We start from the raw sequence: 45,510 nt of genomic DNA, 5'->3' as shown, positions 1-45,510 counted from the left end.
ACTGTTGCATTGGCACTTTTCGTGAGCGTTCGCTGGTCGGTGATATCCGAGAACGTCAATTGGTGTGACATGGATAAAAGGGCTGGAGCGGGGATTAGTTCGGCAATGGTTTGCGGTCCGTTCGTATACACGGCCAGCACGACAAGCCACTGAGGCCGTCACAGGGTCGTCTATCTGAGAAGTGAGTGGCTGGTGAGATAGGCACCGGCACTTGCACCGATACTGCTAACGAACGCAAGAGGAGATCGCCAGTTAAAATCGTGAGGAGACAGTAAGGAGTGATCAGTGGGTGGCGATACGGTCCCAGTGTTTGCAGGATGTGTCTTTCTGGAAACCAACGGCTCTACGTCATTAGGAAATGAGTCTGGATCTAGCCGTGCAGCACCAGATCTACTCAGGGTTCTTTGCTTTTCTGTGGTAGCTGGATCATTTCTCACAGTTTGGGAGCCATCGTCTGGGATGGATTCACCACATTGAGTACTCTCTAACGCATATATAACAGGATACTCTCCAATGGGTTGAACTGTGAGGAAGATGCTCTTGTCTACAACCGTCGGAGCCGTAATGAAGGAATCAGAATCGGCATCAATTGCAGAGACCCAACTTTTTGCACCTGTCCGCGTATCAAGCGCATACATTGCAGGAGTACCCCAAGAGAGGCCATACTCATTTGGGAAGTCATGATATCTACATATGAAATAGACAGTATCGTCAGCCATAGTTGGTGCTGCCAAGGCTTGCGCTGCCGTTTCAAACCGCCACAGTTCATCGCCAGTAAACCGATCAAACGCATAGAGCGTACTATAAGAGTCTAGATACTCCCCATCAGGTTGTTCAACTGGATCTATAATATCATCAGTATAAGTACGAGTAAGGACATATAGCCGAGACTCATCAACTGCAGGAGCACTAATATACGGGTCTCTATCCACTATATAAGTGTGTTCTTCTGTCCCATTCAGAGAGTATTCTATTATTGGTGCTGTTCCACGAGCAGGAGCAGGAGACTGCCATTTGATGCTCCCATCAGTTGTATAGAGAGCATAGACAGTTAGTGACGATTCCTCCTCGAGAGAGTGGCTTGTTACATATATTGCTTCTGAAGTTATGGAAGTCCTCCCTATCCCACCGAGATCCCTTCTAACTTGCCACTGTTTCGTTCCAGTTGTAGCATCACGTGCAGTAATCACAGTAGTCTGAGACGCGGAGTCCCAATCACGCGTATACAGAGTACTACCATCGACACCTATCAATTGTTCTTGACTATCTATCTCCCAAATCGACTGACCGGTCGCTGCATCAAGGGCGCCACTTCCAAAATACACCCGATCATTCGTCACGCCAATCACTGGTGTCCCAAGATCGGCACGGCGCCACTGAATCTCCCCTGTTGTTGCATTCAGCGAATAAACGCCTATCAACCCATCGCCAGAATATGGCGGCACCATCCCATCACACGAAATATATAGTGATCCACCATATACAATTGGTTGCGAGTTAGGATCTCCCAATCTGCCATTCGCGCCTGATTCCGAAGGAAGTCGGAATTCCGTGGGAACATTATCTTGTTTCCACAACCGTTCCCCACTGGTTGTATCATATGCGAATACTGCTCCCTCTTCCCCTCCATCGCTTGGGGTGCCGCTAAAGTATACGATACCATTTGCAACAGTTGGACTCCCAGGGGAGTATAGTGATTCACTAACCTTCCATCGTGTCTGGAGATATGGACCCGTTGGTCCTGCTGCGTGTGTTGCTCGTGTGTTTCCAATCGTTCCTCCAGGTGTTGGCCACGCATTTTCTGACGCGAATGCAACGTTTGCTCCGGCAGAGGTTGCACTTCCAACACCGCTACTGAGAAACATGCTACCAGTTACTGCACCAGTCGCTTGGAGAAACCGTCGTCGTGTCTGTCGTGCCATGCTTCGGAGTTAGAAACTTTTGTAATAAGTTTTGTGTTAGGTGAAATTCTCATAAATAATTTATTGAAAATCGTTCGATGTCGCTCTCTTGCGCGACTTCTTTGGGCGGGTTCACAAAACTTCCTGTGAGCCACGCACTGAGAAGGTGATCTTCGTTAACTTCGAGTGTATCTCGGATCTGTGGCCACGTTGGCTTGCGTTCGTTATTGCCCATTGCAGTGGAGTATCGGTGATTGGCTATTGTGATACTGGTACCAAGTCGCGATGCCGGAACCAGATATCGATTTCCTCGCTATCGGTTTCGATGCGGTAGCTATAAGAGTCTAGTTCGCGCCCAGTCTCGTCGCCGAGATTGTCTTGCAGGACATCCTTGCTAGTACCTCCTTTCCCGTGGTGTTCACTATCGGGATCAGTCTTGGACACGTAGACCTGTACTTCGTCGCCCGGTTGGTAGTTCCTACGCACGAATGGGATCAGCCACCACGCCAATCACTGCAACGATCTATGGCGGTTGGAAGTGTCCGTATACACAGGACTTTGTCCAAACCTTTCTACAGCGAATCGAGCAAACGAACCGCGTCGAAGCCCCACGAAATAGAGTACGAATACGCTCGCGACGAGCGCCGTCACTATCGGAATCGGGTCGAGCGGACGCGGGATCCCGACCGCTCTGAGGAGGAAGTTGACGACGAGCGCCAAAATCACGTCGTACACCAGGCTCACTCCGACGCCGTAGATGACCAACTGAAGCGGAGCAAGCTTCGTATCGAGGGATTGTAACAGCACGTATTCCGGAACGAACCTGAGATAGAGGATCCCCACTCCGATCCGCACCATCGAGAGCGAGGGATCTTTGACGGGCAGGAGCGTGAGGACGACCAGGCTGATACCGGTGAGCACCGTCCCGGCAGTCAATGAAGCGTGGGTACCGACCGGCCGTCGTGAGCGCGCACGTCACCCACCTCGTGTCGGACTCGTCGGAAAACGTTCCGTAGCAAATCGTTCTCTCATGTTGTATCCGTTTTATATACGAGCAGCGCAAGTAAATATTTATGTACTTGTAAGTATAATTTACCGCGCTGTATCGAAAAACGGGTTCGAAATCGCGCCGTTGGACCGTCGATGATTCGACCGTTTCCGGCCAGTTCAACAGCCGTGCGTGTTCGTTGTCGGTCGACCGGACTATTCCGGAGGGCCATCCGGTTCAGGACCGGTCGTAATCGGGGAGAACGGGACCGATCGGTCCCGCGTAGAGACCGCCGCCGCCGCCCGCGTCGTAGACCCTGATCGCGATGACGTTCTCGCCGCCGTAGTTGACGTTCTCGGTCGGGACAGTGTACACCCTTGGCACCTGCCACGCGGTTTCGAAGCCGTCCTCGGGGAAGCTTCCGGTTTGGCCGACCGCTTCCCCGTTGAAGAACGTCCGATCGACGTCGTCTATTTTGCCGACGGGGAGCACCAGATCCTCGCCATACTCCTCCCAGGACGCAGGAACGGTGATCGTTTTCCGGTACCAGCCGAAAACGTTGTCATCTGTGTACCCCGAGTGTTCCTCCCAGCTCGCGGGCAGTTCGACCTGCTCCCAGTCGCCGTCGTCGTACTCGGCGGCCGCCCAGGCCGCGTCGTCGCCTCTCCGGAACCGCCAAGCTGGAGAGAGCGCCATCGACGGAAGGATCCGAATCGTCTGCGCGGGAAGCGCCTCCTCCAGCGACCGTCCGATCCGTATCTCGTGGTCCCCGGACGAGAGATCGGGGAGTTCAAACCGGACCGTACTCTCGCTCTCGCCGGGTGCCAATCGGACGAACACGGTGGCGACTTCCTCGCCGTCGACGTAGGCGTTCAAATCCTCTCCGCCGACGACCGACCCGGAGTTCCTGCCCGCGATCGTGACGTCGATCGATCGCCCGGAGACGGCGGCTTCGGGTGCCTCGAAGGAGACGTACTCCTGCTCGGGGGGTTCGTACGCGGATCGCTCCGTTATCTCCCGCCCGCTCGCGGGGCGCAGCCGAATCGCTTGGCCACCGCTGGCAGCCATCGAGACCAGCACGGTCGTGCTCGGGTCGACGATCCGTTCGCCCGTCCACACGTCCGTCGGGTTCTCGTCGTAGCGGGCGTCGCTTCCGTCCGCGTAGATTTCGGCGACGTATTTCGGACCCCGGGCTTTACCACCGCCCTTTCCGGGGTTGAGAAACGCCAGCGGGACGTCGACGGCGCGGCTGTCCCCGTCGGTCATCGCGCCGACGTACCACTCGTCGTCTTTCCGTCGAGCGGTGACGATGTACTCGCTGATTTCGGCATCCACGACTCTCGTGTCGTCCCAACCACCCGCGGGAACGTTCTCGAGGAACTCGAACTCGACTTCCGTCTCGAAGTTCTCGTTCTCCGGGGTGTAGCCGACATAGTCCTCTGGGATCGGCGATCCCACACCGGTTTCGGTGACGGCGACCGTGTTGAGGTTGAAGCCGCCGACGTCGCCGGTGAACGTCTCCCCCGAGTCGTCGTACTGCAGTTCGATGGCGACGATGTTTTCCCCTTCGTTGAGTTTGACCTGCGTTGTGAACACCTGCCAGTCGTCCCAGTACTCCGTGAACGACGGGGTGATCGTCTCGGCCGAATCGTTCACATGGAGGGTCGCCTGCGGCTCACCGGCGTCGACCACCCGGGGCGCGTTCTCCTCGGGTGCGCTGGCGTAGCGAAGATGTAAGTCGTACGTTCCGTCGGACGGAACGTCCGTGACCGTCCACGAGACCGACGAACCGGACTCCACTCGATTCGGATCGACCGCGACGTAGTTGGTTCCGAACGCGTTCCGCCAGTTGTCTGCGGTGATGAAGCCGCCGAGGTCGCCGGCGGCCGCCTGCAGGAGTTCGCCGACGGTCAGTTCCGGATCGATGTAGGCCTCGATGCGGTCGGCGACCATCTGCAGTCCGGCGTTGTAGTTCGGGTACATCGCGAGCTGTTTCGCCCGGGTCGTCTGGACTTGCCCGCCGGTGTCGTCGTTGAAGGTGATGTCGAAGATCCCCGGCTGGTAGCTTGCCGGCCCGGCCAGCATCCGGGTGAACGGCAGGGTAACGTGGTGGCCCGTGCCGACGTCCGAACCGAGTGCGCCGAAGCCGTCGTACTCCTGTGCTTTGATTGTCTCGGTGGACGCCAGGTTCGGATACGTCCGTCGCTTCCCGGTGGGTTTGTCAGCCTCGTGGCGCTCCAGTAGCTGTCGGTTCTGCGCCGCCTCGCGGGCGACCAACTCGTGGTGGTTGACCGCGATCTGGCTGTGCTGGCTGGTGGTCGCCGTTCCGCCGTCTCCCGAGTGGCCGATGCCGTCGTCGTTGACGTAGCCGTTCTTGATGCTTCGGATGCCGTTTTCCTCGTAGTACCGGAAGATATCGTCTTTCAGGATCTGCTCCTCGTAAGTGACGATGTTCCCGGCCGTCTCGTTGTGGGCTGTCATCTCGACGGTTGGGGTGATCGACTGGCCGTAGTCGGCGACCTCGGGTAGGTCGAAGTCAGGGTACGACTGATCGAAGTCCATCGTCACCCCGGAGCCGGGGAAGCTGTCCCAGCCCTGATTCCAGCCCTCGACGAGCACGCTCTCGATGCCGTTCTCGCTGGCGAACCGCATGTACCGTTTCATCCGTTCGGTCCGAGCGCCGTGGATGTACGCCGCCGGATTACCCCGCTCGGTCTCGATCTGGGCGTCGGATTTATACTCCCAGTTGGCGTTTCCGGCGATCATCGTCCACCAGATGCCGACGTACTTCCGGGGGACGATCCAGCTCGTGTCGGGTTCCCCGTCGACGGTCGGGAGCACCGACTCGTCCAGCTCGTCGTTGAGAAGCGGGATCAGCGACGATTCGACGAGTTCACCGGGACTCCTCGTGAGCTGTATCGTCCGCCACGGGGTCGCCATCGGCGGTTCGGTCGACACCTTCGTCCCGTCAGGAAGCGGCGCGAGCTCCGCCGCGAACGCCGTCCCGCCCGCGTCGGACCGAGGGGCGAGCGACATCGTGGCGTAATCCGTGAGATCCGCTTCGTGAACGCTCAGATACGCGTCATCGTCGGCTCTCACGGTGAACGGCGTGTGCGCACCGTTTCGGATAGTGTTGCCGTTCGGGCGGGCGGTCCGGGTACCGGATTCGACGTCGCTGAGTGCCGTCTCCTCGTACTCCTGTTCGAATCGAGGGTTGACGAACTCGTTTCCGATCCACCAAGCCGTGTAGTCATCGGTGAAGTCGAACTGCGTGTTCTCGGAGGTGACGACCACCTTTCCGCCGTTGCTGGCGAAATCGTCGCTTAAGACGAACCGGAACGCCAGCCCATCGTCGAATACGCGAAATTCGAGGTTCGCCGCCCGGTTCGGCGCGCTCGTCTCGGCGAGCCCGACGCGAAGGTACGCGTATTCCTCCGAAACGGTGTCGTACTGGTCCCACAACGGATCCCACATTTCGGTTGCCGTCCCGGTTTCGCTTCCCGTTACCGTGACGCTCGTGCTGGTAGCGCCGTCCGCCGTGGCACCGAACGCCGGTTGGTTCTGGAAATCGAAACCCAACATGGAGGATTCGAGGTACGTCGTCCCGTCGAACGAGATCGCGTATGTGGGGACGCCCGTAGAAACGTCTAGCGTGACCCGGATACTCCTGTCGGGGGAGGAGACGGTCCGGGTGTCTGCGTCGTTCGCGTTCGAGATCGTCGCGGCCACGGATTCGGGAACCGACGCGGTGTACGCCGCGGCGGCGAATAGTCCGGAGACCCCACCGAGAAAGTTTCGTCGATCGAGTCGAACGGTGGATTCTAACTCTTTACTACAATCCTCATTATTATCCGGATTGTGTGTCATACACACAACAATTGGTCGTTTACGGTATAAATAAATTATTCATATTATATTATATTTTAACACCTACGGCACTGATGTAATAAAAGCCTGTACCACCCCGTTCGTATTCCCTGCTTTGGGGACTTAGCAGGCTTTCATTCCATCAGTGCCGTCACGAGTTTCCCGCTACTCTCATAGTAGCCATAGCACGTCCTGACGGGGACGGAATCGGTCACCCAGATCGAACAAGTAGAGACTATCGGTGAGGCGGTCACCCGACCATTGCGCTAGGAAGAGATGTCGTCGGGGATCATGCGTCAGCGGTTACTCGCCGAAATGCCACTGGCGGCCATGTGCTTGCAGAAAGCAGTCCGGTGAACGTGGTGCGGGCAGGTGCACGCCATCAGTTCGCCGGTCACGTCGTCGCTGGAGACTGTGTTGACCGAGCGTGATCTCGAGTGGTTTCGGGAATGTTATTATGGGAGTGCGGTTCACGAACGGAATCTGTATGCGGATCCAATGCAGGACGGTGACCTCCCTTTTCGCGCATAGGGTAGTCCGTTAGATTTTCAAGATTGATAGATGTCGTCCACTCCCGCGTAGGTTAATCGAAAATCAGCTCATCTTGTGGTTTGTACTGTGCGGCCGACAACTCTGACCAGGCAAGTTGATTCCGTCGTGGAAGTGTCGCGACTAGAGTTGCAGTACTACTCATTTCGGGATCTCTACGCAATCATTACCTATGGACATGCTCTGCCACTTAAGCTGGAGGGCTCATACTCTTCGCCATTGTCTAGATAGTCATTCAGGAATACACGTTTGAGTAAGCTATCGCGTCCTAGAGAGTGGGGATGTCAATCCGGGAAGATCGATTGTGGTACGTACGCCGAGACGACCCAATTCGGCTTATCGACGACCTCGTTGATTTTCAAATCCACGATTGCTGAACAGAGGAGGTATGCTTCGGTTCGCGTTAGATCGTGGTGATCGTGCAGATGGGTTATCATGTGTCTGATCGCCTTCTTCGTCGCGTCCATCAAATCGTCGCTAATGCCGGTTGTCGCATGCATGCGGTCGCCATTGACCGAGAAGGGCCCAGCCGTTTCAAATTGTGGCTGCTTGATGTCCATATCCGAGATAATTCGAAGTCGCGCAGTGACTATCATCGGGGCTTCGATGCCCGTAACACAAACTTCACCATCACCCTGAGCAGCGTGACAGTCACCGATACTGAACAATGCTCCCTCAACTTCGACAGGGAGATACAGCGTCGAACCTGTCGTAAGATGCTTGACGTCGAGATTCCCTCCAACACGTCGAGGTGGCGTCGTGCTGTGCTTTCCCTCTACAGCAGGTGCAACCCCAAGGTTGCCGGGGAATGGGGCAAGCGGAACTTCGATGCCGTTGACGAACCGTCCAATACCGTCATCAAGCTCCCAAACGTGAAGCCCAGGGTCATGAAAATCCTCGGGAAGCAAGCCCCATCCTTCATCACCGGGATAAAAGTACGAAAAGCCAATCCCCTCGTGCTGAAGCTCGAGAAGATCGACAGCAAGCACATCTTCTGGTTGGGCATCAGCCACAGCGACGGGTCCAGTTAACGGGTGACCAGTAGAGTCGTCTGCGAGAGAATACACATCACCACTAGTCGACGCTATATCCAACTGGTTGTTTGTTGCATCTCGACAGTCAAAGGTCACAATGTCATTCGACTCGACTGTTTGGACTGGCTCATGCTCGTAACTCCAGGTCGTATGGATATGCTCATCTATTGCGATAATGTGGTGGTCGGAGGTGGTCGTCATTGGCGCATTTCGCGGTGTGTGCTCGATAGGCATAAAACGGTAGTGAAGTACCATCTCTGGTACTCTGTAGTCTGAAACTGAATGGAGAAGAAAAACGATATGCTACCGATCGTCGCCCACCATGCTCACAGTAGACTGGACTCAAATGAATCACGACGGGCCAGCCACCGTTACAGGTCCAACAACCCGCAGGCAGAGAGAACAGCGGTATTCGTGCCTCATTCGGTGGCCTCCTCAACGCGAAGCGACCCGCCGCAATCACCGCAGCTGTACTTCTCAGGGTGTTTGACGACCTTCGAGCGTTGGTAGCGCGCGAGTCGCCCACCGCATTCGGTGCAGATCACCCACCAGTTCGGCGCTTTGAACCGCTCGCAGTGCCGCGAGGTGTCGCGACGGTCTGTCCAACGGGTGAACGTTCGCCCGTGATCAGCTTCGCCGAACTCGTGGTACTGCCATGCGTGGATTAACTCGTGGTGAACTGTCGAACTAAATTGCTCCCAGCCTTGTGAGTCGTAGGCGTCCCACGTCAGCGAGATCGTAATCTCTTCCGTAGGATTACATCCCAAGAGCACACGTTATTTGACGCCGAGGTAGCTCGCTGCTTCCCCAGCGATCGTTTCGACTATCTCCTCGACGAGTTGCCCCTCCTTGCCATGGATATCCGCGTGCCGGAGTGGGGCAATTATCCATGAGTTAACGTAGCTCTCGCGTGGTAAGCCACCTGCTGCAAAGTCGTTAGGCGTGAGTAGGATAGCGATTGACCGGCGGGTTGTTGTCACCGCTGCATACAGTGCTTCCTCATCGCTGAACGGGTGTGTGTCATCGCTCACACGAACATATGGCCGATAGTCATAGTCGGCGAAGAGGTCAGGGCCTTTAACGACAGCTCCGCGGGAATATGCCATTCTCACGCCTCGTCTTCGCCGTAGTAATCGTCGGTCGTCGAGGCGGAGCTCGCTTGTGTTTGCGCCGCGAACGAGGCAAGTCGGTCATCTTTCCCAATCGCCCAGTAGCGTCCTCGATGACGAACGAGCCCTCGATCGTCGAGTCGGGAGAGGGCGGATCCGACGCTCCCGCGCTTAATTCCGGTTGCTTCGTGGATCTCCGTTTGTGTGAATGCCTTGTCGTCGTTCTCGGCGAGAAACTGGAGGATGCGGTAGGGCTGCGTGCCCTCAGAGAGCGAGAGCACGTCGGCGGGTTCGTCGTCGAGACAGTCAATGTGAATGGGCATGTGCAATACTTTGCAATAGATCGCAATAAACCTCACGACACTTGAGGGATGCGTGAGATATTCGGATGCCGAAGTCACTTCATTGGGGTACCATCAATCGACGCATTCACACTTTCTGTGAGCGTTCGCTGGTCGGTGCTATCCGAGAGCGTCAATTAGCGAGACAGAGATAAAAAGGGCTGAAGCGTGGATTAGTTCGGCAGTTCCTTCCCTCCCGTTTGCACGCACTCCCAGTACGGGAAACTACTGAGGCCGTCACAGTCACAGTTTTCAGATCCGGCATCGTCTTCGTCCTCCGAAGGGAAGGCGTCGAGCGTCCCGTCGTCGGTTGCGTTCTCGACGGCGGTCATGTGTTTGCAGAAGGCGTTGCGGTGGACGTAATGTGGGCACGTACAGGCCATTAGCTCGTGGGTCACGTCGTCGATGGAGACCACGTACTGGTGGTCTACGGGGTTCTCATGGCTCTGATTGGTCACTTCGACCATTCCGGAGGCTTCGACGTCGTAGGAAAACTGTTCCCACTGCGCGCGTTTCTGTGCTGTCTCGTCAGCTTCAAGTTGCGTAGGCGTTTTCGTACTCATGGTCTTCTGGGATCCATTTCGGAAGACCGGTGCCGGGTGCTGTAACACCCGGCGCATTTCCACACGCCCGAGGGCACCGTTCTTCCTACTTATTCCTTAAAAGGCATAGTTTATAAAACCACTGTTTTCCCTACAAGGAATAAGCTTATGTCATGCGGAAATGAAAGAGTGGGTATGATAGAGAACGATGAGCGGGCGCGCAATGACAGCGGGGAATATGTCCCAGAACACACTGAAGAGGCCGTCTTAGAGGTCATGAGTCCGCTCGAACCCTACATGACGGCAGAAATCGCGGACGAACTCGGCTGGTCACGACGGTCGGCGTATAATGTTCTCAGCCGTCTCCATGAAAACGATGAGATTCGAAAGAAGAAGCCCGAAGCTCGTCGCGTGATCTGGATTCGTCCGGAATAGCGGTTCGCTGGTAGGAGGGAAAGTGAGCGATACAGCAGATGAGAAACCCAGAACGAGAATCTTGTCCTGTGAAGGAGAGCGACTATTGTACGAACAGCTGACGTGCGTCGTCGACGTTCAACATCCTCCCCGTCAGTGCGGGTATATTCGATACGGCGTGTACTGAAATCGATCGGTATGACGACCAAGAAATCTCACTGGTCGATCATCTAAGCGCCGTACTCGCAGATGACCATGGTGTAGACCATATTTTTGCCTTTGGCAGCGACTTCCGTACATTGGGGTTCTCGCTTTTTCCCGAGGAAATTCCTGAACCATGACACGCCACAATAGCACACCGTCTCGGGAGTACGTCGAGCTCCGCGAAGTGGGCTGAGAGGGATGGTCTCCCGACCGGAGATCTCTGGCCGGGAGGTTCGGAAGTGGGCCCACGTGGACTTGAACCATGGACCTCATCCTTTTCAGGGATGCGTGCATCGTGCCTGCGACGTAACGGGGGTCGCTGTCTCCGCCTCCTTATGGACGAACGCTGATGATCGTCTTCCCCTTGATTCGCTCGGTCGGGTTGAAGGCGGCAACGGCCTCGTCGAGGGCCGCCACGTTGCCGATGTTTGTCCGCAGTCGCCCATCCCGGACCCGCTGGACGATCTCACTCAGCTGGGCACGATCGGCCTTGACGACAAAATCGACCGCTCGGCCGTCGGCGGGTCGCGCCTCGGGTGGCCCGACGATGGACACCAGTGTTCCTCCGGCTCGAATTAGGCCTGCGGACCGCTTCCCGATGTCGCCGCCGATGACATCGAAAACCAGATCGACTTCGCCGACGTCTTCCAGCGCCTCATTCTCGAGGTCGACGAACTCCTGCGCTCCGAAGTCGAGCACAGTCTGACGGTCGGCGGCACGTCCGGTGCCGATGACGTAGGCGCCGGCCTCTCGTGCGAGCTGCGTCACCATCGAGCCGACTGCACCGGCCGCGCCGTGCGCGAGGACGCTCTGCCCCGCCTGAACGCGGCCGTGCTCAAACAGTCCCTGCCACGCTGTCAGGCCCGAGATCGGCAGGGATGCGCCCACCGTGAAGTCGACGTCTCCCGGCAGCGGCGCGAGGTTGCGTGCCTCGACGGCCGCGTACTCCGCCAGGGTGCCGTCGCGAGTCCAGTCCGTGAGGCCGAACACCCGCTGTCCCACCGACAGCCCCGTCGTGCCATAGCCGAGGGCGCTGACCACTCCGGCCAGCTCGTGCCCAGGGATCGACGGTGTTCGGTCACGGTCGAGGCGATCGGTCCAGGTCGAGGGCCACGTCAGCTCGGTCGGGACGAATCCCGACGCATGAACCTGAACAACGACGTCGTTTATCGCTGCCTGCGGCTCGGGCCGCTCCGCCAGTGTCATCCCGGTCGTTCCCGCGGCCTGGTCCGTCACCACAATCGCCTTCATCCGGCACCTCCCTCTACGTCTGCTATCTGGAATGTCGTTGTGGGCGTAACGCGCTGTTCCCCAAGGCTTGCTCGAACGGTGCGTTGAGCGCACTGAGGTTGAGCGACTTCGCCAGTGGCGGGGTCGAAATCGTGCTCTGTCTCCCAATAGCGCGCGAGTTCTTGAATCGTAGCGAGCTGGACACCTTGCGATGAATCCGATACCTGTTCCTTCTCGGGCCACCGCGTGTCAGCGATGCGCTGGCGGAGGTCATCAAGTTCCTCTTCAGGAACGTCGACGCTGAAGGGTTCAACGTCGGGTTCACTGGCTTGCGTCATGATATTCTCCCGCCTGCGGCAGGATGGGGAAGGGATGCGGCGGGATTACTTTGTTATGAACTCCGATCCCCGAAGTATGCCTGTCATCGTCTCACTGGGAACGTTTCCTATCACGAATCGGACTCGGTTACTCACGGGAAAGGGGCTGTATTCGCCGTCGAAAGCATGAACGACAGCATGTAGACCACAACCGCTGCTTGCTCCGGTTGTATCAAAGCCTACTACGAGATATGGTCTCGTTATCGAGTACGGCCTCATTAGTGTGTATGCGAGATGAGTTTCATGCGGGCAAAGTGGACTATAGTGTCAGTGGCGGACGGCTCTGTTTCCAGTCACTGTACGAAACAACGAAATCCATATAACTACGTTGGGTCGTTGGACGGGGAAGACGAGATCGGGTATCTTGATAGCACGATAGTCGGTCCCGCCCTCTAACGAACACGAGTAGAACACCTGCTTGCGAGCAATCGGTTATCGTTGGCCCGGCTTAGACAGGTAGTCTGATGATAAGGAACGCTACAAGAAAGCCAACTACCGTAATCAACCCAGTAAACGGCTGCGCATCCGCGAAAGCTTCCGGAATCATGGACTCGGCGAGCATGGCCAACACTCCGCCCGCCGCAAATGCGAGGATCGTGGCGGGAATCGCCGGGTTCGCGGTGCCTAGCAAGAGGTAACCGGCGGCCGCCGCCATTCCGCTAATCAGCAGAATCCCAGTCCAGAGGCTGAAGATGTATTTGCTGGAACGGCCCGCTTTCTTCATGCCGGAAGCACTTGAGAGTCCTTGCGGGACGTTCGAGAGGAAGAAGCCAGCGACCAGTCCAAGGCCGATGTTCTCCCCGGCTAGCAGCGACAGCCCAATCACGAGGGACTCCGGAATACCGTCGAGGACTGCGCCTACAGCGATCGCTAGCCCACTCCCTTTGTGCTCCGCCTCCGACGGTTGCTCGACGCACTCGCCGCAACGGTTGCGGTGCCTGGCCCCATTCTTCGCCAGGCGCCAGTTGATGGTGCTGAATGCGGTTGCACCCAAAAGGAAGCCAGTCGTGGCCGCTATGGGGCCGCCGTCATCATATGCCGAATCCATCAACTGGATGGATAACACGGCGATGAGCACGCCTCCACCGAAGCCCATAGTAGCAGCAATGATTCGATGGGAGAAGCGACCGTATAAGGTGACAGCGACCACTGCGCCGATCAGGAGCCCGGAGCCTGCGAGCAGTCCCCATAACGCGACTTGCGCAAGGATTTGTAACTTCAAAATCATGAGCGTACGGTATCACACTCGTGCTCACACAGCGAATCATACCTTTCCCCGTCACCGCCGAGATATATGTGGCAGCCAGCCGTTGTTATACCAGCAATTCAAACCGGTAAAACGGATCTTCGCGAGGGAACATGCTCACGATTGAGCAGACGTCATGACTCATCAGATCGCTTGTGGCAGTGCTCGATACAGAGGATATCGCCTGTTTCCGTGTCGAAGCAGAACGCGTCTCCCGGTTTGATTCGCTTTCCGTCTTCCCCACAGCCGTCGGCATGGATGAGAAAGTACTTTCCCTCGGTGCGACCGGTTTCTAACCGTCCGGCCTGCACCGCGAATCGAACGAGCCCTTCCCCGATCTGGGTTCGTTCAGTCGAGTCCGCCATCTCGAAATGAATGAGAGGCACGAGCGTCACCTCCACTGAGGTACAGCAGCCACCAAAATAAATCTCCCCATAGATGTCACGCCCCAGAGATGGACCCGAAAGCAACGCGCACAGGACTCACATTCTTGTAGCTGGTCCCCGTGGCACCAAGTATGGGGGACAGAGATGCCACCTCGATTCATGCGGAGTTCGGGGGTAATCGACTGCCGCCGGGACAGCGACGAACCGAACGCTTCCCGGTGCTATCGAAGAGTGGAACACCCTCGTGGGACATGGAAACGTGGGAGTTCACGGTTACCGGTGCTGTCGAGAACGAACTCACGTATTCGTGGAGAGAGTTCAACGACCTCCCCCGAGAAACCCAGCTCCAGGATTTCCATTGTGTGACGGCTGGAGCCGGTTCGATAACGAGTTCACGGGAGTCACGTTTCCGACGATTTTACAGTACTCGCTGGCTTTCCGGAAGAGCGCCGATGGTTCATACAGGTCTCTGGGTTGTGCAGGCTCGTCCATTTTCGATTTTGTGCAACTAATGAGGCCGATCGTTCGAGTCATAGAACTATAGAATACCTCGAAGTGGTACTCATTTATTGTTTCACTAGAAAGGAGCCAATTATGGCTGACGAACGACGGATGACCACCGATCGATTCTTCGGTGGCGTTGACGGACGACTCGCCAATCTCCAGGCAATGCTCACGTACGTCCATGCCGAAAATCCGAATCAGAAGGATCTCTGGGCATGGTTACGGTCGAACACAGCCGCGAGGAGCGACTCAACGATCGAGATGTACCTCCAGTTCGTTCGTGCAATTGATTTGCTTGAACGCCATGATGACACCTATACGAGTACCGCTCATGGAAAGGCGTTTGCTGAGACCGGTGACCCGCAATTGATTTTCAACGTGCTCACCGAGCACGTCAAAGGCTTCGAAACAATCCTCGTCGCAATCGATAGTGGAGCGCGAACGATAGAGGAAATCCAGAACCATCTACGTTGGATGTACCCCGATTATAGCTTGCCCACCGTAATCGTTGGACGGCATCTCGAATGGCTTTGTGCGGTGGGTGCCGTCGAGAAACACGACGAGATGTACCCCCTAACTGGCTTCGGACAAATAGAAGCTCGAAAGCTAGATCTGGCTCAGTGGCTCGATTTTAGCTCTGAGACACTGGACCTAGGATGGCGTTACAGGTGACTGTGTTTGGAGCACAGTAATTCATGAAACTGTAAGATATCGATGGTAAAATTTATTCATCCTTCTCAACTTGTCTATATTCAGGTAAGCAAACCTATGACGGAACATTTCTCCGGAGGAGATGAGAAAACCGCTGCAAAGCTCGTTAGTCATGAAGAGTATCTTGACGTGTACACGACGATACTTGACATACATTGGGATACTGGCTTGTGGTATATCGATACTCATGCAGGCACTGGTAAAACCATAGTCAACGATAATGGGTTAACTATCGACGGATCTGCTATCCAAGCCATCGAGAACTATTCCGACTACTTCGAGCGATTTTACCTCTACGAACTCAGCGAAGACCACTTCCATAAGCTCCATGAAACACTTGCTGACCGCTTTAGACTCGAATTTGATGTCTACGAGACTCCAAGTGAGGATCATGATTTCCTCGTTGCAGCATGTGATAACCCATATATCCGTATCATGCAAATGGATTCAAATGAAGGCGTGAACTTTCTCGCTGAACATTCGAGATCGAATCCGCACTGGTTCGCTTTTATTGACCCGAAAGGGTTGACCGCTAAACGCTCTACACTCGACACTTTGCTCGAACGAGGAAACGTGGACATTCTCCTCAACTATCAGTCTACCGGGGTTATGCGTAGTGCAGCCGCTGAACATTCCAGAGATGCTGTCCGTCGAACCATGGGCGACGATGAATGGCCACGAGCTGGAAGTGCTGAAGAGTATGTTCAACTATTCAAAGAAAAACTCGACGAAAATCGGGCTATTCGACCGGTACTTACGAAAGATCTCGTTTCCCCACACGATGAGCGGTGTCGCTTTGATCTCGTATTTGCTTGTAAAAACGATGGTGCAAGGAACGCAATGGAGGATATAATGAATCAAGATACCCTTTGGGAGAAAGCGTCAAACCGAATGGGGCAATCTGGCCTTGGGGATTTTGTATAAGTTAATCTGCCGTAACGCTATGTCGTTCTAACTTCGGTGGCTTAGTGGATGGTAGTTCCCGCTCTCCAAACGGTTCCGGAGATTGACGATGTCGCCACTTTTCTATCCACTTGGCCTCATCCGGTGAAACATAATTTCGCAAATTCTTGTCCGGCCATAAATGAACTGGTAAATCTAACTCCTCACCGAGTTCTTGTACCCACCGAAGGTGCTTCATCGCGTATTCTGCCCACCGCTCACGGTTTTGGAGTTTCGATAATTCCTGTGCGAGCTTTTCCTGCCCTGCCTCTCGGGCAGCATCAACCGTCATTTCAAAATTCGCCCCCCGTGGGTTAATTGGTTCATGAAAAACCACCGCTGGATTACATGCTGCAATCTGCTTGAGTTGCATGCGAAGATCGTCTTTATCGAGAGTAGGATAGGTCGGGCTCATACTGACGTATGTTTGAACACCAAGATCGTCAAACTCTATAAGACCACGTAGTCGGTGTTCAGGAGATGGCGCTCGCGGTTCAATTGCTGCGACACTTTCTGAATGTAAGCAAGGTATTGACGAGCCAATTGTGACGTACTCACCTGCTTCTTGGAACACGTCATGGTCCTGTAACGCCAAGATCGGATTCCGGCTTAAAACCCGTGTATATTTTTCATTTTCAGTAAGGGTTTGCACTGCATCACGGGTAATCGCCCCTGCTCTTCCATCCATATAGCAGTCAGTAGAGAATGAGATACCTACAACTCCACAACCGCGACGGGTTTGTTTCCATTTCTGTTTTCTATCAAGATGGTTGCTAAGTCGCTCAGGGAGGTTATCCCGGTAGAGAACGTAGTTCCCCCATTCTCGTTGTGCATCGTTTACCCCCGCTTGTTCTTTAAGCATATCTGGTCGTGTTCTGACTGCGGGAGTGGAAGGGACATAGCAGAACTTACATCCATGCCGACATCCAGTGGCTACGTTTACCACATAGTCACAGAGGTGTTTACTGTTTAGTCCCGATTCACTTAGGACTGCTTTCGTAGGATCGTCCCCTGTGTTTACTTGCTTTTGTGACATGGGTTACACCTATGATTGCTTTCTAAGCAGGTGTCTTACTAGTGTTTTAACAGCTCATCCAAAAAAACTGCCGGCATGGACTGAAAGTGGAATATTACTTCTATTTTCCTTTGCCATTAAATCGTAAGCATGGGTTCATATCCTCCGAAATGGCGTCGAGTCGGACATTAGTTTGTCTCCGTCCCATCCGTCTAGTCTTCAAACAGAACCGAAGCTGACGCCAGCAGTAACGTTCGACCGACGTGCAGCTGTTGTCTCCATCAGAATCTGCATCGTGAACTGATGTAAATCATGAGGAACAAAACATTCTTTCTTATATGATAGATGATTGAGGTATGCTCACTCCACATACAAGGGTATATGCGAAAACGATTGGATGGCTACGGATGAAGCTCGGACTATGGGAACCCCTCACACCGAAGGGCCACTCAGCACATGCAAAGAGAACGCATAAAAACCGACTCCGACGGGTACCTGCGTGGGTAATCGACGCTCAAACCAGCTATTACGAGGGGTATCTAGACAAGTACAGACAACGCCCATACGACCAGACGAAGTACTTCAACGGAGATAGTTTCGTGTACCGCGTGCATTTCGACGCTGTCGCATAGGGAGATAAAGGAACGGGTTTACCGGAGACGACGAGCATCACGTACCTCGCGGCTGTTGGCACGAATCAGACCGTCGTTCCTCTGAGGTTCCCCCAAGGCCAAAAATTTAGAAAAATCGCATGGAGTTACTATCTCCTGTATCTCACCCTGAATCGCGTTTTTCGAGGGGAGGGGTACCCCGAGGGTGTATCCTGTTACTTCCCGTAGCTGGACACTGCTGCCGTGGAGAGACAAAGCAAAAGTGCTGTGGTGGATGACACGGAGACAATGCTCAAATCGACAGCAGGCACAAGTACGACGCGAGAAATGGATTTCTACGACGAAGCAAACGTACAGAAACAGCAGCGTTGAGCTTCATACTCCACTTTCACTGGACTACAGAGGTTTTTGTCGTCTCCCGAAGCGTATCCGGTGAAGTCCATGATGGCAGGGGGATGCGTCCTGTGACGGGTTGGAATCAACGGTCAGGAGACCGACCGTATTTATGTACGGCTCCGGGCTGTACGGTCAATTCGTACCGAGAAGTGGTCCGATGGGCGCTGCAGGAGTTGAAGTTGCGATAACGTTGTCGGAAGCCGGATAATCACGACTGACCAGAAAACATAGTTTCATTTCTGTTACTCTAAACTTAGGAGTTTTATTTCACCGAACGGTGTCCTAGACGGCACTAGATCTGTTTTTCCATCCACTCTTGGCCTTTATCAGTGATTTCATAGAGCGCAGTTTCTTCGTGTCGATATTGGACAAGATCATAAGCACGAAGCCATCGTAAACGTTCTCCAATGTAATTTTCGTGTTTTTCAAGCCGTGACGCCAAGGAGCCCCGGGTTTCACGACCTTTAACTAGTAGTTCAAGAATAGCGATATCGGTTTCATTGAGATTATCTGGAGACTCCATAGATACGAAGTTTATTGGCATTACTCTTCACCGTTGGGGATGGAATACACTGGTGTGCGAGTTGCGGGTAGAAAGTTTTAAACAGCACACATTGATATACAACTTCGAGATACAAAGTTTTAATGTGATGGATATACTAGTAGTAACTGAGCGCGGAACGCCTTGCAGAAAGGCCGGCGCTGGAATCGCCGACCGCGCTTCTGGGAACCAGAAGCATGACTAGCAATACCCTTTCCGTAGAAAAACGCATCGACTACCAACCACCCGTTCTCGGGGGACACAACTAATGGCGTCATTCGACGAGAAACCCAACGGCGGCGCTCTCTCCGTCGAGGCCCATCTGGGCGAAACCACCTTCCACCCCGTCAAACGCTTCGAACCCACACCCGAAACCGCTGCCCAGGACCCCGACCAACCCACGCCCACTACCGACGAGGAGATCACCTGGGCGTACCTCGTCGAACTCCGCGTGGGCTTTCAAACTCGAACCAAAACCACTAGCCAAGAGCCCTACCTCTACTGCATTTACGCCACCCAAGACTGCCAGCGATTCTTCGAACGCCGCTGCCCGATCGACTACGACGAAGAGGGCTTCCAAATTCCCGACGACACCGAAACCTACCGCTCGGTCGCCACCACCAAAACGGGCAATCCACAGCTCCCCTCGACACCACCGGGCGAAACCCACGCAGAAACCCGCAGGCACTACCAGCATATCCTCGAGCGATGCTACGACATCGACGCCACCCACACTACCACAACTGAGGTGTGCGCGTAAATGCACCCTACAGAACGCCCTCTCCAGAGAGCAACAGCCATCGGAGGTGATGGGCGATGACCCACACGCCCACCTCGATCACCCCCGACGAGATCGAAGACACGTTCGAACGCTGTCCCCACTGTGGAACCTACGCGGTGCAGATCACCGACTCCCATTACTGTGACAGCCGGTTCACCAGCAACCTCACCGATGCTGAACGCCACCAGCGCATCGCTGCTGACCCCTATCCTGCCGATGAGACGGTCGCTATCGTCGACCAGCAGGCAGGCGACGCCTTCGCCTATCACGAACTCGACGAGGACAACGAACCACTCTGTACGCTGCATACCGACAGCCCGCTCGAGTATTGCACTCGTGCAGCGGCACAAGACGATCAGTACGCACCCTGCCAACTCTGTCAGCGCCTTCGCCAAAAACGGGAGGCCGAGCAATGACCGACCAGCGGACGGTTCTCACACTGGAATGCACTGACCCGATCCAGATCCACACGGAGAAGCGCACACTGACGGGTGTCGTCTATCAGTGTGACCACCACGAGCCAGAGCTCTCCTGTCGTGGCCCCGAGCCCGGCGAGCACGTGCTGTACGTCGCCACGCCAACGCACGACCTCTATCGACTCCAGTACGCCTACTACAACGAGATTGAGCATACCAAGACAACGCTCGAGTACTACGATCTCTCACCGAGTGGGCGGTACACCTGGCTTCGGACGGGTGCGCGTGTCGAGTGCATCACCAACCCGACGGGAGGTGAGCAGGCGTGAGTACCGACCAGCACTCGATCATTCCCAAGCCACTGAATCCACGCAATGCCTACACACTCGTCCAGCAACTCTCGTCCGGTGATCGCGTTCGCATTACCACGACCGACTTGCCACGGACGATTCTCACGGTCAGAGAGACACACCCCGTAACGAGTCACGCACCACAATTGGTTCTGACGGCACCACCGGTGACGACGACGGCACAGGACGACATTCAGCAAGCCACCTACCACTGTACGGCCAGCCACGCCGATTCGCCAATGATTGTTCTCGAGTACACCTACACTACTACTAACACGACCGCCCGCTGTATTGGTTCGCTCACCACAATTGCGCATTTTCCGCGACTTTCCACGCCAACAGACGACATGGCGGTCAAACCGGAGGTGTCTGCGAATGAGTAACACCACTGCTTCCGGAGCGTCCAGTACGCTCGAAAACGTCTCGGTCACCGACCTCGCCAAGCATGTCCAATCACTTACCGATCGAATTGACGACCTCGAGCAAGAAGTCGCTGAGAAAGACGAACGAATCGACGAGCTTGAAGCACAGCAAGACCAGCGGTCTGCCATCGAGTTGCGAGACGCGGAGTCACCAAAAGACGCCGAAATAGAAGATATCTGGATTGCCGGCCATCCGATCGGCATCATGCTCCAGAACGCAAAAAATCGCGATAAGATGTTTCGCAACGCGTTGCTCTTGCTTGCTGGTTGGGACCGCGATATTGTCGAGGATAACACTGGAACAGACCTCCCGGACGGCGCACTCGACGATTGTGAAAATGCCGCTAATGGGAGTACGACAAGCGGTACAGTCGCAGCTGATCCAGAGCAACTCGTCCCGATCCACCGAAAGACCAAGGCACGGAAAACCGAGACCCACGACCTCTCGGGGAACAAGTATCGAGCGACCTTCGTGTGGCAAGCATTCCACGCGAGAGCGGTGAAAGAACAGGGTAATTGGAAGCTCTCGTCGGCACAAGTTCGGAACATCCTCGATGAATACGGGCTCGATACGAATCGGAACACCGTACGTCGAACCATGCAATTCGTCGCGAAACTCTCGAGTGAGAAGCCACAAGCCGAGCGTGATCCGCACGACCACGACAATCTAATCACACTCACGACTGGCGGATCGAAACTCACACTCATCGCCGATCAAGACGAGTGGGAAGCGTACATGACCCGCGTCAGCGAGCATCTCGAGGATAAGAAACGCGCTCAACAAGACGATCGGTTGGACTCGGTTACAGTCGAGGACGACGCTCTCTCGGACGCAACCCCAGTCACGAAAGCAACGGACAACGCGGTCGAGATGTCGAAGGACACTACAGACACGGAGGCCGTTACGCTGTCGTAACGCCCCCCACAGACGGGCGTAACACCACCACCCCCACAGCAATCGCGGAGATGAGGAACGGACGCAAATTGCGTCCGTTCTAATGCGTAATTATCGGTCGACTACTGTGGGGTGTAACGAATCCTTCTTTTCTCCTCGCGTTCGCGAGGCGAAAGAAGGACTCGTTGTGCGTTACACAGGCTGCTCGGCATGCGTTACGACAGTGTAACGTTAGTGGCTGTCCATGAGAGTACATAGGATTCTCAGGTGTCCCGGACCGACGGTGCCTGAATCGTTCAGCCATACAATTATCACCTAAGCGTACCGATTTATCCTGAGGAATCACCCCATGACGACGTACATAGTCTTCCTTCGCGGCATCAATGTCGGCGCTCATAACCGCATGAAGATGACTGATCTACGGGCACTGTTCGAGTCGCTCAACTACGAAAACGTCCAGACGTACATTCAAAGTGGAAATGTCGTATTCGAGACGGGTGTTAACGAAGAGACGATCCGCTCCAACGTCTCAGATGCCATTGCCGATACGTTCGGCTATGATATCGCCGCCATGGTCAGGACATCTGCTGAGCTCGCGGATGTTGTTGACAATCAGCCGTTCGATGAGCCCGATAACGATTCCATCAAACGCTATGTCACGTTCCTGAACGAGGAACCGACAGACAAACAGCACGAGAAACTACTAGGTGCCCAGAGCGAAGCGGAATCATTCGAAATCCGCGGTCGCAATGTCTATAGCCAGCTTAACAAGGCGAAATTGGGAGACGGCCGGTTCACCGACACGGGTCAGAAGTTAGGAATGGCAGCTACGCGTCGGAACTGGAACGTGGTAACGGCGGTCTTGGAACTCCAAGACTAACAGCATAAGCGACACTGGTCTCAAGACTATGTGGACGGTATCGTCTGTGAAAAAGCACTCACTGGTGGTGTCCACCCGTTGTGACTAAGGGTGAAGGATCCACGGTGTGAGAACGTCTCGATATTCGCTGGTTTGGATGGACGTGATGGGAAACCGCGGTTTGGTTGCGACTGAACTGCGTTCCCCATGTTCCTGACGCACGCTGTCTCAGTCACAACTAAAAAAGAACCACCTTTTGTTTCATTAGTAGTGTCGTGGTATCTTACGGTAAGATCGTGGTTTCATTCGTGGTGCCGGTCACAACAGGTGCGACCAATCAAACGAGAGTATCAACAGAAAAGCCGAGAACAAGCACGGAAACGGAGATTCAGGAATGAGAGACAAATCTGCAATCTAAGAAAGCATAGCACTACAATAGTGCTAGTGGCTCTACTCTTGATGCCGATAACGGGAACTATATTCAAACTCTGTGACAACAGGTAAATGATCAGATCGATAGTTTCCTTCCTGCACGTCGAACGTTCGATACCAATCAACGGTGGCAGTGTCAAGCGTGAAGATATAGTCGATTCGATCCTTAATATCGTTCATGAATCCGTGAAAAATACCCCACGGACCATATACAGAGTCTGTATCAACTTCTCTTCGAGGATCGAATAAGGGACTCTCGGTACTATCACCTGTCCCAGTCATAACACCATCAACCACGTGATGGCAGACAATACCTTTACAGCTCTGGTGTTACGCCATGTCCTGGACCAGCGATATCATGAATTGGTCCGTCACTCATCTGGATGACGTCGTCTGCAAGAAGGCGATTCCCATCGAGATCAACATACGAGAACGCACCCGTGCCGGCGACTATATGTGCACTCGTGTGGATTCCAATAGCACTTTCGAGCATACATCCGATCATCAAATCAAGATCAGCACCCTGAGCAATAGCGACGATATCAGCAGTAGCGAGAGGCCCTGACTTTCCAAGCTTCACGTTGATAATATCGGCAGCGTTCTCGGTGACGACTCGAATGGCATCCTGTGGTGTGAATACCGTCTCGTCTGCAGCGATTGGTACGGCAACCCGTCCCCGAGCGTCAGCCAAGCCAGCGACGTCCGTTGCCTGAACTGGTTGTTCGATAAGGTCGAGGTGAATGCCCCGATCAGCTACACGATCTGCAAACCAAGCTGTTTCTTTAGGTGTCCAACCTTGATTGGCATCAACCTTGAGCGAGGCGTCCGGAGCTACCTCGCGAATGGCAACGACACGCTCGATGTCTTCTCTCACATCATTGCCAGTCTTAATCTTGAGATGGTTATAATCCGCCTCGGTGGCTTGCTGAGCGCGTGTGGCAGCCTCAGCCTGAGAAAGAATCGGAATTGTCATGTCGGTTTCAACTGACCGTGGCCTACTTCCGAACAATTCTGCGAGTGAGATATCTTGTTCCCGGCAGTATGCATCGAGAATTGCTGTTTCGACGGCGAACTTCGCTGAAGGTGTATTCGGAAATGTTTGGTGAATCTCTTGAATGATGAGACGATAGTCATCTGTGAAGCGGCCTTCAACAAGCTCCGCCATTGCTTGTGCCGCTTTGAGAGTGACAGCTTGAGTTTCACCAGTAACAGGCGGTAGTGGCGAGCCTTCACCGTAGCCTGTAACTCCGGCAGCCGTCTCTACCGTAACAAGCACGTTAGATGCTTCGTGCTGTGTACCGAGCGAAATCTCGAACGGTTCAGCAAGTGGGAGATCGAGGGCATCGGCTGTCAGCGCTATGATCTCGCTCATGCGTGCACCCCGAGAGCTGTTTCTACAGCGTCGAGCAGTTCAGCCGGTCCGTCTTCCTCGTAAACGTTGACAGCAGGTAAACCATAGCGCGCTCGTTCGACGTCAGGAGTCCCCCACGTCGAAATAGCAGCGACCGTCGCATCCGATAGCGTCTCGATGAGCTGTTTCTCCTTCTCGACACCATCTATGGAGTAGCGGTCGAAATGAGTCCGCTGTGTGCGGTTGGGGTCATCGGCAAGTACAACCGCATCTGGCCACGACCCATGCAGAACACCGAGTGTCACACTCGAATACGCGCGATGGGTGAGAGACGCCTGTCCTTCGACGAAAATGAGATCATGGTCTTGGGCGACTGTTGTCACCATATCTTCTACGATACCGGCGGTGAAGTCTGCCGGAACGCGATCAACTACGACGCCCTGATGTGCTCCAACCATGATTCCAGTCTGGCCGGTGGCAATCCATCCGGGGTTTCGACCCGCTTCACGGGCAGCCTTATAGAGCTCAAACGTCGTTGTCCGTTTACCGACGGCACAATCCGTTCCAAGCGTGAGGACGACTGTGGCATCGATCTTATCCACCGATCCGTCACCGACTCGGAGGTTATTGCTTACGGGTGGTTTGCGGACATCGAAGATCCGAACACCATGTTTATCGGCCAGCGAGGCCCAGTGATTGTCGTCGCTGAGGAACACATGGAGCCCAGAAACCACATCACAACCGGCCGTGATGGCATTCTCGATATCGTCAATCCAAGTCTCGGGGAGCCTCCCACCGGCAGGAGCAACCCCGATGACAAGCGCTTCTACCTCTGGTACGACGTCAAGGGCGTCGATGACAGATTCTACAATGGGAATATCGGGAGTGTTGGGGTTCCCGAGGACGGTGCTCGGACTTTGTCCAGCGGTTTCAGAGTCAACGATTGCTTTAGCGTCGAATACTTCGCTGTGCATCAAGACTCCGTTGGCAGTTTTGCCACCTAGCTTGCCGAATTCACCCTCCGCAAGGATAATCGTTGGAACAGGAACGTCAAACGATTCTCGCAAATTCATATGTATCCCTTTATCAGTAATATCTACCTAAAATAACACCACCTCATATAGAGGGGAGGAAAAACCCAGGCACTCAAAACGTGTACTCTCGATAAATAATAAATCCTGAGTTATTAACTAATCTACGCGGTAGCGATTGAGCGCATCCTCGTTCAATGTAACTCCTAATCCAGGAGTATCTGGAACGGTGAACGTATCTCCATCTGGTGTCCACCGTCCCCGTTCTTCGATGAGCGAATTGACGGCGTGAATATTCAATATTCCAGTTGGGTAGATTATCGCGGGTGAAGTGGCGGCGAAGTGAGCATTGGCCGCGGCACCGACGCCCAGTTCGAGCATACTGCCCATGAAACAGGGGAGACCGTGTGCGTCGGCGACGACGGCGACGTCACATGCTCTAACTAGACCCCCTGTCTTTGCGAGCTTGATATTGATGATGTCACATACACCCTGGCGAGCGAGGGTTGCAGCGTCAGCTGGTGAGAAACATGACTCGTCAGCCAAGACTGGAACATCGGTCGCCTGACGTACCCGTTTCAACCCCTCGATATCGTCGAACGGAACAGGTTGCTCTATCAGTGTTAACCCATCAGCTACCTCATCGAGTGCACGAACACGGTTTACGGCCTCAGCAACTGACCAACCTTGGTTAGCGTCAATACGAATTCGCGCATCTGGAATCGACTCCGCGATGGTCGCGATTGTCTCTTGCTCCGCGTCGAAGTCTGGCCCTCCAACTTTCACTTTGAAAGCGGTATATCCTGCCTCACGCGCGTCACGAACTTCTTTACGTACTTTGTCGGGCGTTTTAATGCCGATTGAGTAGTGGAGATCGATTGATGGGTCGTTGTCGGGAGCCCCTCCTAAGAGGTCGTACACTGGCAAATTGCGAATCTTACCCAGTGCGTCATGTAATGCCATATCAACCCCATACAAAGGGAAGGGTTCACCCGAGAGAGCTCGTTCAGCTCGATCCACGAAGTTTCGGATACGATGAATAGGCTCATTTTCGACGAGAGGAGCAATCTTCTCCTGGATCAGATCGACAACAGCAGTGCGCGTTAGTCCGTGTGGCCATGTTGCTAACGGTGCCACTTCACCGAGACCGACAACGCCTGTATCAGTTACCACCCTCACGAGGACGTGATCGTGGGGTCCTTGGCCACCGGTCGTCACTGAGAGACTTGTCTCGTATGGCGTTTCAGTTGGAACAGAGACGGGGATAGCTTCGACCGTTGTAACACGATTTGTCACGTGCGAATCACCTCCCCTGGTCTGGTCTCAGTGTGTTCACCGTCTTCGACCACAAACGTCCCATTGACGAGCACATGTTCGATGCCAGCAGGGTAGTTAGCCGGATCAAGGAAGTTGCCCGTCTGTTGGATCGTCTCGGGATCAAAAACAGTAAGATCAGCTCGTGCCCCTTCCTTGAGTATCCCTCGATCGTCAAGTCCTAATCGAGCGGCAGGCATCCCCGTCATTTTGTGGATCGCTCGCTCCAGGGAAACAACTTCTCGTTCACGGACGTATGTTCCAAGAACGCGTGGGAAAGTGCCATAATTTCGGGGATGAGGGACGCCTTCGCCCAATGGCCCACATGGACAAAGCGATGACCCATCACTGCCGATCATAGTGAGGTCGTGACGCATGACGGTTTCAACGTCATCCTCGTCCATTCCGAAGTTAACGTGCATTGTCCGATTTTCGTCCTCTAGGACGATGTCGAGTAAGATCTCTGCAGGATCTCGACGCTCATTATCTCGATCGGCGAGCTCAGCAATTGTCTTTCCCTGGTATTCCTTTAAATCCGGGTTCTGGACGTTCGTCACGAGGATCCCGTCCCAGTCGCTCGCTCTGTCAGAGGCAAGCTCCTCTCGGATTTGACTACGAACCGCCGGATCGCGAAGGCGTTGGTGGAGTGCAGAGTCGCCCCCGTCATGCGCCCAGTTGGGCAAGAGCGCACCGAGACTGGTTGACGATGCGACGTAGGGGTATTGATCGCACTGCACCTCCACACCATCGCGTTGGCGGGCATATTCCATCCGGCGGAGCGTATAGCGGACCTTCCCCCAATTGTCAGGACCGATGGCTTTGTGGTGAGAGACTTGTACCGGGACATCAGCGCGACGACCGACCTCAAGTGTTTCCTCGACGCTTCCGATGAGATCATTACTCTCCGAGCGCATGTGAGTGGCGTAGATACCTCCGTGCTCGGCTGCTACCTCAGCAAGTGCGACGACTTCGTCAGTATTGGCGTAGCAACCTGGTGAGTAAAAGAGTCCAGTCGAAAGACCGACGGCACCCTCTTCCATGGCCTGGGCGACAAGATCTCGCATTTCGTCAAGTTCACTCGACGTAGGCGCGCGATCTTCGTACCCAATCACAGCGGCGCGGACATTGCCGTGACCGACCAGTGAGCCAACGGAGAGTGAAAGTCCATCTCGTTCAAGGTACTCAAGATATCCGGCCATTGATTCCCACTCACTAGCGTTAACTTCGTCGGCGAGACCGTTGCTTGCGAACCACTCATCGACAGCTCGGTTAGCAGCGCCGTATCACGGGGCAGCACTCGTCCCACAGTTTCCGACAATCTCGAGAGTGACCCCTTGCCTGACTTTACTGTGGGCAGTACGATTGGCTGGAAGCGTAAAATCGGAATGCGTGTGAATGTCGATGAATCCCGGGGCGATCACATTCGCTTTGAGGTCAATCACCGTATCCGCATTGTCATGTACCCAACCAACAGCCGCGACTCGACCGTCTGTTACTGCGACATCACCTCGATACCACGGTGACCCGGTACCGTCAACAATCCGTGCGTTTTGGAACACTACGTCGTAGCTCATCGATTAATAGTCGATAACCTCCTTCTAAAGTATGCTACCGCATAAGGAAGGGGGTACTCCGATCAACCGTGATAGAAATATTCTTGGAAGAAACAACAAGATCCCTACGTGCAGAATGGTATTGGATGGGAATCCCAGGAAGGATTTGTGCCTGCAGCCGTCTTAAGAAATGAAACCAACGTACATTGCGAAGAGTGAGTACACCAGTGTTATGCCGAGAAAAAGCGTTTCATTGACTGATAAAGAAACGTACACAGCGATAAAGAAGGGATAGGGTAGCGCGATTAGAAGCGTCTCGATTATATACCACTGCCGAGGGGTAACACCGAGTCTCTCTCGGATCCGATCACGTAAAAGCGGTTCCCGCATTGTTGGTGGCGGACCCAAATCGTTGTCATTACCGTTGAACTCTGTCTGATCGTTAATATTGCCGTCAGAGTCGTTCTCTTTGATCAAGGATTCAGGGAGAGACCACCCTTGGTACTTTGTTTCGTTCCTGTTGTCGAGATCGTCGTTCATCGCGTTACCTCATGCATCTCAATTGACGCTATAAATCGTTCGGAACTGATCATAGTTCCGAAGACATAGCCTCCGGCCTTGAACAGACCGCCATCGACAGGATATTCAAGCAACTGACTTTTCGAGTATGTGGCGGTCGTACTCCATATATTGGACTCCTGCAAGATAAAAGAGGAAAACATACAGTTGTTCATGTATATATACTGATCACTCCTCATCTTCCCTCGCGTCCAGTGGAAGATCGTTCGAATCAACGAGCGCGTATTCGCAGCTCTCACACCGGCGACTTCCGACTAGCGAGCGACCGCCACAACAGGTGACGGTTTGAGCGTCGAGTTCCGTGTACGGTGTTTTACACGATGGGCATCTTGGTAATCCATATCGTACAAGTGCGAGCAACATCATCCGGTCGTGATCCGATCGCACCTCCCAATCCGACAAGATGGTGGAGAGATATTCTGCGCTGGCAGCGTCGATCGCTGCAATTGGCCTAGCCTCCCATTGACGTGTTGTCATCTGTTCGACGTTGGAAACAAACCAATTTTCTCCGCCACTCAATGAGCGGCGAACAGTAGTCTCAACGGCGTCTGGGAACACATCGAGTACCACCGTATCTAGCATCTTCGGGTTTGCTACCAGAACCTCAGCGCGCTCACAGATTCTATCAGCAGAAGCCTTCGCGAGAATAAGATCGTCATTGAGCACTTCGGAGGCGATCAATGCCTCAGTTGCTGAATGGGCCGATGGGGAAGCAGTTTTCCAAAACGTACTAATAACTGATTCGGGAAGCTTGCCGGTCAGTGTAGGCGTTCCAGGAACCAGATATCCTCGTACGCCGATTACGATCGTCCCGATAATGACAGCAAATATTGCAATATCGGCGCGCCCAATACCGGCAAGTACACCAGCAAAGAGGAAAGTCAGACCAATGTTTAGCACCGCACACGGCCAGCACCGATTCTGACCAGTGTAGGCTGGGTTCTGGTATCGCATACCGACTTACTCGGATTCAGCACCGTAAACGCACCACCCACTATACTGGGGGGTGAGTTCAAGCCTCTTTAGTCACTCGCTCATTCATATGGACATCCAGGACGTACTTAGTGCTGCTGAAAGGGTTGCCGAGCGCGATAGTGAACGCCGTGAAACTTTCAGAACAGAATTTGGCGCATTTGAGAATGGTGACTTGGAAATCTTCGACGAGACCCGTACCATTCTCGCCCGTGAACATGGCGCATTGGATGAGCTGAGCGATGCGCTCGAAACAGAGAAAGAGAACATAGATGAACTGGTCGATTACACCGAATTCCTTACTGCCGACCAGGCGGTGCGTCACCGAAAAGAAGTCGTCGAGAAACTCACAACGCACAATGAACTCCTGTGGGAGTTCTCAAATGAAATGTCAGCAGCACTTGAGACGGTCGAATCAAATCTCGACGTTTTGGAGAATGACGGACAAGCCGCCGTCGAAAGAGATCCACAGCAGCATTTAGAACACGCCCAGGAGGTCCTCGAACAGCACAATAAAACCGTTGATGGATTGGATACGAATATGACAATCCTGAATGCGTATTTGATCTAACTAACCCGTATTTTTAGATTCTAAAACGTATCTCATATACGCGGAGGTCTTGTATGCTCTTTCACATTATATTACTACAATCTGCTTCGATGGATACCCCCTCTATAGTAGGTGGTGTGTATAAGCGCAAACTCGCGATAATTTGTTTGTATATGTCTAGCAGTCGACGCAGCTTCATGCAAAAAATGGGCGCCACCGGCGCAGCCATCGGGAGCGTCAGCATCGCTGGCTGTGCTAGCGGTGATTCCAAAGGTAACAAGAACGAGGCAGTGAACAAAAAGGTAGAGAAAAATCTCCCGAAGGATCGCAAGATCGGAAAAAAGGTTCACCTCAGTAACACAGAGAAATACTGGGCGGAACGGTACCAAGCGAACGTAGTGGTTGACAAATGGTTTCGGGAGAAGCTTGGTGTCCCAATCCAGACCAAACCAGTCGAGATTACCGTACTGACTTCTCGGGAAGATAAAGGTGACTTCGACCTTACCACCTACAATTGGTGTGCAGATAACGGTGACCCAGATGGAATCATAGTGAATCGATTCCATAAGGATGGGTCGGAGAACGACTACGGCTTCAATAACAAGAAGTACAACAAGGTGGCGATGGAACAGCGTCGCGAAACTGACCAGAAAAAGCGGCAAGAGCTTGTTTTTGAATGCCAGAAGATCCTAGGCGAACAGCGCCCAGAGAACCAATACTTGTACAACGTCTACCCGTACACGTACAACAATGAACGAATCAAGAAAGATTCGATCGTCGTCACTGTCACAGGACTTCGTAACATCTGGAATTACACCCAGATAGAGCCTAATAACGACGACGGGAAGACAATCGTTACAAACAACTGGGATCCCTCGGATCAGCTGAATCCCCTCCACATAAACGGCATTGGACCGAGTCGGAACTGGACGCCGATTCGCTTCATGCACGATTTCCTCATTCGTCCCGATAAAAATCAGAAACCGACGCCATGGGCGGCAAAGGACTACGAGTGGAAAGACAAAACGACGCTCAATGTCAATCTGAAGAGTGGAATGACCTTCCACGACGGTAAGCCTGTGACTGCAGACGATGTCACGTACACGTTCAATTTGATTCTCGAGACTGAGCCGCCGGCTTACACGAACAACGTCGTCAGTGTTGTTAAGAGTGTCAAGAAGACTGGGAACCTCTCGGTGCAGTTCAAACTGGAGGAACCCTATGCTCCATTCTTGTCCACTACGCTTGGATTGACACCAATTCTCCCCAAACATTACTGGACGAAACTCCTGAAAAAGATGGGTAACGAGAAGACACCATGGAAGGTTTCTATTGGGAACAAGAATCCGATCATCGCCAGTGGCCCATTCAAGTGGGGAACGTGGGATCAAGGTTCGAAATTTGAGATGCCGGCGTTCAAAGAGCACTCATTTGCAGCACCGAAAATCGACAAGCGGGTACAAAAGCCGCTATCGACTCGTGACGCCGAACTCGAGACGATGAAAAACGGCGACTACGACCTTCTAGACTATTGGCATGGAAGTCCCTCGTCACTCAAAGAGACAGTCAATAAGACAAAGCATCTCACATTGATCCAGAATTCAGATGACTGTCGGCAGGCGTGTTGGATGAACACCGAACATCAACCCTTCGATGATGTTGCATTCAGACAAGCGGCAAACGCGCTCATCATGAGTGCGCAGGAAATTATCATCAACGAAGTATATGATGGCTTTGGAAACAAGGCGGCATCTCCCATCAACAAGACGCTGAAGTTCTGGCACAATCCCGATACGCCCTGGTTTAAGGACGGTGTCAAGGGAGCGGTTGAGATCCTCAAAGACGCAGGGTACGTATGGGATGAGCAGGGGAGCCTATACTATCCGAAAGGAAAGACCAGCAACTGATCCCAGTCGACTTGCTTATAAATGATTGACAAGAGATACCTGGTGCGACGCTTCCTGCTGATGGTCGTCTCGTTGTTCACCGTGATTACGATCCTGTTTTTCTTATTCAGGATGGTTCCCGGTGGACCGATGTCCGCGATCATGAGTCCTCGGATGAGTCCAGAGGCGAAGCGACAGGTCGCCGAGCAATTTGGATTGAACGAACCACTCTGGAAACAATACTTGCTGTACATGCAGAACGTCCTCCAACTCGACTTTGGACGGTCGTTCTACTACAGTCGCCCTGTGACGACCATTATCGCAGATCGATTCATTAACACGATGAGCATGATGCTTACTGCGTTCCTCATCTCTTACACCGTCGGTGTGTATTTCGGCGCACACCTTGGATGGATACGAGGGTCGGGAAAGGAGCGCGCTGGCATGCTCGTCGTTCTCTTCGTGCGTTCACTACCGGTGTTCTGGACCGGAATGATCGTGCTCTACGTGTTCGCGTTCCATCTCAATCTCTTCCCCTTGGGTGGGATGAGAAGCGTGAACGCAAACTACTCTGGGACAGTGGAAAAACTGCTAAGTCCTGATTTCCTCTACCACTTAGCTTTGCCGGTATTCACACTCTGTACCTACTACACTGGGTTACCACTCCTGTTGATGCGGAATAATCTCCTCGAAGTACTCTCGGAGGATTACATCGATACCGCCCGGGCGAAAGGGCTTTCCAATCGTCGTATCCTGTTCAACCACGCAGCACGGAATGCGGTTCTACCGGTTATTACCGCGTTCGCCATTGCGATCGGCTTCGCCGTCGGCGGGCAGGTGCTCATCGAGACGGTGTTCTCTTGGCCTGGGCTCGGACGGGAAATGGTGCAAGCCGCACTCAGAAGCGATTACCCATTGGCACAGGGTGCGTTTGCACTGCTGTCGGTGATTGTCATTACGATGAACTTCGTCGCGGACGTTACCTACACGATCCTCGATCCACGTGTCAAACTCGGAGGGGAATAGTTCATGAGCGAAGAAACGGTGCATCCTGCGAAGCGAACAGATACCGAGACGAAACAAGGTTGGCAACGGTTTGTTCAAAACCTTCGTCGATCGGCCATCGAGCAGGCAAAGGTATTCAGTGAGTCGAGAATGGCGATGGCCGGACTCACCATCATTACGTTCTATATCCTAATTGCCCTCTTAGCCCCATATATTGCTCCGTACGGCCCCTACGAGCGGATCTACACTGCCAATGGTGGATGGGCGGATCTCCAGCCACCAAGTCTAGCTCACCCTCTGGGAACGACAAAGGCGGCCCACGACGTATTTTCTCAACTCCTCCTTGGCACACGCATCGCGATGTTCGTCGGAATATTAGGTGCATTCATGGTCGCCGTCATCGGCACCATTGTCGGCATCATTGCCGGATACTATGGCGGATGGGTCGATGAGGTTGTCATGCGTGTCGTGGACATCCTCTACGGTCTGCCGTTCATTCCGTTCGTTATTGTTCTCGTGACAGTGTTGGGTGCGAGCGTCTGGAATATCATCCTTGGTATTGCACTCCTCTACTGGCTCTCGACGGCTCGTGTCGTCCGTTCCGAGGTGTTAACGGTACGCGAACGGCCGTACGTCGAAGCTGCACGGGCAGCAGGTGCCAGCAACTTTCGTATCATGCTCGTTCACATCCTGCCCAACGTCATTCCGCTGTCAGCGCTGTACGCAGCGATAGCGGTCGGTTATTCTATCGTCGCACAGGCAAGCATCGCCTTCCTCGGTTTCGGCGATCCGTCCATTCCATCGTGGGGTGTCATGCTCCAGCGAGCATTCGTTACGCAGTCGTTTGGGGAGGCATGGTGGTGGGTGTTCCCGCCGGGTCTCTCAATCACATTAGTCGTGATGGGCGCATATCTCGTTGGTCGAGGATACGAGGAAATCGTTAATCCACAACTCAGGGAATCATAGTATGACGCAAGCAACAACAAACTTCAAATTCGACGCAGATGCACCGTTACTGGAAGCAGAAGATCTCGTGGTAACCTACACGACGAGTTCTGGCGAACTTACTGCGGTGGATGAGATTAATTTCATCGTGGACGAAGACGAGATATTCGGTCTTGTCGGCGAATCGGGGTGCGGGAAAAGTACCGTCGCACAGGCTATTCTGAGTCTCTTACCGAATAACGGCAGTGTCTCTGCTGGTTCTGTACGGTTTCGAGGCGTTGAGCTGACAGATCTCTCAAAACGAGAGATGGACGCCCTCCGCTGGGAGCATCTCTCACTCATTAGCCAGGGTGCGATGAACGCGCTCAATCCGGTTCACCGCATTTCGAGTCAGATCATCGAGGCCATTCAGGCTCACCGTGATGTCTCCGATACTACGGCACGTGAGCGTGTGGCCGAACTATTCGAGATCGTTGGTCTAGATCCGGATCGAATGGAAGATTATCCGCATCAGTTTTCGGGAGGGATGAAACAGCGTGCCTACATCGCTATGTCATTGGCGCTTGATCCCGATCTGATCATCGCGGACGAACCGACGACGGCACTCGACGTCATCGTGCAAGATCAGATTCTAAAGCGATTGAAAGAACTCCGTGACGAACTTGGCATCTCGGTTATTATCATCTCTCATGACATCAGTGTCATAGCGGAGACCTGCAATCGGCTTGGCGTCATGTACTCTGGGAAGATCATGGAATACGGTGATTTAAAGGAGATCTTCGCGAGTCCGTTCAACCCATACACATTGGGACTCCAGAATGCGTTCCCAACGCTCCGCGGTAAACAACAGGAACTCATCAGTATTCCAGGAAGCCCGCCGGATATCGCAAATCTGCCACATGGCTGCCGGTTTTTACAACGGTGTCCATTTGCGGTTAATGAGTGTGCAGAGAAACATCCACCGTTGTATGAAGTAAGCGACGACCAATACTCAGCATGCTACCGTCATGATGAGATAGAAAATTTACGACGCGAGTCGAAGCGGCGTGAGACGTGGCAACACGCGAAAAGTAGCGAATCCATTATGGGAGGGTTCAGCGATGACTGATGAAAGCACATCCGAATACCTCATGGAGTGCGAAGGGTTGAAACAGTACTTCGATGCACAACAAGGGTTTCTCAGTAGTTTCCTTGGAAAGGAAAAGTACGTTCGCGCAGTTGACGGCGTTGATCTTCAAATCGAAGAGGGTGAAATCGTTGGACTTGCAGGTGAGTCGGGGTGTGGGAAGACAACTTGTGGGAAGACACTGATTCGTTTACTCGAACCCACAGAAGGGGTGATACGATTCCGTGGCGAGGACGTGACCAACATCTCTGGTTCGAAACTCAAACAATTCCGTCGTGACGTCCAGATAATCTTCCAGGATCCCTTTGAGTCACTCAATCCTCGTCGAACTGTCTTTGATACCGTCGTCGAGCCATTGAAAATCCACAACATCGGTGACGCGAACGAACGATTGGAACGGGTGAACGAGGCCCTTGAACGCGCTGAACTCACACCTCCTGAAAATTACCTTGAACAGTATCCTCATCAGCTTTCAGGAGGTGAGAAACAACGAGTTGCAATCGCGCGTGCGCTTGTCCTTGAACCTGATTTCCTGCTGGCAGACGAGCCGGTTTCGATGCTCGACGTGTCGATTCGAGCAGGCGTGTTGAACCTCCTCCAGCGGCTCAACAAGGAGTTAGGACTCACAATCTTGTTTATCAGTCACGACCTTTCTCTTCTCAGACAAGTGTGTGATCGTATCGGCATCATGTATCTCGGACGGATAATCGAGTTTGGAGAAACAGAGTCCGTCATTCAGAATCCAACACACCCGTATGCCAAGGCACTGCTCGGTGCCGCACCGGAGCCAGATCCATTCCGCGAGCGCGAGCACGTAGAGATTCAAGGATCAATTCCAGATCCAATTAACCTCCCCACGGGTTGCCGATTCAAGGATCGGTGTCCAGAGCAAGAAGCAATTTGTGATTACATCGATCCACCGCTACGATCCACAGATGTCACAGACGTCGGGGAAAAGCAGGTCGCTTGTCACGCCTACTACGAGAAGGAGGACGTAGAGATGTTCGAAAAGCAACTCCAGTCGATGAAGGAAGTACCTGAGACGGTTCAGGAAAATCCTCATAGAACCGTTGACTCAGACTGGACACCAGAACGAGACCGCGATCAAGACGCCCGCGCCGATTAACTACGATCGTGTCCTCTCCTTTCGGTAAACATCTCATTCTTGGTTGGTCACTTGTGCTACGTCATATGAACTGATTCCAATGGATCTCACGACGTGGATCTTTCAAAATAAAGTTCTGATTACAGACTGGTGAATTAGAACAATTCGTAAACCGGACACTTTTCGTCTATTCCTTCTCGACGATCTGGTGCCAGGGAGGATATGCGTCGGTATTCATATCGTCGATCGGGAACTGTGGTCGCCGGACGTGCGAGAAATTAAATTTCTGCGGATCCATCGCGACGAGACCGATGCTATTGATGGGGATGACGCGACTAGCCATCGGTTCGTAATCAGCGCGGTAGTGGTTCGTGCTCTTGACCACCAATACGGAGAGGTGTTCAGGTTGGATACCGATGTGTCGCCAGATCTCAGCGTCAAGAGGCTGTAATCGATTTTCGGCGACGATGACGCTTACACCATCTTCGCGGCCGCATTTCAAGTGAACCGCAGTACCGAGATGGTTCTCACTTCCAGTTCCCATCGGCCCCGTATTCACGAACTCACCGTCAGTGATCGCCTTCACATAGCCTTCTACGTTCTCAATGGGATCGCCGTGTAAGTCGTCTGTCTTTCCACCTATCGTTACAGTGATGCGCTCGCCGACACCAGCGTCGACGCACTCGGCGACGACCTCTGGATCGTGAATAATGGCAAATCCAGCGTTTGTCAGCCCTTGTTCGAGCATCTCACGGAGAACGGTCGTTCCATCAGTTGCACCGCCTCCGCCGGGATTATCGCCAACATCCGCCATCACGATGGGGCCATCGTCCGGGTCGAGATCAGCAGCTAATCGTCGTGCGTCCGCGATTGCCTCGGGGGGTTCAGGGAAGTCGCCGATGAAATCTTCACGGCGATCCCAAATATACTCGGCCAGCTCTCGAGAGACCTCCTTTGCCGCATCAGCATCGCTGTCGGCGACGACGGGGATCGAAAATCCCATAGAGGGAACGTCAGCCTGGTGGAAACCGGGGAAGACGTTCACCTTTTGGATCTCATCGCGCTCCTCGTACTCACGGGCTTTCGTCATCACCTCAGCCATCGGCCCTTCGCGGGTGTTCTGAAGCGGACCCATCGCGAGCACTGGCGGGCGCTCGATGTGCATCGTCGGATCGATCTTGCCGTGCATCGTTTCCGTAAGGACACGCATTCCGCGGCGGCCGGTCTCTCCCATGTCGACATGCGGATATGACTCGAAGGCGATGAGTGCGTCCGCCTTATCGACTAATTGGTCAGTGATGTTCCCGTGGAGGTCAAGCGTCACCACGATGGGCACATCGTCACCAACAATATCCCGGATTTGTACTACAAGAGGACCCTCCCCATCGTCCAGTCCCTCTGGAACCATTGCCCCGTGGAGACAGAGAAGAACTCCATCGAGATCAGTTCGATGTTCTTTGACACCTTCCAGAATCTGACCACAGTAGAAGTCATACGTGTCCTCAAGAACGATTCCACCGGGTGTCGCAGACGACGCAACCGTATGAACCAGTTCGATGTCCTCATTCTCGGCAATATCTATGGCTCCACCCACGGCAGTGTTCGTCTCTCGTAACTTCTGGGGAATCTCTTCTCCGAAGTATTCACGTCGTTTCTGAAAGTCATGTCTGTCAGTCGGTGTTGTCGCGAATGTGTTCGTCTCATGGGAAAAGTTCCCCACGAGTACGAGTTCGTCGGACATACCAGATGGTTATATTGTTGGCGATTAAACCCACGCCCTCATATGGGGGGTATACACATGAAATACCGTGAACAGGAGTACTCGACTACTTCCTGATAGTGCGTCCAGGTAAGTTCTCGGTTGTCTCGCCATCTCGGACGGCGAACTCACCATTGACGAGAACGTGATCGATTCCCTCCGGGAACCGCCGTGGGTTTTCGAACGTTGCATGACTCTTGACTCGGACGGGATCGAAAACGACGAGATCCGCATCCATTCCTGGTCGCACCACGCCTTTCTGGTCGAGTCCCATCGCGCGTGCAGGCAGTGAAGTCATCTTCCGAACTGCCTCTTCGAGCGTAAAGAGGTTTTCTTCTCGTACGTAGGTACCGAGTATTCGAGGGTAGGATCCATACACGCGGGGATGGGGCTTCCCTCCGAACAGTCCGTCAGTGCCCACACAGACCCGTTCGTAAGAGAGGATCTCATGAACATCATCCTCGTCGAGCATGTGGAGAGAGATACTCACACTTAGATCCTCCTCGACCAAGAGGTCACAAATTGCATCGATCGATCCGATACCGCGATCATCGGCGACCTCGGCGATGCTTAATCCTTCGACCTCCGCATTCGCTTCGCTTTCGACGTTGGCAATTACGACGTTCTCCCAGCCGGAGAGTGCACCGATGTTCTCCCACCCCTCGATCCGCCATTCCGTTACGTCTCGCCGAATGCGCTCACGAGCATCGTCATCGGTCAAGTACTCGAGCGTCCCCTCCGGTCCTGCTGCATGAACCCAAGGTGGGAGGACGGCTGAAAGCATCGTACTTCCTGCTGTATAGGGGTATTGTTCGGCGGTGAAGTCCACACCACGTTCGCGCGCCGTCTCGATGAACGCTTTCGCCTGATCCACCTTTCCGTGTTGTTCGGGGCCAGCAACCTTGAAATGTGAGAGATGGAGTGGAATACCTTCTTCAGCGCCGATATCGACGAATTCATCGAGTGCCTCCCAAATCCACCGGCCTTCACTCCGGATATGTGCGATAAACGGTCGCCCGTACGGACGGAGACGAGCGGCGAGTTCCTGTACTTCGCGTGTTTCCGCATAAGTACACGGAGTGTAGATAAGTCCGGTGGAGAAACCAATTGCGCCGTCTTTTAACGCTTCTGTCACTAAGTCAGCCATCTCCTCAAGTTCGACATCAGTTGGATTCCGACTATCCATTCCGAGGACGTTGAACCGAACCGTTCCATGTCCAACGATCAAAGCAGCGTTGGGCGCAATTCTGGATTTATCGATGGCATCGAGGTAGTCGCTGACGCTTCCCCATGTCCATTCCACGTTGACGCGTCCGGCGAGTGCGCCCAGTTGCTTCGACCACTCCTCGGCGCCACCGTCACGATACATAGGCGCCATGGAAAACCCATCTTGACCGAGCACCTCAGTTGTTATTCCCTGTCGAACCTTTGGTGCGAGCGTTGGATCATCGAATAATTCCATATCTGAGTGGGAATGCGTATCGATAAATCCAGGACAAACGACCTTTCCGTTGGCATCAATTGTCTCCTCAGTCCCAATATTGGGGTTGGACTTGCGGGAAATCGAGGCAATCCTACCGTCATTTACTTCAATTGCTCCTCGGTACCACGGTGCGCCTGTCCCATCGACGATCTTTGTGTTCGTAATCAGGATATCTGCCATGTATACTCGTTTTCAGCCAGTGAGAAAAACAGGCCACCGTGTATGAGAGGGTGACGCTTACAAAATCAGAAAAAATGGTCACTCATTGAGAGCGCTTCGAAGTTTTGCTGTCGAAAAACACAAGAATCTAACCGTCGATCGGGCGAGTCGACGGGTTCGTACCAGTTATCGTCCTGTTTCACCCTCGTTTGCCTTCTCAAGAACTGAATAGAGAAGTACGTCTGTTCCTCGAACTACGTCTTCCCACTCCGTATACTCATCCTCGGAATGACTAATTCCATCGACGCTTGGGATGAATATCATACTTGTCGGGGATATTTTATTTAGATAGTTGGCGTCATGACCCGCTCCGCTGACAATCCGCATATAGTCCACATCGACCGTTTCGGCTGCCCGTTCGACGGTTGCAATACAATTATCGTCGAACGGTTCCGCATCGACGTGCATGATTTCCTCGTATTCCATCTCGACCTTCTCGCGGCCTGCAGCGTGTTCGATTTCACGTTTTATCGGTTCGATTGCGAGGTCAACGACATCATTATCGTAAGATCGCAAGTCAACAGTGAACTCGACTCGCTCAGGAATGACGTTAATCGAGTTGGGATAGACATCAACCGAGCCGACAGTTCCCACAAGATCGTTACCGCCAGTACCAGTAATACGTCGGACTGACTCGATCACGTCGCTCGTCGCGACGAGGGCGTCATGACGAAGATGCATTGGGGGTGGCCCCGCATGATCTGCACTTCCGATGAATGCAACATTCATCCAGACAAAACCGTACACACCCTCGACGACTCCTACGCTTATTCCTGCCTCGGCGAGTTGAGGGCCTTGTTCGACGTGAAGTTCGAAATAACAGTTTATCACCGCTGGGGACCGAGTAATTTCGCTTCAGCCTTTCGCAGATGCTCCAGCATTGTCGTCTTCGAAATCTCGAGATGTTCTGCAAGTTCACTAGCAGAAGTCTCGCGTGGCCAAGTATAGTATCCCTGCTGTTGAGCAAGTTCGAATACCTCCCGTTGTCGTTCAGATAGTCGATTTGTAGAGTTGTACTTCGGTGTCTTCGTGCTTGGTGACTTCATACCCTCGATAGCTATCTCTGCGTTCATTTCCTGACGGATTTCGTTAAGACGTCGCTGGATCGTCGTTCGGGATTCTGAGATGATGACTGTCCAGTATTCATATCCATTCTGCATACGGATTTGTTCTTCAGGTACGAATCCTCGAGAAACGAATGCGTCGTGAATGCTGTTTTGAGGTTGGTACTCAACTAGAAGCTCCTCGGTCGCATTCCCAGCGGAGTGCGTTCGAAGATTAGGACTAAAGTAATCATTGATGCGTTTTACGACGTCAGTGAATTCAGAATTTTCGATCTCGGTGACCAAGTTGTCGATCTGCTCTGTCCGATCCGCATACGCTGTCAATAGAGCGCTCACGCAATCACTGTACTCGTAGACGCCGTGGGCAATTAGTCCAGCATCGACAGCGGCAGTCGTTTCTAGTGTCCAACAATTCGGATGCCAAATCTTGAGCGTGAGCTGTGACGTTCGGATTGATTCACGCGATATGCGATTGGTTGACTTACCCATGGTATCTGGACGCAATTCCAGTTAGTTAACAATTTCTGTCATAATGAATATATTTTTATTGTGTTCTAACTTTAATAGTATTTAAGTAGGGTTAAGCAATTGCCCAATTACGAGAGACTTTGTAAAGATCCATTATTGAATTCGTTTCCTCGGTATCGAATTGCAGATAATTTACCGACGGTCGATGACCTCGAAGCCGAGCAGGAGACGCACGACATGCGCATGGACGCGCTTGGGATAGGACTCAAAAGTGCCAACGACGACATTGCCGCCCTAGCGGAGGTGCGTGCCGATGAGTAATACCACTACTTCCGGAGCGTCCGTACTCTCAACAACGATGTCTCGATCAACGATCTCGCCAAGCACGTCCAAACGCTCACCGACCGTATTGACGACCTTGAGCAGCAAGTTGCCAAGAAAGACGATTGAATCGACAAACTCGAACAGCGAGTCGATCAACTCGAAGACTATCGCAAAGACGCGGCGAAAGAGCATGCTCAGGATCGACAGCAGCTCAGTCGTCTCGAAGACACGACCGAAACGATACAAGCCGATGTCGACGAACTCACCGACGCTGAAGAGAAGAACGCCCGTGTGCGAGCGTCGGTGTCCCGATTAATCAATCTCGTGCGCGATTACGAGACCGAAGAGAGCGTTGACGACGACTCGCCGAACCTCGCCGCGGAAGCCTCAAATGCAGGCCGCCAGCTCTTCGAGACGATCCAACGCTCGGAACAGAACACCGAACTCGTGAACTTCCGCGAGAAACGCGCAGAGAGCCAGCAAGTCGAGGACAAGTACCTCGATGTGCTTGAGCACGCCAAGAAGGTCGCTGAGGCGAATGACGTGATGGTCGCACGCCTTGGCTACCGTGAAGTCGCAACGCACTATTGCTGTGCGTACAAGAACGATGGCTATCGAGTGATGGAGGAAATGGCCGAACGTGTCCCCGGCGTGAGCTACAAAGAGTCACGCACGCTGTCGGTGGACGACGCGATGGGAGTCGGCGGGCATCACATCGAAATCATGTTCGGCCACCCCGATCTCGCGGGGTGGATGCGAGCACACGAAGCGAACGCGGACATAGCCAAGGGAGGGCGCTGATTATAGCGTTGTAATCACGGGGGGTTCGACGAACCCCCATTTCGGCGGCACCACCACACGAGATTCACACCGCTTTGCCGGTGACACATGGTGGTAGTAGTGGGTTGGTTACGGTGGAGTGCGTCTATTTCTGCGAAACAGAGGGGATCGCGAACGCGATTCCCCTCTATTACAACGTTATAATCGACTACTCTCACTAGCGACAATCGAAGTCGGCTTGATTGAAAGCGAACCGAAGTATTCCGAACTGACGAACCAGCGGTTGAACGTTATCCACCAGTCATCTGTTAGGAATAGTGTGCAAGATATAGAGGATGAGGTCAGCACACCACCAACTGCTGGACATCCTTATCGTGGTGTGGTACCTCATTAGGGTATGGTTTATTCGCTCCAACGAGCGGTGGTCGGGGACTACAAGAAATGGAAAGCAGTTGTGGAGGAGTTAGAGGATCGACGTGCTGAACACGGATCTCAGGGGGGGCGTGTCTTTAGATCACCAGCGAATCAGAACGAGGTCGTCGTTCTCTTTAAGTGGAACTCTGAAGAGGAGGCTCGCAAGTTTATGGATGAGGTCATCCCTGCGAAACGATGGGACAGCGCTCGTATCTACTCGTATGAAATGCAGTTCCTAGAGCACGTCGAGGACCTTGATGCCTGAGTAGCAGTCTCCCTCACTCCACAACTCGGATATGATTGTCACCGGTTTCCCTGGAGTCGAGAGCGCAAGATACGCGCCCTCTATTCAGCATGACTGCGGAAACCTATCGCGGATTAGGGGTTTCAATATACCGTGACTTTTGGTTCTATGGAGGTACAGATGTGCAACACATCCATTCTCTAAAGTTGTAATCGTTAGAGAAACGGCTTGAAACTAAGTTCGTCAAGACTCGAGAGAAATTTCTCAATGCGTTTCTCACGCCACTCAAGCAGTGACAACACACTCGCTGCTGCACGAACCAACAGCTCCCGATAAAATCCAGTATCATACTCACTTAGCTCCTCACTCGCTAACTTCACCCGCTCTCGCGACTGCTTTGCATCGTCCACCACCACATACGAAACACTCTGACCAGGCGCACGGGCCAACCCCAAATCAGCCGCCCGCTCCAGTGCCGCCACACTCCGCGTCGATTGCGTGTACTCCTCACGCTTTTTCGAAACACGATTCGTGATCACCAATTCATTCGGATCGACTGCTCTCCGCTCAAGGCGATCAACCCATGACCGCAATTCCTCACAAACCGCCTCTGGATCACGATACTCGTCCACCACTCGAATCAACGCTTTCTGTGCATCATCGATATACGACGGTGTGCTTCGCTGACGGCACTCGATTCCCCCGATACAAGTAATGTCAATTCATTCCTTTCGAAGTTTGTCGAGGAACTGCTCGGGATTGAGAAGTTGCTCCGGTGGCTTGGCTCCAGTGTCGAGTGCGTCACCGTGGCCGACAAGTTCTGCCGCGATACCCATGGGTACACCCGTCCAAACTGCGGTCGCCTTTAATTCCCAATCATCGAGTCGGGACTCCACGACGACCGTGTATTGATAGCGGGCAGGTTCACCGTCTTCCTCGCCGGTCACATCCACTCGGAACGATTTCCATTCCTCGACTGCTCCGGGTTTCGGTTGTCGGTCGAGGTGCCAGTCGAGGAATTCACGGGGGCTAAATTCGGTTCCCTTGAACTCGACTTCTTCCTCGCTGGTGAGGTTCAACCCGATGAGCACGTCACAGATGTTTACGAGATCGGGTGAGAACGCGACCCGGAAATCTACGCTTTTGACTCCTTCAAAGGTGTAGGGCATCGTCGCCAGTTCGGAGTGAATACTGTGAAACCCTTCGACCTCACCGACAGGATCTGGCATCGTGTAGGTTTCACGGCCGGAGAGGGGTTCGAGTTCCTTGTACTCCCCGTCTTCGAAGACGATAGGGTTCATGGTGAGTTCGTCCAAAATCGTCTTCGCCGAGTAGGCGAAGCCGTCACCGCCACCCTTTGCCCCGGTTCGGATGTGGACTTCGTCAACGCGGTCGAGGTGACTTGCGCCGCGCGCGGCTGCAACGTTCGTCAATCCTGGACTGGCACCGATGCCGAGGACGGCCGTGAGTCCGGCCTCGTCGAACGCCTCGTCGAGCTCGAGTTGCTCTTGCGTTTTGTGATATAAGCCACCGAGGTCGAGGTAGTGAGCTTCTGCTTCCAGACACGCTTTCATTACCTCAATGTTGAAGGCGTAGGGGGAGCGCGTTTGCCACCACGTCGGCACCGGTGAGCAATTCGACCAGTCGGTCGTGATCGGTCACGTCGATCGCCGCCGTGTCGACGTTGCCGGGGAGGTCTGCGGCGACGCCCTCTGCAGCCTCAAGGTCGGCATCAGCAATGGTCAGTTCGACATCTTTGTTTTCCGCCAGTTCGTGCGAAGTTGCTCGACCCATCGCACCGCAACCACCGAGTGCTATCACTTTCATGTCAATAATTTCTATAGTTCATCATGACCGTCTTCGTTTGTGCCATCGCTTCGAGGTGCCACTTGCTTCCGTACCGGCCACCGGAACCGTTCTCGCCGTATCCCCCGAACGGAAGCAACCGCCCCCAGTAGTTGTTAGTCTCGTTGACGAACACGCCTCCAGCCTTCAGACGATTGGCAGCATCGTGGGCGCGTTCGAGTGAATCTGTGAAGATGGCAGCTTGAAGGCCGTACCGCAAACGATTAGCGACTTCAATGGCCGCTTTGTAGTCGTCGACGCGGAGAACCGGCGTCACCGGGTCGAACGTCTCCTCAGTGGCGATAGCCATCTGTTCAGTTAGGATCATTTCGGCCCGATATATTATGACGGGGATGTCATTTTGCCTACACCCCTTCAGACTGTTGATGCTCATCGATGACTGTTTCAATCGCGTCAACGATTATCTCCA

General features: G+C 53.6%; 48 protein-coding genes and 1 pseudogene (1 of these 49 only partly in view). 18 read left to right on the top strand and 31 right to left on the bottom strand.

What is annotated here, in order from left to right:
• Positions 1-170: 170 nt before the first annotated feature.
• The 9 genes from LIW51_RS35870 to LIW51_RS35825 form a co-directional block, all read right to left on the bottom strand.
• Positions 171-1,865, bottom strand: coding sequence for an outer membrane protein assembly factor BamB family protein (locus tag LIW51_RS35870; protein ID WP_227380313.1), 1,695 nt, complete (start codon positions 1,863-1,865; stop codon positions 171-173).
• Positions 1,866-2,159: 294 nt separating this feature from the next.
• The gene (locus LIW51_RS35865; RefSeq protein ID WP_227380312.1) at positions 2,160-2,387 is read right to left on the bottom strand and encodes a DUF8139 family protein; all 228 of its coding nucleotides are present in this window, start codon (positions 2,385-2,387) and stop codon (positions 2,160-2,162) included.
• 24 nt (positions 2,388-2,411) lie between these two features.
• Positions 2,412-2,837, bottom strand: a complete 426-nt coding sequence (locus LIW51_RS35860; protein WP_227380311.1) for a hypothetical protein — start codon at positions 2,835-2,837, stop codon at positions 2,412-2,414.
• 289 nt (positions 2,838-3,126) lie between these two features.
• On the bottom strand, positions 3,127-6,756 hold the full coding sequence (locus LIW51_RS35855; RefSeq protein ID WP_227380310.1) for a glycoside hydrolase family 97 N-terminal domain-containing protein: 3,630 nt from the start codon (positions 6,754-6,756) through the stop codon (positions 3,127-3,129).
• Positions 6,757-7,589: 833 nt separating this feature from the next.
• Entirely contained in the window at positions 7,590-8,540 is a 951-nt protein-coding gene (locus tag LIW51_RS35845; protein WP_227380547.1) for an acetamidase/formamidase family protein, read from the bottom strand.
• 218 nt (positions 8,541-8,758) lie between these two features.
• A complete protein-coding gene (locus tag LIW51_RS35840) occupies positions 8,759-9,106 on the bottom strand; it encodes a SprT-like domain-containing protein (protein WP_227380309.1) in 348 nt (115 codons plus the stop codon).
• A gap of 9 nt (positions 9,107-9,115) precedes the next feature.
• Positions 9,116-9,445 (bottom strand): hypothetical protein, encoded by a 330-nt coding sequence (locus LIW51_RS35835; protein ID WP_227380308.1) that lies wholly within the window; start codon positions 9,443-9,445, stop codon positions 9,116-9,118.
• Between the two features lie 2 nt (positions 9,446-9,447).
• Complete coding sequence (locus LIW51_RS35830; RefSeq protein WP_227380307.1) at positions 9,448-9,771, bottom strand: helix-turn-helix transcriptional regulator; 324 nt, start codon at positions 9,769-9,771, stop codon at positions 9,448-9,450.
• 191 nt (positions 9,772-9,962) lie between these two features.
• Complete coding sequence (locus LIW51_RS35825; protein ID WP_227380306.1) at positions 9,963-10,352, bottom strand: SWIM zinc finger family protein; 390 nt, start codon at positions 10,350-10,352, stop codon at positions 9,963-9,965.
• Between the two features lie 174 nt (positions 10,353-10,526).
• Here LIW51_RS35825 and LIW51_RS35820 point away from each other — a divergent pair, with 174 nt between their 5' ends.
• Complete coding sequence (locus LIW51_RS35820) at positions 10,527-10,766, top strand: hypothetical protein (protein WP_227380305.1); 240 nt, start codon at positions 10,527-10,529, stop codon at positions 10,764-10,766.
• A gap of 516 nt (positions 10,767-11,282) precedes the next feature.
• Here LIW51_RS35820 and LIW51_RS35815 read toward each other — a convergent pair.
• The 4 genes from LIW51_RS35815 to LIW51_RS35800 all read right to left on the bottom strand — a co-directional run bounded on the left by LIW51_RS35815 (position 11,283) and on the right by LIW51_RS35800 (position 14,188).
• On the bottom strand, positions 11,283-12,200 hold the full coding sequence (locus LIW51_RS35815; RefSeq protein ID WP_227380304.1) for an NADP-dependent oxidoreductase: 918 nt from the start codon (positions 12,198-12,200) through the stop codon (positions 11,283-11,285).
• On the bottom strand, positions 12,197-12,517 hold the full coding sequence (locus LIW51_RS35810) for an epoxide hydrolase N-terminal domain-containing protein (RefSeq protein ID WP_227380303.1): 321 nt from the start codon (positions 12,515-12,517) through the stop codon (positions 12,197-12,199). Before LIW51_RS35810 ends, LIW51_RS35815 begins: the two co-directional genes overlap by 4 nt.
• 487 nt (positions 12,518-13,004) lie before the next feature.
• A complete protein-coding gene (locus LIW51_RS35805; protein WP_227380302.1) occupies positions 13,005-13,784 on the bottom strand; it encodes a ZIP family metal transporter in 780 nt (259 codons plus the stop codon).
• A 152-nt stretch (positions 13,785-13,936) separates the two neighbouring features.
• Entirely contained in the window at positions 13,937-14,188 is a 252-nt protein-coding gene (locus tag LIW51_RS35800; RefSeq protein ID WP_227380301.1) for a DUF8075 family protein, read from the bottom strand.
• A gap of 131 nt (positions 14,189-14,319) precedes the next feature.
• Here LIW51_RS35800 and LIW51_RS35795 point away from each other — a divergent pair.
• From LIW51_RS35795 to tcmP, 3 genes and pseudogenes are all read left to right on the top strand, one after another.
• Positions 14,320-14,612 (top strand): annotated as a pseudogene (locus LIW51_RS35795) (molybdopterin-dependent oxidoreductase); the annotation flags it as partial.
• Between the two features lie 170 nt (positions 14,613-14,782).
• Positions 14,783-15,364: a double winged helix-containing putative transcriptional regulator gene (locus LIW51_RS35790; protein ID WP_227380300.1), complete on the top strand. Its 582-nt coding sequence runs from the start codon at positions 14,783-14,785 to the stop codon at positions 15,362-15,364.
• A gap of 96 nt (positions 15,365-15,460) precedes the next feature.
• Positions 15,461-16,327, top strand: coding sequence for a three-Cys-motif partner protein TcmP (gene tcmP, locus LIW51_RS35785; protein WP_227380299.1), 867 nt, complete (start codon positions 15,461-15,463; stop codon positions 16,325-16,327).
• A 1-nt stretch (position 16,328) separates the two neighbouring features.
• Here the strand turns inward: tcmP and LIW51_RS35780 are convergent, their stop codons facing one another.
• Together LIW51_RS35780 and LIW51_RS35775 are read right to left on the bottom strand one after the other, a co-directional pair.
• Complete coding sequence (locus LIW51_RS35780; protein WP_227380298.1) at positions 16,329-17,207, bottom strand: radical SAM family protein; 879 nt, start codon at positions 17,205-17,207, stop codon at positions 16,329-16,331.
• A 1,452-nt stretch (positions 17,208-18,659) separates the two neighbouring features.
• Positions 18,660-18,890, bottom strand: coding sequence for a helix-turn-helix domain-containing protein (locus tag LIW51_RS35775; RefSeq protein WP_227380297.1), 231 nt, complete (start codon positions 18,888-18,890; stop codon positions 18,660-18,662).
• 286 nt (positions 18,891-19,176) lie between these two features.
• Between LIW51_RS35775 and LIW51_RS35770 the strand changes: the two genes are divergently transcribed.
• The 6 genes from LIW51_RS35770 to LIW51_RS35745 all read left to right on the top strand — a co-directional run bounded on the left by LIW51_RS35770 (position 19,177) and on the right by LIW51_RS35745 (position 22,652).
• Entirely contained in the window at positions 19,177-19,668 is a 492-nt protein-coding gene (locus tag LIW51_RS35770; RefSeq protein WP_227380296.1) for a hypothetical protein, read from the top strand.
• 56 nt (positions 19,669-19,724) lie between these two features.
• On the top strand, positions 19,725-20,105 hold the full coding sequence (locus LIW51_RS35765) for a hypothetical protein (protein ID WP_227380295.1): 381 nt from the start codon (positions 19,725-19,727) through the stop codon (positions 20,103-20,105).
• On the top strand, positions 20,102-20,434 hold the full coding sequence (locus tag LIW51_RS35760) for a hypothetical protein (protein WP_227380294.1): 333 nt from the start codon (positions 20,102-20,104) through the stop codon (positions 20,432-20,434). Before LIW51_RS35765 ends, LIW51_RS35760 begins: the two co-directional genes overlap by 4 nt.
• Positions 20,431-20,838: a hypothetical protein gene (locus LIW51_RS35755; protein ID WP_227380293.1), complete on the top strand. Its 408-nt coding sequence runs from the start codon at positions 20,431-20,433 to the stop codon at positions 20,836-20,838. Before LIW51_RS35760 ends, LIW51_RS35755 begins: the two co-directional genes overlap by 4 nt.
• Positions 20,831-21,793: a hypothetical protein gene (locus tag LIW51_RS35750; protein WP_227380292.1), complete on the top strand. Its 963-nt coding sequence runs from the start codon at positions 20,831-20,833 to the stop codon at positions 21,791-21,793. The genes LIW51_RS35755 and LIW51_RS35750 overlap by 8 nt, the downstream gene beginning before the upstream one ends.
• Before the next feature lie 328 nt (positions 21,794-22,121).
• Positions 22,122-22,652 (top strand): DUF1697 domain-containing protein, encoded by a 531-nt coding sequence (locus LIW51_RS35745; RefSeq protein WP_227380291.1) that lies wholly within the window; start codon positions 22,122-22,124, stop codon positions 22,650-22,652.
• Between the two features lie 727 nt (positions 22,653-23,379).
• On the opposite strand, the gene LIW51_RS35740 is transcribed toward LIW51_RS35745, so the two are convergent.
• The 6 genes from LIW51_RS35740 to LIW51_RS35715 form a co-directional block, all read right to left on the bottom strand.
• Positions 23,380-24,435 carry a dipeptide epimerase gene (locus LIW51_RS35740; RefSeq protein ID WP_227380290.1) on the bottom strand — a complete coding sequence of 352 codons (1,056 nt, stop codon included), beginning with the start codon at positions 24,433-24,435 and terminating at the stop codon, positions 23,380-23,382.
• The gene (locus LIW51_RS35735; protein ID WP_227380289.1) at positions 24,432-25,487 is read right to left on the bottom strand and encodes an N-acetyltransferase DgcN family protein; all 1,056 of its coding nucleotides are present in this window, start codon (positions 25,485-25,487) and stop codon (positions 24,432-24,434) included. The genes LIW51_RS35740 and LIW51_RS35735 overlap by 4 nt, the downstream gene beginning before the upstream one ends.
• A gap of 117 nt (positions 25,488-25,604) precedes the next feature.
• A complete protein-coding gene (locus tag LIW51_RS35730) occupies positions 25,605-26,741 on the bottom strand; it encodes a mandelate racemase/muconate lactonizing enzyme family protein (protein ID WP_227380288.1) in 1,137 nt (378 codons plus the stop codon).
• Positions 26,738-27,958: an N-acyl-D-amino-acid deacylase family protein gene (locus tag LIW51_RS35725; protein WP_368411905.1), complete on the bottom strand. Its 1,221-nt coding sequence runs from the start codon at positions 27,956-27,958 to the stop codon at positions 26,738-26,740. Before LIW51_RS35725 ends, LIW51_RS35730 begins: the two co-directional genes overlap by 4 nt.
• A 537-nt stretch (positions 27,959-28,495) precedes the next feature.
• On the bottom strand, positions 28,496-28,852 hold the full coding sequence (locus LIW51_RS35720) for a hypothetical protein (protein WP_227380287.1): 357 nt from the start codon (positions 28,850-28,852) through the stop codon (positions 28,496-28,498).
• Between the two features lie 207 nt (positions 28,853-29,059).
• Positions 29,060-29,845 (bottom strand): DUF8054 domain-containing protein, encoded by a 786-nt coding sequence (locus LIW51_RS35715; RefSeq protein ID WP_497007425.1) that lies wholly within the window; start codon positions 29,843-29,845, stop codon positions 29,060-29,062.
• 88 nt (positions 29,846-29,933) lie between these two features.
• Between LIW51_RS35715 and LIW51_RS35710 the strand changes: the two genes are divergently transcribed.
• From LIW51_RS35710 to LIW51_RS35685, 6 genes are all read left to right on the top strand, one after another.
• Positions 29,934-30,434, top strand: coding sequence for a hypothetical protein (locus LIW51_RS35710; protein WP_227380285.1), 501 nt, complete (start codon positions 29,934-29,936; stop codon positions 30,432-30,434).
• 185 nt (positions 30,435-30,619) lie between these two features.
• Positions 30,620-32,320, top strand: coding sequence for an ABC transporter substrate-binding protein (locus tag LIW51_RS35705; protein ID WP_227380284.1), 1,701 nt, complete (start codon positions 30,620-30,622; stop codon positions 32,318-32,320).
• Positions 32,321-32,341: 21 nt separating this feature from the next.
• On the top strand, positions 32,342-33,325 hold the full coding sequence (locus LIW51_RS35700) for an ABC transporter permease (protein ID WP_227380283.1): 984 nt from the start codon (positions 32,342-32,344) through the stop codon (positions 33,323-33,325).
• Positions 33,326-33,328: 3 nt separating this feature from the next.
• Positions 33,329-34,270, top strand: coding sequence for an ABC transporter permease (locus tag LIW51_RS35695; RefSeq protein WP_227380282.1), 942 nt, complete (start codon positions 33,329-33,331; stop codon positions 34,268-34,270).
• 1 nt (position 34,271) lies between these two features.
• Positions 34,272-35,357, top strand: coding sequence for an ABC transporter ATP-binding protein (locus tag LIW51_RS35690; RefSeq protein WP_227380281.1), 1,086 nt, complete (start codon positions 34,272-34,274; stop codon positions 35,355-35,357).
• A complete protein-coding gene (locus tag LIW51_RS35685; RefSeq protein ID WP_227380280.1) occupies positions 35,350-36,501 on the top strand; it encodes an ABC transporter ATP-binding protein in 1,152 nt (383 codons plus the stop codon). Before LIW51_RS35690 ends, LIW51_RS35685 begins: the two co-directional genes overlap by 8 nt.
• 166 nt (positions 36,502-36,667) lie before the next feature.
• Here LIW51_RS35685 and LIW51_RS35680 read toward each other — a convergent pair whose 3' ends face one another.
• From LIW51_RS35680 to LIW51_RS35660, 5 genes are all read right to left on the bottom strand, one after another.
• Complete coding sequence (locus LIW51_RS35680) at positions 36,668-38,221, bottom strand: M81 family metallopeptidase (RefSeq protein ID WP_227380279.1); 1,554 nt, start codon at positions 38,219-38,221, stop codon at positions 36,668-36,670.
• An 85-nt stretch (positions 38,222-38,306) separates the two neighbouring features.
• Positions 38,307-39,902, bottom strand: a complete 1,596-nt coding sequence (locus LIW51_RS35675) for an N-acyl-D-amino-acid deacylase family protein (protein WP_227380278.1) — start codon at positions 39,900-39,902, stop codon at positions 38,307-38,309.
• A gap of 165 nt (positions 39,903-40,067) precedes the next feature.
• On the bottom strand, positions 40,068-40,772 hold the full coding sequence (locus LIW51_RS35670; protein WP_227380277.1) for a hydantoinase/carbamoylase family amidase: 705 nt from the start codon (positions 40,770-40,772) through the stop codon (positions 40,068-40,070).
• Positions 40,769-41,494: a helix-turn-helix domain-containing protein gene (locus tag LIW51_RS35665; protein ID WP_227380276.1), complete on the bottom strand. Its 726-nt coding sequence runs from the start codon at positions 41,492-41,494 to the stop codon at positions 40,769-40,771. Before LIW51_RS35665 ends, LIW51_RS35670 begins: the two co-directional genes overlap by 4 nt.
• 273 nt (positions 41,495-41,767) lie before the next feature.
• The gene (locus tag LIW51_RS35660) at positions 41,768-41,989 is read right to left on the bottom strand and encodes a hypothetical protein (RefSeq protein WP_227380275.1); all 222 of its coding nucleotides are present in this window, start codon (positions 41,987-41,989) and stop codon (positions 41,768-41,770) included.
• A 111-nt stretch (positions 41,990-42,100) separates the two neighbouring features.
• Here LIW51_RS35660 and LIW51_RS35655 point away from each other — a divergent pair, with 111 nt between their 5' ends.
• Both LIW51_RS35655 and LIW51_RS35650 read left to right on the top strand, forming a co-directional pair.
• Positions 42,101-42,598, top strand: a complete 498-nt coding sequence (locus LIW51_RS35655; RefSeq protein WP_227380274.1) for a hypothetical protein — start codon at positions 42,101-42,103, stop codon at positions 42,596-42,598.
• A 400-nt stretch (positions 42,599-42,998) separates the two neighbouring features.
• On the top strand, positions 42,999-43,256 hold the full coding sequence (locus LIW51_RS35650; protein ID WP_227380273.1) for a hypothetical protein: 258 nt from the start codon (positions 42,999-43,001) through the stop codon (positions 43,254-43,256).
• Between the two features lie 194 nt (positions 43,257-43,450).
• Here LIW51_RS35650 and LIW51_RS35645 read toward each other — a convergent pair whose 3' ends face one another.
• The 5 genes from LIW51_RS35645 to LIW51_RS35625 form a co-directional block, all read right to left on the bottom strand.
• On the bottom strand, positions 43,451-43,867 hold the full coding sequence (locus LIW51_RS35645) for a DNA polymerase domain-containing protein (RefSeq protein WP_227380272.1): 417 nt from the start codon (positions 43,865-43,867) through the stop codon (positions 43,451-43,453).
• 90 nt (positions 43,868-43,957) lie between these two features.
• A complete protein-coding gene (locus LIW51_RS35640; protein ID WP_255767708.1) occupies positions 43,958-44,809 on the bottom strand; it encodes a saccharopine dehydrogenase family protein in 852 nt (283 codons plus the stop codon).
• Positions 44,810-44,813: 4 nt separating this feature from the next.
• The gene (locus LIW51_RS35635; RefSeq protein ID WP_255767707.1) at positions 44,814-45,062 is read right to left on the bottom strand and encodes a saccharopine dehydrogenase NADP-binding domain-containing protein; all 249 of its coding nucleotides are present in this window, start codon (positions 45,060-45,062) and stop codon (positions 44,814-44,816) included.
• A 1-nt stretch (position 45,063) separates the two neighbouring features.
• The gene (locus LIW51_RS35630) at positions 45,064-45,390 is read right to left on the bottom strand and encodes an aldehyde dehydrogenase family protein (RefSeq protein ID WP_227380271.1); all 327 of its coding nucleotides are present in this window, start codon (positions 45,388-45,390) and stop codon (positions 45,064-45,066) included.
• Positions 45,391-45,445: 55 nt separating this feature from the next.
• Positions 45,446-45,510 carry the end of an aspartate aminotransferase family protein gene (locus tag LIW51_RS35625; RefSeq protein WP_227380270.1) on the bottom strand. Its footprint extends 1,324 nt past the window's final position, so only the last 65 of its 1,389 coding nucleotides appear in the window; the start codon falls outside the window, past its right edge; it ends in the stop codon at positions 45,446-45,448.

This window comes from Haladaptatus halobius (genome assembly GCF_020618475.1).
GTDB classification, from domain to species: domain Archaea; phylum Halobacteriota; class Halobacteria; order Halobacteriales; family Haladaptataceae; genus Haladaptatus; species Haladaptatus halobius.
Note: the sequence above shows the minus strand (reverse complement) of the source record. Positions and strands in the feature narration are given on the sequence as shown.

Bases quoted from the DNA above. Each gene is read 5' to 3' on its own strand.
- LIW51_RS35725 (WP_368411905.1), bottom strand. From the start codon at position 27,958: ATGGCCGGATATCTTGAGTACCTTGAACGAGATGGACTTTCACTCTCC.
- LIW51_RS35825 (WP_227380306.1), bottom strand. From the start codon at position 10,352: ATGAGTACGAAAACGCCTACGCAACTTGAAGCTGACGAGACAGCACAG.
- LIW51_RS35710 (WP_227380285.1), top strand. From the start codon at position 29,934: ATGGACATCCAGGACGTACTTAGTGCTGCTGAAAGGGTTGCCGAGCGC.
- LIW51_RS35855 (WP_227380310.1), bottom strand. From the start codon at position 6,756: ATGACACACAATCCGGATAATAATGAGGATTGTAGTAAAGAGTTAGAA.
- LIW51_RS35700 (WP_227380283.1), top strand. From the start codon at position 32,342: ATGATTGACAAGAGATACCTGGTGCGACGCTTCCTGCTGATGGTCGTC.
- LIW51_RS35760 (WP_227380294.1), top strand. From the start codon at position 20,102: ATGACCGACCAGCGGACGGTTCTCACACTGGAATGCACTGACCCGATC.
- tcmP (WP_227380299.1), top strand. From the start codon at position 15,461: ATGACGGAACATTTCTCCGGAGGAGATGAGAAAACCGCTGCAAAGCTC.
- LIW51_RS35660 (WP_227380275.1), bottom strand. From the start codon at position 41,989: ATGCTCTTTCGCCGCGTCTTTGCGATAGTCTTCGAGTTGATCGACTCG.
- LIW51_RS35745 (WP_227380291.1), top strand. From the start codon at position 22,122: ATGACGACGTACATAGTCTTCCTTCGCGGCATCAATGTCGGCGCTCAT.
- LIW51_RS35815 (WP_227380304.1), bottom strand. From the start codon at position 12,200: ATGAAGGCGATTGTGGTGACGGACCAGGCCGCGGGAACGACCGGGATG.
- LIW51_RS35705 (WP_227380284.1), top strand. From the start codon at position 30,620: ATGGGCGCCACCGGCGCAGCCATCGGGAGCGTCAGCATCGCTGGCTGT.
- LIW51_RS35830 (WP_227380307.1), bottom strand. From the start codon at position 9,771: ATGCCCATTCACATTGACTGTCTCGACGACGAACCCGCCGACGTGCTC.
- LIW51_RS35805 (WP_227380302.1), bottom strand. From the start codon at position 13,784: ATGATTTTGAAGTTACAAATCCTTGCGCAAGTCGCGTTATGGGGACTG.
- LIW51_RS35640 (WP_255767708.1), bottom strand. From the start codon at position 44,809: ATGAAAGCGTGTCTGGAAGCAGAAGCTCACTACCTCGACCTCGGTGGC.
- LIW51_RS35735 (WP_227380289.1), bottom strand. From the start codon at position 25,487: ATGAATTTGCGAGAATCGTTTGACGTTCCTGTTCCAACGATTATCCTT.
- LIW51_RS35870 (WP_227380313.1), bottom strand. From the start codon at position 1,865: ATGTTTCTCAGTAGCGGTGTTGGAAGTGCAACCTCTGCCGGAGCAAAC.
- LIW51_RS35630 (WP_227380271.1), bottom strand. From the start codon at position 45,390: ATGGCTATCGCCACTGAGGAGACGTTCGACCCGGTGACGCCGGTTCTC.
- LIW51_RS35690 (WP_227380281.1), top strand. From the start codon at position 34,272: ATGACGCAAGCAACAACAAACTTCAAATTCGACGCAGATGCACCGTTA.
- LIW51_RS35790 (WP_227380300.1), top strand. From the start codon at position 14,783: ATGGCTGACGAACGACGGATGACCACCGATCGATTCTTCGGTGGCGTT.
- LIW51_RS35675 (WP_227380278.1), bottom strand. From the start codon at position 39,902: ATGGCAGATATCCTGATTACGAACACAAAGATCGTCGATGGGACAGGC.
- LIW51_RS35845 (WP_227380547.1), bottom strand. From the start codon at position 8,540: ATGACGACCACCTCCGACCACCACATTATCGCAATAGATGAGCATATC.
- LIW51_RS35765 (WP_227380295.1), top strand. From the start codon at position 19,725: ATGACCCACACGCCCACCTCGATCACCCCCGACGAGATCGAAGACACG.
- LIW51_RS35775 (WP_227380297.1), bottom strand. From the start codon at position 18,890: ATGGAGTCTCCAGATAATCTCAATGAAACCGATATCGCTATTCTTGAA.
- LIW51_RS35770 (WP_227380296.1), top strand. From the start codon at position 19,177: ATGGCGTCATTCGACGAGAAACCCAACGGCGGCGCTCTCTCCGTCGAG.
- LIW51_RS35635 (WP_255767707.1), bottom strand. From the start codon at position 45,062: ATGAAAGTGATAGCACTCGGTGGTTGCGGTGCGATGGGTCGAGCAACT.
- LIW51_RS35695 (WP_227380282.1), top strand. From the start codon at position 33,329: ATGAGCGAAGAAACGGTGCATCCTGCGAAGCGAACAGATACCGAGACG.
- LIW51_RS35750 (WP_227380292.1), top strand. From the start codon at position 20,831: ATGAGTAACACCACTGCTTCCGGAGCGTCCAGTACGCTCGAAAACGTC.
- LIW51_RS35680 (WP_227380279.1), bottom strand. From the start codon at position 38,221: ATGTCCGACGAACTCGTACTCGTGGGGAACTTTTCCCATGAGACGAAC.
- LIW51_RS35820 (WP_227380305.1), top strand. From the start codon at position 10,527: ATGATAGAGAACGATGAGCGGGCGCGCAATGACAGCGGGGAATATGTC.
- LIW51_RS35740 (WP_227380290.1), bottom strand. From the start codon at position 24,435: ATGAGCGAGATCATAGCGCTGACAGCCGATGCCCTCGATCTCCCACTT.
- LIW51_RS35685 (WP_227380280.1), top strand. From the start codon at position 35,350: ATGACTGATGAAAGCACATCCGAATACCTCATGGAGTGCGAAGGGTTG.
- LIW51_RS35810 (WP_227380303.1), bottom strand. From the start codon at position 12,517: ATGACGCAAGCCAGTGAACCCGACGTTGAACCCTTCAGCGTCGACGTT.
- LIW51_RS35665 (WP_227380276.1), bottom strand. From the start codon at position 41,494: ATGGGTAAGTCAACCAATCGCATATCGCGTGAATCAATCCGAACGTCA.
- LIW51_RS35780 (WP_227380298.1), bottom strand. From the start codon at position 17,207: ATGCTTAAAGAACAAGCGGGGGTAAACGATGCACAACGAGAATGGGGG.
- LIW51_RS35835 (WP_227380308.1), bottom strand. From the start codon at position 9,445: ATGGCATATTCCCGCGGAGCTGTCGTTAAAGGCCCTGACCTCTTCGCC.
- LIW51_RS35720 (WP_227380287.1), bottom strand. From the start codon at position 28,852: ATGAACGACGATCTCGACAACAGGAACGAAACAAAGTACCAAGGGTGG.
- LIW51_RS35715 (WP_497007425.1), bottom strand. From the start codon at position 29,845: ATGCGATACCAGAACCCAGCCTACACTGGTCAGAATCGGTGCTGGCCG.